We start from the raw sequence: 57671 nt of genomic DNA on the forward strand, positions 1-57671 counted from the left end.
TGCGCGTCGTTGTACATGCGCAGTTGCGCCGATGGCGCACGCCGCCCGGTCTGCGCATCGACGAATCCATAGGTCAATTCGAGCTCAAGCGTGTAGGGGTGGCGCTCCTGCAGCACCAGGTGCACCGGAAGGCCATCGTCGATATCGGACACGTAATCGCCCACTTGCAATCCTTGCGGTGCGAACAGGCGCGTCAGCCGGTGATAATTTTCGGCATAAAGCCCCATCAGGAACTCAAAACGTCCTGGCAGCAAGGCGGTGCGGCGGTCGAGTACGGCACTCATAAGGTTGCGACAATCTCCTCGGCTGGCTTCACTCTACATGGAAGGGTTTGGCCACCCTTTCAATACATGGTTTTTTCGATGCCGAATTGATCAAGGATTTTGCTCGCAATCTCCTCGATCGAAACGTGCGTGGTATTGAGGAAAGGGATACCGGCCTGACGCATCAGTCGCTCAGCCTGCTCCAACTCCCACCGGCATTGCTTGAGCGATGCGTAGCGGCTGCCCGGGCGCCGTTCCTCTCGAATCTGCGCCAGGCGCTGGGCTTCGATGGTCAGACCGAACAGGCGGTGCTTGTTGGTACGCAGGCGAGCCGGGAGCTCTAGCTTGTCCAGATCCTCCTCGGTCAGAGGGTAATTGGCGGCGCAGACGCCGTAATGCAAGGCCATATACAAACAGGTCGGGGTTTTACCCGAGCGAGATACGCCCACCAGGATCAGATCCGCCTGGGCGTAGTCCACCGCCATGCCGTCGTCATGACTCAGGGCATAGTTGGTGGCGTTGATGCGCGCCTCGTATTTGGCGAAATCCACCAGGCCATGCGAGCGATTTACCGCACCGGAATGGCGCGTGCCCAGCTCGTCCTCAAGGGGACCGATGAAAGGCGCGAACACGTCCAGCATCAACGCGCCGCTGGTGGCTACGATCTCGCACAGCGCCGGATCGGCCATGGTGTTGACCACGATCGGCCGATGCCCACTCTGCGCATACCGCGTCTTGATGCGCAGCGCGGCATTCTCGGCCTTGTGCGCATCGTCGATGAAGGGCAAGCGGTGCTTTTCGAACTGCACCCCCTCGAACTGCGCAAGAATGCTGTTTCCGATTGTCTCGGCCGTAATACCAGTGGAATCGGAGATGAAAAAGACCGAACGCTGCATACGTTTTTCAAAGCCTCTTCGGAACCTTGCCCTGCACCATAACCCAAGCACGAAGTCCTGTCTTTGCTTGACTTTCAACTGACTGGTATGCAGTTGGCGCGCAGCGCGAAGGCAATGGTCTTCTTGTGCCCCGCACCACCGGCAGCGGACAATACCAATTCTTATGTGGCCGCTTTTGGGGTCACTCCACGACCGCCTTCCCCCTTAGAGCTCTCAAGGAGACTCCTTTGAACGACCTGGTGCTTTGGCTCGACCAACTGCGCATGACCGACCTTGGCAAAGTCGGCGGCAAGAATGCGTCGCTCGGCGAGATGATCGGCAACCTGGCCCAGCTTGGGGTCTCCGTGCCCGGCGGCTTTGCAACTACCGCCGACGCTTTCCAACAGTATTTGGAAAAAAGTGGCCTTTCCAAACGCATTGCCGAAAGGCTTGCCACGCTGGATGTGGACGATGTGGATGCACTGGTCGCCGGCGGCAAGGAAATCCGCGGCTGGATTGTCGACACCGCGCTGCCCGCCGATCTGGAAAAAGCGATCCGCGATGCCTATGCCAAGCTCTGCAAGGACGCAGGCGCCGACACCATCGCCGTGGCCGTACGCTCCTCCGCCACCGCGGAAGATCTACCCGACGCCTCCTTCGCCGGCCAGCAGGAAACCTTCCTCAACGTGGTCGGCATCGATGATGTGCTGCACAAGGTGAAGGAAGTCTTCGCATCGCTGTACAACGATCGCGCGATCGCCTATCGCGTCCATCAGGGTTTCAAGCACGAAGACGTGTTCCTCTCTGCCGGCGTGCAATTGATGGTGCGTTCGGATGTGGGCGCATCCGGCGTGTTGTTTACGCTCGACACCGAATCGGGTTTTCGCGATGTGGTGTTCGTCACTGGTAGCTACGGTCTGGGCGAAATGGTGGTGCAAGGCGCCGTCAATCCGGATGAGTTCTACGTATTCAAGCCCACCTTGAAGGCCGGCAAACCTGCCGTGCTGCGCAGAAGCCTCGGAGCGAAGCAGCAGCGCATGGTGTACTCGGACAAAGCCGGTGAACGTGTCCGCATCGAAGAAACGCCGGTGGCCGATCGCCATCGTTTCTGCATCACCGATGAGGACGTGCAGGAGCTGGCCAAACAGGCGCTGGTGATCGAGCAGCACTACAAGCGACCGATGGATATCGAATGGGCGAAGGACGGCAACACCGGCAAGCTGTACATCGTGCAGGCGCGCCCGGAAACGGTGAAGTCGCGTGCACACGCCATGCAGTTGGAGCGTTTCCATCTCAACGAAAAAGGCAAAGTGCTCGCCGAAGGGCGCGCCATCGGCCAGAAGATCGGCACTGGCAAGGCGCGCGTGATCCGCTCGCTTTCGGACATGAACAAAGTACAGCCTGGCGACGTGCTGGTCGCCGACATGACCGACCCCGACTGGGAACCGGTGATGAAACGCGCCTCGGCCATCGTCACCAATCGCGGTGGACGCACCTGCCACGCGGCGATCATCGCGCGCGAGCTCGGCGTGCCTGCGGTGGTTGGCACCGGCAATGCGCTGGAGGCCATTCCGGACGGGCACGAAGTCACCGTCTCCTGCGCCGAAGGCGATACCGGCGTGATCTATGACGGCAAGCTCAAGTTCGATCGCGTGACCGCCGACCTCGGCGCCATGCCCGAAGCCCCGCTCAAGATCATGATGAACGTGGCCAACCCGGAGCGCGCTTTCGATTTCGCCATGTTGCCCAATGCCGGCATCGGCCTTGCCCGCCTGGAAATGATCATCGCCAGCCACATCGGCGTGCACCCGAAGGCTTTGCTTGAGTATGGGCGGCAGGATGCGGAAACGAAGGCGAGGATCAATGTGCGCATCGCCGGCTATAAAGATCCGGTGAGCTTCTACGTCGACCGCCTCGGCGAAGGCATTGCTACCATCGCCGCGTCGGTCTATCCGAAGCCGGTGATCGTGCGCCTGTCGGATTTCAAATCCAACGAGTACGCCAATCTGCTCGGCGGTCAGCGCTACGAGCCGCATGAGGAAAACCCGATGATCGGCTATCGCGGCGCGAGCCGTTATGTCGACGCGGGTTTCGCCGAATCGTTCGGCCTGGAATGCAAAGCAGTCAAGTATGTGCGCGAAGTGATGGGGCTCACCAATGTGTGGGTGATGATTCCGTTCGTGCGCACGCTCGATGAAGGTCGCAAAGTCATCGACGTGCTGACCAAGAATGGTCTCACGCAAGGCGAGCACGATCTGAAGGTGATCATGATGTGCGAGCTGCCGTCGAACGCGCTGCTTGCCGACGAGTTCCTCGACATCTTCGACGGTTTCTCGATTGGTTCGAACGACCTCACTCAACTCACGCTTGGTCTGGACCGCGATTCCAGCGTGGTCGCGCATTTGTTCGACGAGCGCGACCCCGCGGTGAAAAAACTGCTGTCGATGGCGATCAAAACCGCACGCGCACGCGGCAAGTACGTGGGTATCTGCGGTCAAGGGCCGTCCGATCATCCGGATCTGGCCGAATGGCTGATGGATCAAGGCATTGAGTCGGTGTCGCTCAATCCGGATACGGTAGTCGATACCTGGCTACGGCTTGCGAAGAAAAAAGCAGGTTGATCCGACGACGGGGCGATGGCGACATCGCCCCTTTTTTTGTCGGGCAGGAAACTCGCCGGCGTTCGGAGTTGTCCAGGAACGGATCCACCCAATCAAGGAGATGGTATGCGCCGCCTGCTGGCCTTTCTTTCGCAGAACAAAGGCACCTTTGCCTTCCTGCTGGGTATGTTGGTGTTTCGCAGTGCGCTTGCTGACTGGAACGTGGTGCCTACCGGGTCCATGCAACCTACCATCCAGATTGGCGACCGCATCGTGGTGAACAAGACCGCCTACGACATCCACCTGCCATTCACCGATCGATCGCTTGTGCATCTGGCCGACCCCAAGCGCGGGGACATTGTGGTGCTGGACTCCCATGCCGCCCACGAGCGGCTGGTGAAGCGGGTGATCGGCCTCCCGGGCGACGAAGTGGCCATGCGCGACAACGTGCTCTTCATCGACGGCCGCGCCGCGACCTATGCGCCAGCTACCGTCACCGGCATTGCCCAGGACCTGCGCGACCCGGCCCGTTACGAGGTCGAACAATGGGGCCCCATGCGTCACCTGATCCGACTCTCGCTTTATCGGCCCAGCGATGCGCGCAACTTCGGCCCGGTCACCATCCCCGCCGGCCAGTACCTGCTGCTCGGCGATAACCGGGACGACAGTTACGACTCGCGCTATCTCGGGTTCTTCCCGCGCAGCGAGATCGTCGGACGTTCGCGCTACGTGGCGCTGTCGCTGAACCCGGACCACGACTACCTGCCCCGTATGCAACGGTTTGCGGCCAGACTCGACAATCCTCAGGCCGCCCCACCCACTATCCAGAAGGATTAACCCTGCTTCGAGTTGTCACAGGAGCGTCCAGCACGTATCATGCTCGGCTCGCGCGACCCGCGCACCCCTTCGGAGAGGTGGCAGAGTGGTCGAATGTACCTGACTCGAAATCAGGCGTACGTGTAAGCGTACCGTGGGTTCGAATCCCACCCTCTCCGCCAATGAAGTAATCTAAGTCATTGATTTTTAGTGACTTTAATATAAACAACAACGGCTGGTATGCCATCAGGTATGCCAGCCGTTGTTGTTTATGGTTCCAGCAAATTGTGCTTCGTTGAACAGAACAATTACTTTGCCTTCGCGGCATACATACAAAGAGCGCGCCTTCTTGGGGCGCGCTCTTTACTTTTCTCTATGCAGCAACCTATTTGCGCATGACGGCTGATCGGTGAGTTGGTTGGAGGCCATATATCAGCTCCGGCTTCAGCTACCCGAATCCGGAACCGCGGTCTTTTGGGTAATGCGGATAATCACGAACTCGGCCGGATAGACGGGCGCCAGGCCGATATCGATGTAAAGCTGGCCCAGCGCGCGCGTTTGCGGCGGGTTGTTCGACGCATCGCAGGTGATGAAAAACGCCTCCTGCGCGGCGGCTCCCAATAGCGCCCCCTGACCCCATAAGACAGTGAGAAAGGCATCGATATCACGCGTTACTGCGGCCCATAGCGTTTGGTCGTTGGGTTCGAACGCCACCCATTGCAGGCCGTTTTTGAGGCTCTGCTCCACGAAGATAAAAAGCCGCCGCACACTGAGGTAAGTCCATTGCCTGTGTTGGGACACTGTGCGTGCGCCGTAAATCACGTTGCCGTAATTGATCAGATTGCGTAGCGCGTTGATGCCGTTTGGATTGAGCGTCTCCTGATCGCTGTCAGTAAGCTGTGCGAACAGGGCCGTAACCGTTCGCATGGCACCGTCGGTGACGCCGGCGGGCGATTTCCATACACCCATGCTGGTATCCGTGCTGGCATAGCGCCCGAGCACCGGGCCGGAGGGTGGAATGGGTACGTTACTGTTGCTGAGCGGATTGAAGATCCATGCCCACGGGTAATACAGCGCGCCGTAACTGGAGTTGATCGCCCGACCCGATTGCGACGAATTCGGTGCCGGCGTACCGTTCTTGAAAGACAACACGCCTGACATATTCAGCCCGAAAGGCGGATCGATCACGTAGAACAGGCTTTCTAGATCCTGACATGTGCTCAACCCCTGGTTCGCGAGCTGACTCTGTGTGATGGTATCGGCGGCACCGCTATCGTCGGTGACGCCCACAGTGTCGGGCATCGCCAGCAGGCTCAATTCCTGCACCGTCGCGAGCGTATCGAGCGCACCTTGGAAATCCCAGGTTGGATTCCGGCCATTGTTGAAGGGAAGCGGCGTGGGTGTGTTGACCGGACGCATGGTGTCGGTTGTCGGTACGCGGATGAACATCGAGTGCGTATTGATACGCGTCTGGAATGAAGCATCGGGCACGGTAAAGCCGTTGTATGCCTCCAGCACGTAATAACTGCTGTTGTTGATGGACGTTTTCGAAAGGGCGTTCTGCTTCACGTAGGCAATCAGCAGCAACGTGGCTTGGTCTGTCGGCGCCTGGGTCGGATTGATGACCGAATCGGCCACGACCACCAGTAGATTGAAGATGGGTGTCTGATCCGAGCTGCCGCCGCCCGTCGCTTTGCCGGGGCTGCCGTGGGTGATACACACCTGCAAACTGTTGCCCCATATCCCTACGCTGGCGGCTTTGAGCGTAATGTTGCCGATGGACGCGGTGGCGACTGCGCCCTGACCGGAGTCGGTGGTGCGCACGATGTAGCAATGGGTGCCGCCTTCCTGGAAAAACTCGTACACCGCCCAAGACATGAAGCCATACCAGGTCAGGTTGCCGAATTGGCGCGTATAAGCATTCCAGCTCGTGACCAGCGCAGGTGTTTTGTACGGTCCGCTTTCCGCGGTGCCGATAAAGGCCGCCACCGATGTCGAGGCGCCTTGAATGCTACGAGCGTTAGGAATTTCCCGGATATAGATGCCCGGATGCTGATAATTGGCCACGATCCTGTTCCTCGTTATAGGCGCTGGCTGGAATATCAACGCGCAGCGTGCGCCCTGGCTTTACGGAAATCGCCTGCTGCCCACAGTGTCATCGGGCAGATCGACGCCTAGCATGACCTCGGTTGGATCAGCGAGTCGTCCCCGCAGCACCAGCGTGTAATTGCGCCATCTTCGCTGCACGGTTGGGCATGTCGCGTCCGTCCGCCAGCCGAGAATAGTCGACGCTGGCGGTTGCTCTGCCGCAAATGCCACGCAACCGGCCACCTGATAGCGCGACATACCGCGGACAGACGTACTGCCGCCCCCCGGAGCCAGCACACGATGAAAAGAGGCTTTCATAGGCATCAACCATCCAGCGGGCGTGTATTGACCAAGGTTATGTCGACGGGTCACGCACCGCTAACGAGCCCAATGTAATTGAGCCCTGGCATCAACACGCCACTGCTGGATACACCCAGCACAACGTAAGAAGCCGCTACCAAACTGCTCATCGTCAGGCTCACCTCTACAGGGCCACTGTTGATAAAGGTGGTCCATAGGAAGGTTTCCACGCCCTCATCAACCTTGCCACTGGCAATGTTGAGATAAAACGACATGGACGAAACGCTCATGTTGTTCAATGGCGGCATAGGGTTGTCAGCCAAAGCAGAAAGCTGCGCCTTCTGCTGATCGGAGATGATGAAACGGTTCTGGTCGGCGATGTCGATTTGCACGACCTGGTTGCTGACGTCTTGCTGGAACCGGAACTGAAAGGCAATCTCGTACTGCGGCGCACTCGCCATGACCGTCCTCCGTGCCGGCGACGCCGGCAGTGTCTATCCGTGAACATTCGTGGCCGACCGGAGTCGTACCGAAAAGCATGCTTCCCCACATAGAGGCCAGAAGCATACTCCGGTCGATGCGTACCGTAGGCCTGGATGACTGCAATTAACCGTTGGAGCACCAACCAGGCTGCAAAGGAAAAAGACTATGCAGCGAACTTATCTTGCTGGATCTGGCAACGTTCCAGAAGCTCGCGTATCGAGCAATGTCCAGTTACTGCATGCCTGCGTTCGGTTGCGCGCCATTCCCCATAAATAGCTGAATAAACTATCTTTTGGTCGCTTCCCTCCTGCACGCCGCGGCTGATCTTCAGGCACGAATGTTGACACAAAACTTTTGCGTCACGTGCCCATATCCGGCATGCTGCGCCCATCCACCCGGCGGCTGCCCATGATCGAATTCGGACACGGAACCCACGTTGGCTTGCGCCGAACGCGCAACGAAGACACCTATTATGCCGACGCCACACTTGGCCTGTTTCTCGTGGCCGATGGCATGGGTGGACATCAGCATGGCGAAGTGGCATCGGCGCTGGCGCGCGATACGATCGTGGCGTCCGTCCGCAGCGGAAAAACACTGGCCGAGGCGATCCATGATGCCGCCGCGCGCCTGTTGGAACACGCGCAACGCTTCGACGATGCACTGCCGATGGGCACGACCATCGCAGCCATACGTATTTCAGAGCAGGATTATGAAGTGGCGTGGGTGGGTGACAGCCGCATTTATCTCTTGAAGAACGACCTGCGCCAGATCAGCCACGACCATTCGCTGGTGCGGCAGTTGGTCGAGTCCGGGGTGATCGATGAAGCGCAAGCCAAACGCCATCCCCAACGCAATATTCTTACGCAGGCGTTAGGTATCACCGCGCTCGATCAATTGCATATCAGCCTGGCAAAAGGCCGACTTGAGCCGAGCATGAGCTTCCTGCTGTGCAGCGATGGACTGACGGAAGAAGTGAACGACAGCGCTATCGCACAGATCATCCGCCGCCACGATCTGGCCACACAGGAGTGTCTTGATCACTTGCTGCTCGCCGCGCTCGATGGCGGCGGCAGCGATAACATCACGGCGATACTGGCGCGCATCCATTAAGCGCCATCACGCTTCCAGCTCCTGTTTGCGCCATACCGATTGACCGCCTGCACTCTTATCGAGCGCATCCAGACGCTGCAGATGCGCGCCGATTTCCGCTTCGTCAGCACGCAGCACGCGCGGACGACGTGCCAGCACAACAGGTGCAATGACCGCGCGTGCACCTGTTTCGGCGCCGCTATCTAAGCCCAGGTCCAGCACGACCTGGCCTGAGGTCATGGCGAGATAGACGTCCGCCAGTAACTGTGCGTCGATCAGGCCGCCATGGAGATCACGCGCTGAGTTGTCGACGCCCAAACGTTTGCATAGCGCGTCCAGGCTGTTGCGCTGGCCCGGATAGCGTTCGCGCGCCATGGCGAGCGTATCGAGCACATTGCAGCGATCGCGAAGACAGCCATAGTGCGCACCCACGCGAGCGAGTTCGGCATCAATGAAGCCCACGTCGAACGCGGCGTTGTGAATGATCAGCTCGGCGCCGTCGACGAAAGCAAGAAATTCGTCGACGATCTCAGGGAAGCGCGGTTTGTCGAACAAGAACTCGTCGGCGATACCCGTCACTTCGCGCGCACCTTCATCAATCGCGCGTTCGGGGTTTAGGTACGTCTGGTAGTGACGCCCGGTAAGCCGGCGCTCGACCAACTCGACGCACGCGATTTCAATAAGGCGATGCCCCTGACGCACTTCGAGGCCGGTGGTTTCCGTATCGAGAACGATTTGTCTCATGTCGATGCCCGAAATTGTTCTGCTTGCTGTCGTGCAGCCTGGTCCACGCGTTCGTTTTCCTCATGCCCGGTGTGGCCACGCACCCATTTCCAGCGCACCTGATGCTGCGATGTTGCCGCTGCCAGGCGTTCCCAGAGATCTTGGTTCTTCACCGGCTTCTTGTCAGCCGTGCGCCACCCGTTTTTGATCCAACGAGGCACCCATTCTTCGATGCCTTGCATCACATAGCGCGAATCAGTGGTCACGGTAACACTGCAAGAACGTTTCAATGCTTCGAGTGCTTCGATCGCGGCGAGCAGCTCCATGCGATTGTTGGTGGTCTGCGCTTCGCCTCCGCTCAACAGGCGTTCCGTACCTTTGGCTCTCAACAAAGCCGCCCACCCTCCCGGGCCAGGATTGCCGAGGCACGCGCCATCGGTAAACGCTTCCACTTCCGACACTCGTCGTGCTCCATGTTGCTTGATGATGGTTGTAGTGATTGATTTCAGCTCACCGAGCTGCGCCGCGCACCGGGCGCGAGGCCGGCTCGCACCGGCGTAGTCACGGGCTTGGGTCGCAATCGCGTCGGCATGCTGGCAGGGCCTTTCTTTCGCGCGACCAGCACATAGCCACCACCCAGCCAGCCATGCGCGCTACCTGCAGCCATCGAGGAAAGCGGCAGGACCTGCCCCACCCGCTGCACGCGTTCCACTTGCACTTCGGCGCGGCGCAAACGTGCCGCGAGCTGAATCGGCGACCGTGCATGCGCAGCGCTTCCGCGCGTTCGCCACAGCCACCAAGGTGTCCATCCGCTTAACGGGCTCACCCCTGTCAATACCAGCATGCCGCCTGGCGCCAGCACGCGAACGATCTCGTCTAACGATAGCGGCGCCAGTTCCAGTGCATGGCGCAGCAAGATCAAGTCAAAACTTTGATCCAGGAACGGCAGCGGCTCCTGGGCATTCGCACGTACATCGCCTTGAAACCGCCCCTGAGACAGATGCAGGGTCACCCACTGCCCCAAGTAGGGCGGATTGGGGGGGGCATCGTGAGGCGCAGCGGAAAGCAGCAAGGCCCGCGTGCCCGCACAGCGTCGTACGTCCGGCATATAGGCCATGGTTTCATCGGCCAGGAGATGACGCATGGGCGCACTTGCGTAGATGTCATGGGCGCGCTGGGGCATCTGCTGAAGGCCTGTATGAAGCATGTGGTCAGAGTTTAACGGCTGGCTTTACAAAGACGAACCGTGGCACAACGCGGATCGAACGATATTTCGATTAACACTTATCTAACGTCCTGCAGGCGCGCCGGGTTCTATAGTCCACCATCTCGCGCAAGCCAGGACGCCAGCGCCAGTCGATACGAAGGATGCGCAGATCCCTCTGAGTGTGCGTTACCGGCCCGGTGCCACGCATCATGGGCCACCGGTGAAGACATGTTTCCCTTCAGCTCAGGCCACGGATGGAAGAACGAACCCGCCCGGTTGCGCGGGCTCGGAGGAGATCAGCGCATCCGCAACTGAGCGGAGATCGCCTTGCACGTCGTACCGTTACCGGCGCTTGCCGACAATTACATCTGGCTGCTGCATGATGATGAGGGAAATGCCCTCGTCGTGGACCCCGGCGAAGCCACGCCGGTAGAAGCCGCCTTGCGCGCGCGCAAGTTGGCGCTGCGCGCAATCTTGCTGACCCATCATCACAACGACCACATCGGTGGAGCTGCCGCGCTGCGCGAAGTATACGACGTGCCCGTGTATGCGCCCGATGACGAGCGCATCGCCGTGGCGACTCATCGCGTCAAAGATGGCGACACGTTCGAGCTGCGCGATCCGTCCGCGCACTTTCAGGTCATGGCCGTGCCCGGTCATACGCTGAGTCATATTGTGTATGTTGGCGAAGGGGTACTGCTCTGCGGCGACACGCTTTTCAGTCTGGGCTGCGGTCGACTGTTCGAAGGCACACCTGCGCAGATGCTGTCATCGCTGCAACGCTTGGCTTCACTGCCTGGCAACACGCGCGTGTGCTGCGGTCATGAATACACTGCGGCTAACGGTCGCTTTGCACAGACGGTAGAACCCAACAACACCGCGCTCCAACATCGCATCGCGGAAGTCGCGAGATTGCGCGCAGCGCATCAGCCTAGCGTGCCAGTGACATTGTCCAGCGAACTGGCCTGCAATCCATTTCTGCGCGTGCACAGCGACGCGGTGATCCAATGGTGCCACCAGCACGGTGCCGCTAATGATCCGGTGGCGCGCTTCGCTGCGTTGCGCTCGGCCAAGGATGCATTCCAGGCATGAAGCCCACACGACACCTTTTACCCGTTGCACTCGCCGCGTTGCTGAGCGCGTGCGCAACGCCACCGGCCAAGTTGCCATCACCGCCGCCAGTGACGACGGCGGCACTGCCGTCTAGTCCGCCACCCGTCGTGACGGCACCTGCTCCGCAGGTGATTGCTCCAGCGGCCGCTGAAGAATCGTCAGCCAACGTCTGGGACAAATTGCGCGGCAGTTTTGCGATGTCCGATTGCGATGCCGACCCTCAAATTCTGATGTGGGCTCATCGCTACACACAAGATCCGCAGCGCTTCGAATCGGAGATGCGCGATGCGTTGCCGCAGGTGGTCTATGTGCAACAGGCCGCTGAAAAATATGACGTGGCGGGCGAATTCGTACTGCTGCCATGGGTGGAAAGCCAATTTCGACCTGTACCAGGCCATCGCAATCTACCGGCCGGTATGTGGCAACTGGTGCAGAGCACGGCGCGCGTGATGGGCCTGCACGTCGATCACGTCTACGACGGCCGCCTGGATACGTCTGCATCCACCGACGTGGTGATGCGCATGCTGCATGACTACTACAACCAGCTGCATGACTGGCGCCTGGTTGATTACGCTTTCAACCACGGCGAATTTGGTGTGCAGCGCTTGGTACAGCAACATGGCTTGCCGCCAGAGCAACCGGCGATTCCCAAACTGCCGGTGCCGCACATCACGCGCGAACATCTCACCAAGCTCTTGGCCATTTCCTGTGTAGTGCGTGATCCGGGGCGCTTCCACGTCGAGCTGCCGGTGCTTCCCGCAGACCAGCATCTGGAAGCGGTACAAATCCACCACAACATGCCGCTTTCCACCGCCGCCGATCACGCGGGCATGGAAACCGATACGCTCAAGCGTTTGAACCCTGCCCTGCAGGGGAATTTTCTAACGACCAGTACGCCCGGTTCGTTGCTCATGCCTCACCGCAATGCTGAGATGCTTCGCAGTGCCATGCAAATGGCTGATGAGCAGGACATGACAGCCAGCACCTCGGCCGATCCACCGTTGCCGGCCATGTATGCCGACAAGACCTCTTCTGACACGCCACAGGCCAGGACACACGTGGTAAAACCGGGAGAAAGCCTCTGGCAGATCGCCCATCATTATTCGATGAGCGTAAGTGCACTGGAGCACCTCAATCATCTGAACGGCAAAGCGCTAAAGCCTGGCCAGGTGCTCAAGATCGATCCACCGGGCAAGCGCCACTGATAACGGCGGCAGGCCTTCAATTTCGAGCCACGTACGGCACGTTTGAGTGCGGTGTTCGCCACCTTATCAAGGCGCTCGCTGCAGCGAGTCATCCCGAATTTCCGCAGCATGCTCCATCGGCGTTGAAGCGTCTGCTCCCGGCAACAAAAAAGGCGGCCCGTTGAGCCGCCTTTTTTCAGCATCGTATGCCTTGCATTACATGCGGTCTTTGGCGATCTCGATCTTGGCCTTGCCCTTGAGCATATCGACGAAACCTTGCGTCTCCATACCGCCGTAGGCTTGCATCATCTGACGGTAAAGCTGCTCGCGGTCGTCAGCGCTCATCTTGGAAAGATCGGCTGCTTCTACCTTGTCGACGGCGACGATGGCATAGGAGCCCTTATCCAGTGCTACGTCGGCATAGCTAGCTTTGCCGCTGTCGGGGTGCGGCGTCTTGAACGCCTGGTCGAGCACCGGCGGTGGCACGCCTTGTTGCACGCGTTCCGCCTGCGTGACGGTTTGCACGTTGGCATGCTCAGCCTTGGCGAGGTCGCCCATGTCCTCGCCCTTGCTCAAGCGTTGCACCAGCACGTTTGCCTTCTGCTGTGCGGCCTCGGTGACGCGCTCGTCAAGAATTTTCTGCACGATCGCGTCATGCACTTCGACGATCGACTTGGGCGATGCCGAAACATGCTTGTTCATGCGCACGACGACCGAGTCGGTCTTGTCGAGGTTGACCAGCGAGGAATTATTGCCTGCCACCAGCACGTCGTTGGAGAACGCCGCAGCAACCACTTTGGGATTGGCGGCAATACCCTGCCCGCCTTCGTGCCCGAATAGAGGCGTTTCCTTGACCTGCAGATTCAACGCTTGCGCAGCCGGTTCCAGCGAACCCGGGTTCTGCGAGGTGAGGTCGGTCATCTTGCCCGCGGTATCGTTATAGAGGCGATCTCGGTCGGAAGTGGTCGCTTCCTTGAGCAACTGATCGCGCACTTCTGCGAACGGCTTGGTCTGGCCGCTGCGAACGTCGCGCAGGTAAATGATGTGATAGCCCTCGTCAGAGAGTACGGGCTTGGATATCTGTCCTTTCTGCATCGAGAACATGGCCGCGTCGAAGGCGGCATTCGTCACGCCTTTTTGCAGCCAGCCGAGGTCACCGCCCTGCAGCTTCGAACCTAAGTCGTCCGAATCTTGTTGCGCGAGTTTGGCAAAGTCGGCGGGAGTGGCTTCCGCTGCAATTTTGTCGGCTTTTTCCAGCGCCGCCTTCTGCTGCGCGGGCGTCGCATTCTTCGGCACGTTGATCAGGATGTGCGAAACCTCACGCTCCTCCGGCATGCCGAAGCGCGAAATTTCATCCTGGTAACGCTTCTTCAATTCGTCATCGGTGGGCTGCGTTTCCGCTTTCAGGTCAGCGCCATTCACCTCGATGTATTTCAGCGACACCTGTTCGGGATTCATGAAATCCGCCTGGTGTGCTTTGTAGTAGTCCTGCACCTGCGCATCGGTCACTTGGCTATCGGCCGGCGCCGGCTTCGGCAGCACGAAGTAGCGGATGTCACGACGCTGCAGTTTGATGTCCAGGTAACGATCGACATCCGCCGGCGTGACAATGGTGCTGCCGCTGATGGCATCCGGCAGCAAGCTGCCTTCCAGCGACGTGCGCACGCTGCTCTGGTACATATCTGGCGTCATGCCCGCGGAGGCCAGTTGCGCGCGATACATGTCGGCATTGAACTTACCGTCCACCTGGAATGCCGGCATCCCGGCAATGGTGTCGCGCAACGATTGGTCCGATACGCGCATGCCAAGGTCGTCATTGGCTTGCAGCAGCAATTGCTGGCCGATCAGCTCGTCCAGAATCTGCTGCTTGAATTCAGGCTTGTCGAACACGCTTGCATCGAACTGATCGCCCAGCTGCTGACGCTGCTGTTGGCGAATGCGATTGATGGTGTCCTGAAACTGCTGCTGGCTGACTTCGCGCTTGCCGACCTTTGCAACAAAGTCTTCGACATGCGAACTGAAATAGCCTTCTATGCCGAAGAAGGACATGGCGAACACGGCAATAGCAAGCACGATCCTGGCCGGCCATCCTTGCATCTTGTCACGTAGTGACTGCAGCATGAGTTCTTCCCGCGATGTATTGCGCGTTGCCGCGCGTGACCTAAACGACAAGGGCGCCACGGGGGCGCCCTTGCAAACCGTGGCGGAGCGGACGGGACTCGAACCCGCGACCTCCGGCGTGACAGGCCAGCATTCTAACCGACTGAACTACCGCTCCACGTTTCTGGTGGGTGCTGTAGGGATCGAACCTACGACCCTCGCCTTGTAAGGGCGACGCTCTACCGCTGAGCTAAGCACCCGCACCCTAACGGGCCGCTTAGTTTAGGGCGTCCTTCAGCGTCTTTCCAGCCTTGAAGGCCGGAACCTTGGACGCGGCGATCTTGATCTCCTCGTTCGTACGAGGGTTACGGCCGGTACGGGCAGCGCGGCTGCGCACGGTAAACGTACCGAAGCCGACGACCGAGACGTCGTCGCCGCTCTGCAGAGCCTTCTGCACGGTCTCGAAAAACGCTTCGAGCGCACGGCCCGCATCAGCCTTGGTGAGTTCGGCTTTTTCGGCGACGGCATTGATCAGATCGGTTTTATTCATTGAGTTGCTCCCTTAAACAGGTATTCGGCCCGCGGAAAGGTTGGGACTTAGACAACGCGGGGAAGGATCATCGATTGGTGCTGGGCGCTGCCACGCAGACCCGCATCGCTGTGCATTGGATGAGGTGTCAGGATGACGGTGAGCCTTTATACCAGCGCCCCCAGGGGTCCGCAATATAAGCATTACCAACGCATTGCGGGTGTTCAGCAGTGACGCTTCTTGTTCTTGCAGAACTATGCAAACATCGTCCGCCTGTGCTATGCCGCACTGCGAAACAGGCGGCACGCTGAACGTGCCGCCCGTCGCAAACTGCGGTTCTTGCCGATGGGGGTCAATGCGGACGCGCGGGGGTTTCGGTACCGTCGTCGTGTTGAGCCACCGGTTCGGCCGTGGTGCTTGTCGCCGTCGCGGACTCCGCCTTTTCCTTTGCCGGCAGCGGATGCAGCGGATGCTCCAGCGCTATATCGAGCACTTCGTCGATCCAACGCACTGGATGGATGTCCAATGAGCCGGTGATGTTCTGCGGAATATCGGCAAGATCTTTGCGGTTCTCGTCCGGAATGATCACCGTGGTGATGCCACCACGATGCGCCGCAAGCAACTTCTCCTTCAGGCCACCGATGGGCAACACCCGGCCGCGCAGCGTGATTTCGCCCGTCATCGCCACTTCGGAGCGCACCGGCACCTTGGTCAAGGCCGAGACCAGCGCGGTGCACATCGCAATACCTGCGCTCGGGCCATCCTTCGGGGTGGCCCCCTCCGGCACGTGAATGTGCAGGTCGTATTTCTCGTGGAAATCCGGATCGATACCGAGTTGGTTGGCGCGTGCGCGCACGACCGACAGTGCCGCCTGGATCGATTCCTTCATGACGTCGCCGAGCTGACCGGTAAGTATTTGGCGTCCCTTGCCCGGCACGATCGACGCTTCAATGCTGAGTAAATCGCCACCCACCTGCGTCCAGGCCAAGCCCGTCACCAGGCCGACTTCATTTTGCTGTTCCTTGCGGCCAAAATCGAAACGACGCACGCCCAGATACTGATCGAGGTTTTCGGAATCGACCTTGATCTTGCCTGGCGCACCCTTCGTTTTCTTTTTCTGTGCCTTTGATTCACCGCTGTCCTTGAGTTCGCCCAGCGTCAGCTGTTTGACCACCTTGCGGCAGATCTTGGAAATTTCACGCTCCAGATTACGCACACCCGATTCACGCGTGTAATAACGCACGATGTCACGCAAGGCCTCCTCGTCTACCGTCACTTCTTCAGATTTCAGGCCGTTGGCCTTGACCTGCTTGGGCAGCAGGTATTTCTGCGCGATGGCGAGTTTCTCGTCCTCGGTGTAACCCGGAATGCGGATAACTTCCATGCGATCAAGCAGCGGACCTGGAATATTGAGCGAGTTCGCAGTGGCTATCCACATCACTTCGGAAAGATCGAGATCCACTTCCAGATAATGATCGTTGAAGGTGTGATTCTGTTCCGGATCGAGCACTTCCAGCAGCGCCGATGACGGATCACCTCGGAAATCCATCGACATCTTGTCGATTTCGTCCAGCACGAACAGCGGATTCTTGCTGCCGACCTTGTTCATGTTCTGCACGATGCGGCCGGGCATCGAACCGATATAGGTGCGGCGATGGCCGCGGATTTCCGCCTCATCGCGCACGCCACCGAGGCTCATGCGAACAAACTTCCGGTTGGTTGCCTTGGCGATCGACTGGCCGAGCGACGTCTTGCCCACGCCGGGCGGACCGACCAGGCAGAGGATAGGACCCTTCATGCTACTGACACGCTGCTGCACCGCAAGGTACTCGAGGATGCGTTCCTTCACCTTTTCCAGGCCGAAGTGATCGGCATCGAGCACCTGCTGAGCCAGCGCGAGATCCTTGCGGACCTTGCTGCGCTTTTTCCATGGCACGCCGATCAGCCAGTCGAGGTAATTGCGCACCACGGTGGCTTCGGCCGACATCGGCGACATCTGACGCAGCTTGCCGAATTCCTGCCGCGCTTTGGCGAGCACTGGCTTGGGCATGCCGGAATCTTCAATTTTCTTCTGCAGCTCCTCGAGCTCGTTCGGTCCATCCTCGCCTTCGCCCAGTTCCTTCTGGATCGCCTTCATCTGCTCATTGAGGTAGTACTCGCGCTGGCTCTTTTCCATCTGCGACTTGACGCGGCCGCGAATGCGCTTTTCCACCTGCTGCAGATCGATTTCGCCATCGACGAGGCCGATGAGCAATTCGAGGCGCTGAGCGACGTCCGCCGTTTCCAACACTTTCTGCTTGTCGGCCATGCGAACGGACAGATGCGCAGCGATGGAATCGGCCAAGCGCGACGGGTCATCAATACCGGACAACGTTGCGAGCACTTCAGGCGGAAGTTTGCGGCTCTGTTTCACCAATTGCTCGAACAGCGACACCAGCGTGCGCGACACCACATCGAGCTCACGCTCTTTAAGGCTGTAGACGGGTTCGATGACGCGCGAACGTGCGGTGAGCATGCCTGCTTCGTCTTGGTAGTCGTCGATCGATACGCGCGACTGTCCCTCCACCAGCACCTTCACGGTGCCGTCAGGCAGTTTCAGCAATTGCAACACGCCCGCAAGCGTACCGATCTGATGAAGATCCTTGATTGCCGGATCGTCGATGTCCGGACTCTTTTGCGCCACCAACAGGATCTGCCTTTCACCTTCCATCGCGCGCTCAAGCGCACGCATGGATTTGTCGCGTCCCACAAACAGCGGAATCACCATATGCGGATACACGACCACGTCACGCAACGGAAGTACGGGCAGTACATCCAGAGTGGCACCGGAAGTGATAGGAGTTGCGGCACTTTTTGCCATCGCAGGATATCTCTCGCGAAAAAAGGGGGACACCTTCAAACGACCATCATGACCGTTCTTTCGGCATCAGCGGAACCGGCAATCACCGAATTTCACGCGGCACATCCTGTGCCGCCACGCTGACGACCCCGACACTGCGCCGAGGTTACTAAGTCGTCAAGTGGAGGCGATGCGGGATGCATACAAGTGCCGGCCGCATAACAAAAAAAACACGGCCCCGGCGAAGCTCGCCGGGGCCGTGACAGGTGATGCTTATGAATCAGGCGGCTGCGTCGCCGCTTTCACTACTGATGCGCGGTTGCTGCTGCAAGTTCCCACGATAGATGAGATACGGCTCGGCCTGGCCTTCAATGACAGCGTCATCCACCACAACCTTGCTGACATGCTCAAGCGAGGGCAGCTCGTACATGGTGTCGAGCAAGACCTGCTCGAGGATGGTGCGCAGACCGCGTGCACCCGTCTTGCGCTTAAGCGCCTTGCGCGCGATCGCCTGCAGCGCTTCCGGACGGAATTCCAGCTCGACGCCTTCCATCTCGAACAACTTGCGGAACTGCTTGGTCACTGCATTGCGCGGTTCGGTGAGAATCTTCACCAACGCCGCTTCATCCAGCTCATCCAGTGTGGCAACCACCGGCAGGCGGCCAACGAACTCAGGGATCAGGCCAAAACGCACCAGATCCGCCGGCTCGACTTCAGCCAACACCTTGCCAAGGTTTTCGGTACGTTCCTTCGAACGCACTTCGGCGGAGAAGCCGATGCCCGTGGTTTCTGAACGCTGCTGGATGACCTTTTCCAAGCCCGCGAATGCACCACCGCAGAGGAACAAGATGTTCTTGGTGTCGACTTGCAGAAATTCTTGCTGCGGATGCTTACGACCACCCTGCGGCGGCACCGATGCCAGCGTGCCTTCGATCAGCTTGAGCAGAGCCTGCTGCACGCCCTCGCCAGAAACATCGCGCGTGATCGACGGGTTTTCGCTCTTGCGTGAGATCTTGTCGATCTCGTCGATGTAGACGATGCCCGACTGCGCCTTTTCGACGTCGTAGTCGCACTTCTGCAACAGCTTCTGGATAATGTTCTCCACATCCTCGCCCACGTAACCGGCTTCGGTCAGCGTGGTCGCATCGGCGATGGTGAACGGCACGTTGAGCAGGCGCGCGAGCGTTTCGGCCAGCAGCGTCTTGCCCGAGCCGGTCGGGCCGATAAGCAGAATGTTGGACTTGCCCAGCTCGACGTCGTCGCTGCGCTGGCGCGACTCCATCCGCTTGTAATGGTTATAGACCGCGACGGCCAGCGCTTTCTTGGCGCGCGTCTGCCCGACCACGTACTGGTCGAGGGTCTCCATGATTTCTTTGGGCTTGGGCAACTGGCTACGCCCGGAGGCGGCCTTCTCTTCCAGCTCTTCGCGGATGATGTCGTTGCACAGCTCCACGCACTCGTCGCAGATGAACACGGACGGTCCCGCGATCAGCTTACGCACCTCATGCTGGCTCTTACCGCAGAAGGAGCAGTAAAGAATCTTGCCGCTGTCGTTGGAACGGCCTTGCCGCTCGTCGCTCATTCGTTTGATCCTGCTAGAAAAATCCCAGTTACGGGTCGAGAATAGCACAGGGTCCCGAATCCGCACCCGGACGCGAGACCCGTTTATGTCATGACAAATCGGCTGAAATCAGGCTGACTTGACCGTTTCAACGGCGCGACGGTCGAGAACGGCATCGATCAGGCCATATTCCTTGGCCTGTTCGGCGCTCATGAAGCGGTCGCGCTCCATGTCACGCTCGATCCGGTCCAAGGACTGGCCGGTATGATGAACGTAAATATCGTTCAGGCGGCGGCGCAGATAGAGGATTTCCTGGGCCTGGATCTCGATGTCGGTGGCCTGACCACGCGCCCCGCCCGAGGGTTGGTGGATCATGACGCGCGAATTGGGCAACGAATACCGCTTGCCCTTAGCACCGGCCATCAGCAGCAGCGACGCAGCGCTGCAGGCCTGCCCGACGCACATCGTGCTCACATCGGGCTTGATGAATTGCATGGTGTCGTAGATCGCCAAGCCCGCGGTGACGGCTCCGCCCGGGCTGTTGATGTACAGATGAATGTCCTTATCGGGGTTTTCCGACTCAAGGAACAGCATCTGCGCGACCAGCAAATTGGCAACCTGGTCGTTCACCTCGCCAACCAGAAAGATCACTCGTTCCTTCAACAGGCGCGAGTAAATGTCATACGAACGTTCGCCGCGAGCGGTTTGCTCGACGACGATCGGCACCAGGTTGAGGTTCTGGATCGGGTCCATGGCCATGGGGCGATTCTCCGGGTGGGGACTGAAGGCGATTCGTATGATCGGGTCAGACTAGCAGTTGGTTATGCGGCCTGCTAGGCGCACTTTCGACGTCACAAATGCAGCATGTGTGATGCTCGATTTGTGGCGGTGCGAGACGGTGCGAACGCACCCTCTCGACACCCGCGTACCCATCGGGCCTGATCGAATCGTCTCAGGCGCCGACCGGGCGCATTACTTCGTCGAAGCTCAGATTCTGAGTGGTGGTATTGGCGTGTTCGGCCACCCACTCAGCTACCTGATCTTCCATGACGCGGTTTTGCAGCCCCTGCATCAATTGGGGATCGCCGTTGTAGAGTTCAATGACCTTTTCAGGCTCTTCGTAGGTCGATGCGATCGCGGCGAGTTGCTCGGCCAAGCGCGTGCGATCCAGCTTGAGCTCCTTCTTGCGGGCGATTTCACCCATCAGCAGGCCGGCAATGACGCGTAGGCGAGCGGCCGGCATGGCCGCATCGATCAACTGCGGCGGCGGCTGCTGGCCTCGCGGCACATTGCCAGACGCCAGGTTGCGCGCCTCGGCCTGCACCATCAGGTTGGGCACATCCAGTTCGCCATGTGCCTGAGCGAGTTTCTCAGCCACCTGGGACTTCAAGCGGCCCATCAGCGCGGCCTTTAGCTCACGCTCCAGATTCGCACGCACTTCCTTACGGAAATGCTCCATGTCGCCGTCCTCGATACCGAATAGCTTGATGAATTCGGCGTCCACTTCAGGCAGCTTCGGCTCCTGCACCTTCACGATCGTGAAGTTGACCTTGGCGGTCTTGCCTGCAAGCTGTTCGTTGCGGAAATCCGAGGGAAATTCGATGTCGTTCTCGAACGACTCACCCGCCTTGCGACCGGTGAGCGCGCCATCCAGGGCCTTGAATAAAGTGCCGGAGCCCAGCACGCTGCCGGCGCGCTCCTGGCTTTCGGTCGGGAACCGGTAGTCCCCAGCCGTGGCGTCGTATTCGAACATCACGAAATCGCCTTCGGTGGAAGGACGCTCGACTTCCTCAAAGCTGCGACGCTGCTGGCGCAGGGTTTCGATCATCTTTTCGATGTCGGCATCGGCCACTTCGGCCACCGGACGGGCAACTTCCAGTGCGGAGACATCGATTTCAGGGAATTCCGGCATCACCTCGAAGGTGGCGGTGTAGGCGATTTCGCCATTTTCCGGCTGGCCGGTGGTATCGATGGAAGGGTTGGCGACGGGACGCAGGTTTTCTTTCTCGAACGCCTCGCGCAGGGTGCTGCCGATGAGGTCCGAAAGCACCTCGCCACGCACCTGCGCGCCAAAGCGCTGCTGGATCACGTTGGCGGGAACCTTGCCCGGGCGGAAGCCCTTCAACCGCACCGTGCGGCTCATCTCGGCGATGCGCGCGGTGACCTGCGACTCGAAGCGCTCGGCCGGGAATTTTACCGTGAGCTTGCGTTCGAGCTTGCCGACGTTTTCAACCGAAAACTGCATGACGTCTCCTGGAATTACCTGTAGTGGCGCCCCATGGCGCTGCGGCGGGCCTGGCCGCCCGCAAAATCAAACTCAAGGTCCGATGGTGCGAAAGAAGGGACTCGAACCCTTACGGGGTTACCCGCTGGAACCTAAATCCAGTGCGTCTACCAGTTCCGCCACTTTCGCATCGTTCGCCGGATTGCAAGCGACAGATTTTCCACGACTTTACAGCAGTTACGCTGGAATCGTCGAAAGGCTGCCGAGCAGTGACCCTAAGTCGATGATTACTTATGCCAAGCCAGCCATTTTACGGTTGCCGGGAGGGCCAGCACAAGCGCTGAAGACGTCGCTGCACGGCTATCCTGGCACAGCTGCGAGGGCAAAGAAAAAGGCACCTGGATGCTATCCAGGTGCCTGTTTTAGCTGGTGGGCCGTGTAGGGATCGAACCTACGACCAATTGATTAAGAGTCAACTGCTCTACCAGCTGAGCTAACGGCCCAGAACTATTTGAATTGGGGTGGACGATGGGACTCGAACCCACGACAACCGGAATCACAATCCGGTACTCTAACCAACTGAGCTACGCCCACCGTAACCTAAGCATCTGGCGCGCCCGACAGGAATCGAACCTGCAACCGTCGGCTTAGAAGGCCGATGCTCTATCCGGTTGAGCTACAGGCGCTTGACTAAAAGCAGAACACCTGCTGGTCGGGGCAGAGGGATTCGAACCCACGACATCCAGCTCCCAAAGCTGGCGCTCTACCAGGCTGAGCTATACCCCGTTCTTTTCGAAACCCGGTCAACTTTCGCGAACCTGAGCTTTGAAATCCTACGGGTGACACTCTGGCCCGTCAATCCGTATCGAACACGCCGGACTTCAATACTTTCCGGCTTGCAAGCGATGTTCTGCCTGCAATGCAACCACGACCTTTTAAGTCATGCCTGCGAAATATGGTGCGCCCGGAGAGATTCGAACTCCCGACCACCAAGTTCGTAGCCTGGTACTCTATCCAACTGAGCTACGGGCGCATGGATCAAAACGACTTCTAGCCCTGGCTGCCCGCTGCCACCGAAAGGTGCCCAAAGACGCCGAAGCAAGAAGCGGAATTATTCAGGTAGTCGGCACAGCCGTCAATACTCTTTGTGAATTTTTTTGAAAGAGGTGATGACAGCTTCGATAAACCGGCTGCGCGCACACCACACGTATTCACTGCATATCGAGCTTGAAATCGTCGGCATCCATCCACGCTGGAAAGCGTTCACGATGCTTGAGCAGCAGATCGGGATCGATCGATACCGTCACCACCTGCTCTTGCGGGCCGAGCTCCACCAGCGGCTCACCGACCGGATCGATGACGGCGCTATCGCCGGCATACGGCAACTCGTTGCCATCAATACCCACGCGATTGACGCCAATCACGTACGCAAGATTTTCGATCGCGCGCGCTCTCAATAGCGTGCGCCACGGCTGCCTGCGCGGCGCGGGCCAATTGGCGACGAACAATGCCAGGTCGTATTCCATACCACCGGCGGCCGATTCCATGCGCCGGTTGCGCAGCCATACCGGAAAGCGCAGGTCGTAACAAACCTGCGGCAGGACCCGCCAACCCTTCAGTTCAGTGATCAACCGCTCCGAACCGCCACCGTAGCGCGTGTGTTCGCCAGCCATGCGAAATAAGTGGCGCTTGTCGTATTGCGCATAGCTTCCATCGGGGCGCGCCCATATCAGCCGGTTATAAACCTTATCACCCTCACGAATGGCAACGCTGCCAGTGGTCACCGCATTCACTTCGCTTGCCAACGCCCGCATCCACGCGATGCCTTCACCATCCATGTCTTCTGCGCTGGCGCGCGTGTCGTTACTGAAGCCGGAGAGAAAGGTCTCTGGCAGCACGATGAGATCGCTCTGCCCTGCCACGCGTCGCACCAACGCACCGTAATATTCGCGATTGGCGGCCGCATCGTGCCAGCGTGTTGCGCCCTGCACGAGAGAAACGTTCAGAGTTTGCATAGACGTTCCGCCGCAGCGTCCATCGTGGCGTCGCTCTTGGCAAAACACAGCCGCACGAGGTGCGTACCGGGTGCTTTTTCATAAAACGGCGTCAACGGAATGGCGGCTACACCACCCTCTTTCACCAGCCACTCGCAAAAGGCGATGTCACCCTGGTTATGGATGTCCGAATAGTCTACCAACTGGAAATAACCGCCAGGAACATCCAACAGTTTCAGGCGTGATGGTGCCAACAAACTACGGAAACGATCGCGCTTGGCCTGATAGAAAGCCGGCAACTCCAGGTAATGCTCCGGCGTGCTCGCGAGGAATTCTGCGAATGCAACCTGCGCAGGATGGAAGGTGCAAAAGGTGAGGTATTGATGCACCTTGCGCAATTCTGCGGAAAGTTTCGTCGGCGCCACTGCGTAACCGACTTTCCAACCCGTGCAGTGATACGTCTTGCCGAAACTCGATACCACAATACTGCGCGCAGCCAGTTCCGGATGACGCAATACGCTCTCATGCGCTGCACCGTCGTACACAATGTGCTCGTACACCTCGTCCGACAGCACCACGATACCGGTGTCGCGTACGATAGCTGCCAGCTCATCAAGATCTTTCGCCGACAAGACGGCCCCCGAAGGGTTGTGCGGGCTATTGATCAGGATCATGCGCGTGCGCGGTGTAATGGCATCGCGCACGCGCTGCCAGTCGATGGAAAAGCTCGGTACGGTCAGCGGAATGTGCACCGCGCGCGCGCCTTGCAATTCGATGGCCGGTTCATAGGAGTCATACGCCGGGTCGAACACGATCACTTCCTCGCCCGCACGCACTACGCCAGCAATGGCAGCGAACAACGCCTCGGTTGCACCGGAGGTCACGGTGATATCGCTGTCCGGGCTGACCTTATGTCCATACAGCCGCTCGGTCTTGAGCGCGATCTGCTCGCGCAACGCCGCCGTACCGATACCCGGCGCATATTGGTTCAGACCATTGGCCATGGCGCGACTCAACGCATCGCGCAGCGCTGGCGGCGGTTCGAAATCGGGAAAACCCTGGCCCAGATTCACCGCCTTGTGCTGCAAGGCCAGATGGCTCATCACGCTGAAAATGGTCGTGCCGACTTTGGGAAGTTTGGTTTCGACGGTCATGGGCAGGAATATGGATGGCTAAACGCAAAGACTAGCATGGCTCATGCGGGAGACTGACCGGGCAACTGCGCCTTCGTCGGGCACCGCCGTTTCATGCACTCCTCGTGGCTGATGCGGGCCGCTTCAGGCAGGCGCTCGGCAAGAAAATCCACCAGTGCGCGCACGCCCGGCATCATGCCGCGCCGGCTGGGATAGACGAAGTGCATGATGCCTTGTGGGGCGCTCCATTCGGGCAACAGGATTTCCAGCTCACCGCGGCTGATGGCCGGTGCACAGACCGATTCGGGCAGAAGCGCCACGCCAATGCCCGCGCGCGCCGCTTCCAGCAGCATGGCGAAATCGCCAGTGATGAGGCGTGCTTGCACTTCCACACTGGTGCGCTCGCCGTTTGCGTCAAACAGCTCCCATATCTGCGTACCTTCGTGCTCCTGCATGGATACGGCCGGTAAGCGTGCAAGATCGTCCGGATGCGCGGGGCGGCCATGGTGCGCGAGCAGGCCGGGACTGGCGACCGGGAACACGCGCGCCTGCCCGAAGCTGCGCACAATCATGTTGGCATCGGTATCCAACTTGTTGCGCACGCGAATCGCCAGGTCAAACCCCTCGCCAATGAGATCCACGCGCCGATTGCTCGACAGCACCCGCACCTGCAACTTGGGGTACTTGGCCATGAATTCCGGCAGGATGTGCGACAACACCGTCTGCGTGATCGAGATGGGGCAACTCAGACGCACCACGCCACGAGGCTCGGCACGCAATTCGTCGACGGCATCCTGGGCGGCGCGCGCCTCCTCCAGCACGGCCCGGCAGTGGCCGTAGAAGCGCTCGCCCACCTCGGTGACGACAAAGCGACGCGTCGTGCGCTGAAGCAGCCGCACACCCAGGCGATCTTCCAGCTGAGCGATTCGCTTGCTCAGCCTCGATTTGGGTACGCCAAGAAATCGCCCGGCCGCGGAGAACCCGCCATGCTCAACAACGGCGGCGAAGAAATACAGATCGTTTAAATCCTGCATGGCACCCGGCAAAGCGCTCATGATCGTTTCCTTTTTTGAACGATAAGTTGCCAAAGCGCCATCTTATCGCGACTTTGTTCCGAATTTATAGTTAATCCCAACGTCGGGCCACCGATATCGGATCAGAGGATAGAGACATGAAACTTCTACATCTTGACGCCAGCCCGCTGGGCCAACATTCCGTTTCCCGCGAGCTGACCACCGCCATCGTCAATCAGCTCAAGCAGGAACACCCTTCCGCCGCGGTGACCTACCGGGACCTGACCGCCCACCCGTTGCCCCACTGGACCCTGGTGGTCGATGCTGAGAGCGAAGCGGCCAAGCAAAACCAGACGGTGCTGGAAGAATTCCTCGCCGCCGATGCCATTGTGGTCGGTGCCCCCATGTACAACTTCTCGGTTCCCAGCCAGCTCAAAGCGTGGATCGACCGCGTGGCCGTGGCGGGCAAGACGTTCCAGTACACCGAGAATGGTCCGAAGGGCCTGATGAGCGGCAAGCGTGTGATCATTGCCTCGAGCCGCGGGGGCGTGTACAGCAGCGGCCCGGCAGCGGGCATGGATTTTCAGGAAACTTACCTGCGCACGGTACTTGGCTTCCTGGGTATTACCGACATTCAGTTCATCCGCGCAGAAGGCGTGAACATGAGCGCGGATCACAAGGTGCAGGCGATCGCTTCCGCCCGCGACACCATCAGCACTCTGGCGTCGAAAGCCGCCTGATAGAGCGGCTCCCCTTTCCCCCTCGTTTAAAGAGCGTCCTTCCGGGACGCTCTTTTTTTGCGAGATCAGCGGCCGAAACGGATTTCACCGCCATCGTGTTCGCGATCCCAGCCACGCAATTCGTCACGAATATGCGCAATGCGCTGGCGCCCTAATGCGTTGCGTTCCTCGTCCAGGACTTGGCCATCGAGCAATTCGGCCAGGCGCTGTGCGGTGGGTAGCATGGCGTCCCAGGCATCCAAGGCGGTAACCGGACCGGGTAATGTCATGAAGAAACTCAACCCCGGCGAACGCAACGTGTCGAGTCGGGTCAAGTCGAAGCTGCCAGGCTTGAGGATATTGGCGACGCTGAAAATCGGGCCCACCTCGCGCCGACCATCGACCAGGCGGTGGTAAATCCCCATGTCGCCGTATTCCAGCCCGGCTTTCTCCGCCGCGACGATCAAATCGCCGCCATTGAAGTGATGGCCCTCTCGCGCCATCACGAACAGACTCACAATGCGCTCCACCGGCACCTGGGCCGGGCGTTTGCCCAGATCCGAACGCGGCGGAATGCGCGGCGCCGAGGCGGGTGTGGGCACCGAGGAGGCCGGCGGCTGTGTGGGTGCAGCCATCGGCGCTGGCGCAATAACAGGCGCTGGCGATTCGATCGTGAACGGCCTGACCACTTCGGGCTGCGAAGGTGAACGCAGCATTTCCACAATCGAGGCGGATTGCCCGCTGGGCTTGGGCATCTGCACGGTTTCATGGCGCTGGTCGGCCAAGGCAGCGCCGAGCTTTTCCAGCTCCGAGCGAAGGCTTACATCGAGTTCGCCTTGCTCCGGCATCGGTTCCTTGAACAGCGGGTCCATGTGAGTCGGCGCATCATCCATGAAGGCTTGATCGCCATCGACGGGTTCACCGAGTGTCGGTTCGCGGCGCTCGACGCCCGATTCGGGCGCAAGACGTCGCTTGCCCTGCTCCTTCTTCGGCTCGCCAAACAGCCACACCAGCACCAGCACGATCACACCCACGACCGCCAGCGGAATGCCGACCCAGGGGTTCCACGCTACAGCCAATTCGGATCCAAGCATCATCTAACCCTCACGCAGCGCCGGCCAGCTTGCTCGCTTCGGCAAGATCCACCTGCACGAGGCGAGAAACACCCGGCTCGCGCATGGTAACGCCGCAAAGCTGGCTTGCTGCTTCCATCGTAGCCTTGTTGTGGCTGACGAAGATAAATTGCACCTTTTCGCTCATCTCGCGCACCATGTTCGAGAAGCGCCCTACGTTGGCCTCGTCGAGCGGTGCGTCCACCTCGTCCAGCAGACAGAACGGCGCTGGATTCAACGCAAAGATCGCAAATACCAACGACACCGCCGTCAACGCCTTCTCACCGCCTGACAACAAGGTGATATTGGACACGCGCTTGCCAGGCGGCCTTGCCATGATCGATACACCGGTGCTGAGCAAATCGTCGCCCGTGAGCTCGAGATAGGCGTGACCGCCACCGAACAGCCGCGGGAACAATTCCTGCACACCGGCGTTGACGCGATCGAAGGTTTCCTTGAAGCGCTGGCGCGTTTCGCGGTCGATTTTCTTGATCGCGTTCTCCAGCGTTTCCATCGCACTGGTGAGGTCGGTGAGCTGATTATCCAGATAGGTTTTGCGTTCGCTCTGCTCGGCGTGTTCTTGAATAGCAGCAAGATTGACCGGCTCCAGACGCGCAATCTTCTGTGCGAGATCGGCCAGCTGCTGGCGCCATTGCGTGGCGTCAACATCATGGGCCAGCTCGGTAAGCAGGGTTTCCAGATCCAGACCGGACGCGGCGATGGCTTCGGCGAGCTGCTCGGCGCGCATCTGCAAGGCCTGCGCGGCGAGTTTCTTTTCCGATAGCGTTTCGCGCAGGCCGGACAGTTCCTGCTCCAGATTGTGACGCTGCTGCTCGAGCTTGCGCAGTTCGATGTCGCAATCTTCCAGCGCGCGGCGCGCCTCGACCAATTGCTTGTCCACCAGCAGACGCTGATCGAGATAGGTCTGGCGCTCGGCTTCCAGTTCCGCGATGGGATCGGAACCTGCATCGAGCTGTTCGGTAATTTCGGTGCGGCGTGCCTCGAGCTGACGCATCTGGTTGTCCATGCGCGCCAGCGCCTGCTCCAGCGAACTCAGCGAGGATCGCTTCGACTCCAGGCTCAACGCCAATGCATGCGCCTGATCGGCAGCTTCGCGCGCGTTCATGCGTGCTTCTTCCCGCGCTTCCAGCAAGGCGCGGCGTTCGTTTTCCAATTCGCGGCGTTGGTCTTCCAGGTCCCCCATGTTGTTGACCGATTCATCCAGGCGCGCACGCGCTTCGCGCGTCTGCGTTTGCAGCTCTTCGATCTGCTCGATCAGCGCCGACAACTCGGCAGCGACCTTCTCCGCGCGTGCACGCGCGGTTTCCACCTTGCCGCGATGGCTCTGTAACTGGCCGGCGAGTTCGGATTGACGGCGATGCGCGTTGTACAACTCGCGCTGCGCATCGTCGCGTGCGCGCTCGGCTTCGAACTTGCTGGTGCGCAGGTCATCCAGTCGTGTGCCGGCTTCCTCGATACGCGCCTGCAGCGACTCGATCTGCTCGGAGAGCGTGCGGATCTCACGCTCGCGCGCCAATACACCCAATTGATTGCCTTGCGCGCGACGCACACAGACCCAACCGGGCCCCAGCCATTCGCCGCCGCGCGTGACAACCGACTGATACGGCGCCAGCGCCGACAGCCCGGACACACGCTGGTGCGCTTCGTCGATGGTTTCGGCGATGAGCACGTGGCCCAAGATCGTGAGTGCTGGCGCCGGCCCACGCACGTGTGCAGCCAGCGTGCCGGCGGTGGCAACGCCCCCTTCGGCGGCATCGAGCAAGGCCACGTTGGCTTGGCTGAGTGCAGGAAATTCTTTTGCCAGATCGTGCGCACCATCCACGAGCACGCTGTCGATGAAGCCGGAAAGCACGGTTTCCACCGCAGTTTCCCAACCCGCTTCCACCTGCAGCACTTCGCCCAGGCGACGGTTTTTATCCAATCCCAGTTGCGACAACCATGCGCTGGCGGGGCTTTCTTCCTGCCCAAGCGCAGCATGTTGCAGGGCTTCGAGCGAGGCCAGACGACCTCGTGCCGTTTGCACTTGCTGGCGCGCGTCGTTGAGTGTGCTTTGGACCTGACGCTCTTCGTCGAGCACTTTCTCGTAGGTCAGCTTGTGCTGATCGAGCAGGTCGCCCAGCGATTCGACGCGTTCGTGCTGGGTATCGTGTTCGGTGTGCAATTGTTCGGCCGCCGCATCGAGTGCGTCGACATCGGTGGCTTTCTGCTCGGTTTCCAGAGCCTCTTTACGCTTAGACAAATCGACCGCCTGCCGATCGAGGTAGGCCAGTTTGGTGCGCTCCACTTCGGCGGCGCGGCTGGCTTCACCGGCAGTGCGGGTGTAGGTGTCCCAGCGTTGCTGCCAGTCGGCGAGCTTGGTTTCGGTCTGGCGCACGGAGTCGGAGGTTTCATCCTGCATTTGCTGCAGGGCCTCAAGTTTCGGCTCGCCCTCGGCCAACGCAGTGCGCAGGGTTTCCACCTGATCGCGATCGGTGGTGATGTGCGCGGCCAGTTCACCGTGCTCACGCTCCGCGTCCTGCTGTGCGCGCTGTAGGCGCTCGGCCGTTTCCTTGTTGTAGCGCACCTGCTGTTCGACGCGGGCGATTTCAGCGCCGACCTTATAAACCTCGGCCTGTACCGAATTGAGATGCTCGCTGGCTTCGGTGTGACGCTCGCGCGCGCTCTCGATCTGCGATTCGGCCTGGCGCTGTTCGGCAAGCCGCTTTTCGATTTCGATCTCCGCCGAGGAAAGGCCCTGCCCTTGGCCATCCTGCTGGTTTTTCAGACCCCGATATTCGAGCGCGCGCAATTCGGCTTCTTTGCGTGTCTGCTCTTCCTTGTAGCCTTTCCAACGCTCGGCGGCGCGTGCCTGTCGATTGAGGTGCTCGAGCTGCTTGTCCACTTCATCGCGCACGTCGCGCACGCGGTCGAGGTTTTCGCGCGTGGCCTTGATGCGACTTTCAGTTTCCTTGCGGCGCTCTTTGTATTTGGAAATGCCGGCCGCCTCTTCCAGATGCATGCGCAATTCTTCGGGATGCGCTTCGATGATCTGGCTGATCATGCCCTGCTCGATGATCGAGTAGCTGCGCGGCCCCAAGCCCGTACCGAGGAACAGATCCGTGATGTCGCGTCGACGGCAACGCGCGCCATTGAGGAAATACGCGGACTGCCCGTCACGCGTCACCTGGCGCTTCACCGAGATTTCGGCGTATTGGCCGTACTCGCCCTGGATGATGCCGTCGGAGTTGTCGAAGATCAGTTCAACGGTCGCCTGACCTACCGGCTTGCGCGCGCTGGAACCGGAGAAGATCACGTCCGTCAGCGAGTCGCCACGCAAGCGGCTGGCCGCGCTTTCACCCATTACCCAGCGGATGGCGTCGATGATGTTGGACTTGCCGCAACCATTGGGCCCCACCACACCCGTCATGTTAGTGGGTAGATGCAGCGTGGTCGGGTCGACGAACGACTTGAATCCGGCGAGTTTGATCGTGGTTAGGCGCATGCAGATTCACAAGTTCGAAAAGGGATGGCCCGCGAGCGCGGGCGACGAGTCACTGTGCCAAACGTGGGACAGCGCCGCAATGCATGCAAAGCGGTCAGTCATTCGGAAGAATGCGCCGCAAGCAGTTGATTCAGCTCAATGGGGCGCTTTCGCATCGATGGAGAGTGCGTGGATTCCCTGTTCCATCAGATCCCCCAGCGCCGCATAGACCAGTCGATGCCGCTTGATCGGCAGTTGCCCCGCAAACGCTGCGCTGACGATGCGCACGTGGAAATGCCCCTTCCCCTCGTTGGCGTGGCCGATGTGCTTGTAGCCCTCGTCGACCACGTCCAGTTCGACAGGCTGGAGCGCTGCGGTAAGCCGCTGGCGGATGTCCTCGACCAACGCCACCGTCATGCCGGCAGCACCTTGCGAAACGGTTTGACGCTGACACTAGCGTAGACACCGGCTTCGACATAGGGGTCGGCCTTGGCCCATTGCTCGGCCGCGGCAAGGGATTCGAACTCGGCCACGATCAGACTGCCTGTGAAGCCCGCCGGCCCCGGCTGCTCGGCATCAATCGCGGGGAACGGGCCGGCAAGCAGCAACCGCCCTTCGGCCTGCAGCCTTTCCAGACGCTCCAGATGTGCCGGGCGCGAGGCCACGCGGCGCTCCAGCGAATCGGCATGGTCCGTACCGGTAATGACATACCACATGTGCTTTGGCTCCCTCAGGTGATCGGCGATTTTATCCGACCGCGCCGCAGAACACCCGGTGCTGCTTGAATCCATGCCGCGGCATTGCAGGCGCTTTATCGCAAGCACGAAGTAACGGGCGGACTGGGCGGTGCTCATGCTCAACCCCGCCCTGTCGCCCGATGTGATGCCTGTCAGGCGCGATTCCTGACAACGCCTGCTGCCTTGCCGGCCGGTTTGCGCGCACGCTCTCCTTGCCACGGAGAGGGGTATCTGCTCGTTCCAGATATAGCCCGCAGCCTCGGCAGCAAGCCATTTTCGGAATTTCACGGCGCACTAGGCCATCAGTCATGGCAGGCCGTTGTTGACAGTTCCGAAGATGGTGTTATAGTTCACTACAACACCGGTCCACGAGAGCACTAAGGAGAGCCGTCATGAAAGCACCGAACCCCATCGCCATCACCGCAGCGGTTCTGTTCACTTCGGTCAGCCTGATCGCCCTGAGCCCGAGCACCCCCAAAGCTCCGGCCACCGAGATCAACGGAATGAAAGTGATCAACCTCCCCGCCGTCGATGTACGCCCTAGCGCAGACGACCAGCGCGCCGCCGCCATGCTGGCCGCTGCCAGCCTGACGATCGCCAATTCACCGCTCGCCGCCAAAGCCGAAAGCGGCGCAAGCCTGCTCGGAGCGCAACTGGCCATGCCCTACTATTCGTTTGGTTCAACCAAGTTCGCCGGCATCAGCAAGGAATAAATTCATGTCCATTACCTGGAACGACAGCGTCCCGATCTATCGCCAACTACGCGAACGCGTAGTGGCGATGATCCTGGACGGCGCCTTGAACGAGGGCGACCCGCTGCCGTCAGTACGCCAGGTGGCCGCGGATTTCCAAATCAATCCGCTCACCGTGTCCAAGGCGTACCAGGAACTGGTCGACGACCAACTAGTGGAAAAAAGGAGGGGGTTGGGCATGTTCGTTACCGATGGAGCGCGCGAGGCGCTGCTTAAATCCGAGCGCGAGCGCTTTCTGCGCGAAGAGTGGCCCGCACTGTATGCACGCTTGCAGCGCCTGGGGCTGGATCTGAAAACCCTGATGCGCGAAGCACAGACGGATGGGGAGGACCAATCATGAACGCGGTCGTCACCGCCAGCGGACTGAGCAAGCGCTACAAAAACACGCTTGCACTGGACAACGTCAGCTTCCAGATCCCCCCCGGCCGCATCGTGGGCTTGATCGGCCCCAATGGCGCGGGCAAGACGACGGCGCTGAAAGCCATCCTGGGTCTTACCGACTTTCAAGGACAGCTCAACGTATTGGGGCTGGACCCGCGCAGCCAGCGCGACAAGTTGATGGAAGAAGTGTGTTTCATCGCCGACGTCGCCGTGCTGCCGCGCTGGATCCGCGTACGTGAGGCGATCGATTTCGTCGCCAACATTCATCCGCGTTTCAACCGCGCCAAGTGCGAAGCCTTCCTCGCACGCACCAAGCTCACGCCCGATCAGCGCGTAAAGCAGATGTCCAAAGGCATGATCGTGCAGTTGCATCTTGCGCTGGTCATGGCGATCGATGCCAAGCTGCTGGTGCTGGACGAACCCACCCTGGGTCTGGACATTCTGTATCGCAAGCAGTTCTACCAGAACTTGCTTGAAGACTATTTCGACGAGAACAAGACGATCATCGTCACCACGCATCAAGTCGAGGAAATCGAACATATCCTCACCGATTTGATGTTCATCCGTGATGGCAAGATCGTGCTCAATACCGACATGGAAGCCATGGGCGAGCGCTTCGCCGAGGTGCTGGTGAATGGGGACATGGCCGCTACGGCGCGCCAGCTCAAACCACTGGACGAACGCCAAGTCTTCGGCAAAAGCATCTTCCTGTTCGACGGTGTCGATCAGGCGCAGCTCAAGGCCCTGGGTGAAATCCGCCGGCCATCGGTCAGCGACCTGTTCGTCGCCACCATGAAAGGGACCTACGCATGAACACGCTCTATTGGCTCGTCAAACGCGAATTCTGGGAACACCGCGGCGGCTTCATCTGGGCGCCGGTGATCACGGGCATCGTATTTTTGCTATTGAACGTGATGGGCATCATCACAGGCGAAGTACTGGGTTTTCGCCATGGCATCAACATCGGCGGAATGAATCACCAGGACATCGCCACAGCGCTCGCCTCGCTTGATGCCCATCAAACGGAAAAAGTCGGGCAAGCCCTGGACTTGGCCATGTTGTCATCGAGCTTCTTGATCAGCGTGGTGTTTGCCTTCGTGGTGTTCTTCTATTGCCTGGGCTCGCTTTATGACGACCGGCGCGATCGCAGCATGCTGTTCTGGAAATCGCTGCCGATTGCCGACTCATCCACGGTGCTTTCCAAAGTGATCGCAGCCGTGCTGATCGCGCCCATCATCGTGGTGATCTGCGGCGTACTCACCGGCATCGCCATGTTGCTGTTGTTCACCATCACGCTGTCGTTCCATGGCGTGAGCATGTGGACGCTGCTCACTCTGGCGCATCCGTTCCAAGTGATGTCGTTCCTGATCGGCAGCATTCCGGTCTACCTGCTGTGGGCTTTGCCTACCGTGGGCTGGCTGATGCTCTGCTCGGCCTGGGCCAAGAGCAAGCCGTTCCTGTGGGCAGTGGTGATTCCGGTGGCCATCGGCGTGGTGATCAGCTGGTTCAACCTGCTCGGTTCGGCTGATCTACGCAGCGGGTGGTATTGGAGCCACATCGCAGGCCGCGTCTTGCTGAGCGTGTTCCCCGGCGGCTGGCTGCATGATACGGCCGCCCGCCAGCTGGGCGAAAATCCGGATAACATCGGTCACCTCGCCGAACTGTCCAGTTCCTACGCTGCACTGGCTACGCCGGACATCTGGATCGGTGCGGTGGCGGGCATCGCCATGCTGGCCGGTGCTGTATGGTTCCGCCGCTGGCGCGACGATAGCTGAAACGTCTGGCCTGGGAACGTACGGTCAATGACTTCGGGGGAGATGTCATGAAGCATCAAAGGACCATCCTGCTGCTGGCCTTATGCACTTCCGTAGCAGCCTGCAACATGCCCGACTTCTACTTCCAGAACGGCAAAGTGTTGATGACCGGCAATCTGCTGACGCTGCACGTCAGCGGTACGCCGGATGCATCGATCGGCTCCTCCGGCGACTTGAGTATCGATGGCAAGCCGGTATCCATCACGCCCTCGCAGCGCGGCCTGCTGATGCTTTATTACCAGGGCGTGGAAGACGCCCGCGAACGCAGTACCGCCATGGGCAAGGCGGTGGCGGTGGCGGCCAAGGAAGCCGTCAAGCATTCGCTCAATGGCTCACTTGATCCCAGCCAGAAAAAGCAACTGGGCAGCAATGCATCCGCACAAGCCGATCAGCTCTCGCACACGCTTTGCCAGGACGAAGCCAACCTGACGACGATCCAGAATCAACTCGTCGCACAGATGCCCGCATTCAAGCCTTATGGTGCAATTTTCGATACGCGAAGCGTCGACGAATGCATCAAGGACGATAAGGATTAATCACATGAACAGCATCAGCACGCGTTGTTTGGCGACCGCCATCATGGCCTTGTGCGGCATGCTTGCCGGCTGCAACCACTCCGACCCGCACGAGATCACCATCATTCAGTCGGGCGGTCATATCACCTCGATCGACAGCGACATGACTGATCTGAGCCATGGCAGTATCCAGTTCGCTCAGGATCATGTGACGGTCCACACCGGCAATGCACCCGACGCGGTTATCCATGGCAACGGTGACCTTGAGATTGATCAGCGCCCGGTTACCGTCGACGCTGCCTCACGCACATTGCTCAAAACGTACTACAGCAATGCCCTGACGATCCGCAGCGACGCCATTGCGACGGGCAAAGCGGGGGTCGCGGTGGGCGAGCAAGCTGCAAAAAGCGTGCTGAAACGTCTTGCGAGCGGCCACCCCAGCGAGATTCAACACGACATCGACGCCAAAACCTCGCTGGTGAAAGCGGACGCCGCAAAGATCTGCCAGGACCTTCGCCTCACCAAGCAGAGCCAGGATCAACTCGCCACCAGCCTGCCCGCCTTCAAGCCATATGGCGCTGTCGTGGGCGATGATGACATCGACGAATGCACCAAGGACTCACAGGAATGATGAAGGGGCGCGCCATGAACTATCGACAGACCATAACGCTGATCGCGCTATGCGCCGCCGTCAGTGCCTGCAATACCAACGATACGTCCATGATGGATGGTGCTATCACGCTCAAGGACAATGTGGTTACCCTGCACGTCGATGGCAAACCGGACGCACTTATCGACGCGGGCGGCGCCCTGCAGATCGATGGCAAGCCGGTGGCCGTCACCTCTTCCGAGCGCGGTCTGTTGATGCTGTACGTGCAGTCTGTTCTGGACGTGCATCAGACCGGCCTGGACATGGGCAAAATCGGCGCGGGCATCGGCGCCAAGGAACTAAAGGATTCGCTCAACGGCAAATCCAAGGCCGAGAAGGACCAGGATGCCGAAGCAGGCACCGCGCAAATAAAAACGCTTGCCGGAAAAATGTGCCAGGACAAGGCGAGCATGAAGAGCGTGCAAGATCAGCTTGCCGCACAGCTGCCTGCTTTCAAGCCATACGGTCAAATCATAAGTGTCAGCGACGTCAATGAGTGCAAAGAAGACACCAACGAGAAATCAACGGACTGACACGTACAGCCACCGTGCTGCACCCATTTTCACGTGACGCCACACCCGCTTTCGCGGAAATGACAACCCTGGGGATGTGGCGGCATCAACCACCACCGCCGTGAACGCCACCTTTGGTCAATGCACGCGGGTCGAGCAGTTTCTCCAATTCGTCCTTGGACAAGCCTGATTTCTCCAGCGCCACATCCATGATGGGGCGTTTTTCTTTGTAGGCCTGTTTGGCGATCGCTGCGCCCTTTTCGTAACCGATTACCGGATTCAAAGCAGTCACCAAGATGGGGTTCATCGCGAGAGCCTCATTCACACGCTCGCTGTTCACACGGAACCCGGCGATGGCTTTATCGGCCAGCAGTCGCGATACGTTGGCCAGAATGTGAATGGATTGCAGCAAGTTGTAGGCAATGAGTGGCAGCATCACGTTGAGTTGAAAATTGCCCGATTGGCCTGCCACCGTGATGGCGGCATCGTTGCCGATCACTTGCGCGGCCACCATGGCCGTCGCTTCAGGAATCACCGGATTGACCTTGCCCGGCATGATGGATGAACCAGGTTGCAGCGCCGGCAATTCGATTTCGCCCAGACCCGCCAGCGGACCGGAATTCATCCAGCGCAGGTCGTTGGCGATCTTCATCAACGCCACCGCGAGCGTCTTGAGCTGGCCAGAAAGCTCCACCGCGGCATCCTGCGCCGCCATGCCTTCAAAATAATTGGGCGCCGAATCGAAACGCACATCGGTGAGTTTCTTCAGCTCGCGCGCCACGGCCGGCCCAAATTTGGGATCGGCATTGATACCCGTACCCACCGCCGTACCGCCAAGCGGCAACTGCCGCATGCGCTTGAGGCTGTCTTCGATGCGCGCCATGGACGCGTCAATCTGCGCCGACCAACCCGATAGCTCCTGGCCGAACGTGACTGGCATGGCATCCATCAGATGCGTACGGCCGGTCTTGGGTACGTTGCGCAATTCGCGCGCGCGCCGGTCAATGGCACGCCTGAGATGCTTCAACGCTGGCAGCAGTTGCTGGTGCGCGGTCAAGGTTGCGCTGACGTGGATCGTGGTGGGAATCACGTCATTGGAGCTCTGTCCGTAATTCACGTGATCGTTCGGATGCACTTTGGCACCGGCCTTAGTGGCCAGATGCGCAATCACCTCGTTGGCGTTCATATTGGTACTGGTGCCCGAGCCCGTCTGGAAGATGTCGATGGGAAACTGCGCGTCGTGCTGCCCCTCCGCCACTGCCAGTGCCGCCTTGCGGATGGCGCTCGCCTGCCCTTTCTTCAGATATCCCAGCGCCAGGTTGGCCTCCGCGGCGGCGGCCTTGACCAGCCCCAGTGCGCGGATAAACGCACGCGGCAGGTGCAGTCCGGAAATGGGGAAATTGTCGATCGCACGCTGGGTTTGCGCGCCATACAGCGCGTTGGCGGGCACCTTCAACTCGCCCATGCTGTCATGCTCGATGCGAAAACCGGCCATGGTCGTGCCTCGTTCGATGGGATCGGCAGACTATAAGCCCGCGAACGTTAGCGGCGGAGCAATGTAAAATAGGCCGTTCTGATCCCCTGGAAGCGTCGCCCGATGTCCACTCACGCCCTCACTGCCCTTTCTCCGCTGGACGGCCGCTATGCCGGCAAAACGGAGGCGCTGCGTTCGATCTTCAGCGAATTCGGCCTGATGCATCGCCGCGTGCATGTGGAAGTCGAATGGCTGCTGGCATTGGCCGGCGAAAAAGGCATCGTCGAACTGCCGCCCTTCACCGCCGAGCAGTCGGCCAAGCTCAAGGCCATTGCGGCCGACTTCAGCCTTGAAGATGGCGCACGCATCAAGACGATCGAAGCCATCACCAATCATGACGTGAAGGCGATCGAATATTTCATCAAGGAACGCATCGGCAACGATGAAACCCTTGCGCAGGCCAAAGAGTTCGTCCATTTCGCCTGCACCAGCGAAGACATCAACAATCTCTCGTACGCGCTGATGCTGCGCGATGCACGCATGCATGTGCTGCTGCCGTGGCTGGACAAGATCATCGCCACACTGCGCGGACTTGCGCACGCCAACGCCGATCTGCCAATGCTCTCGCGCACGCATGGACAAACCGCTTCACCCAGCACGCTCGGCAAGGAGCTGGCCAACGTGGTCGCGCGACTGGAGCGCCAGCGTACGCAGCTGGCGGCCGTGGCTATTCCCGGCAAGATCAACGGCGCGGTAGGCAACTACAACGCACATGCCGTGGCGTACCCGGACGTGGAGTGGCGTGCGTTCTCGCAGCGTTTCGTCAGCAGCCTGGGTCTGGATTACAACGCCTACACCACGCAGATCGAACCGCATGACGGCGTGGCCGAATATTGCGATGTCGCGCGCCGCGCCAACATCATCCTGATCGATCTGGCACGCGACGTGTGGGGCTACATTTCGCTCGGTTATTTCAAGCAGGCGTTGAAGGCGGGTGAAGTGGGTTCGTCCACCATGCCGCATAAGGTCAACCCGATCGATTTCGAAAATGCCGAAGGCAATTTCGGCCTCGCCAATGCATTGCTCGGCCATTTTGCCGAGAAACTGCCCATCAGCCGCTGGCAGCGCGACCTCACCGACTCCACCGTGCTGCGCGCACTCGGCACCGCGTTCGGCCACATGCTGGTGGCGCTGGAATCGTTGCAGAAGGGCCTCGGCAAGTTGAACGTGAATGCTGACCGGCTCGCTGCTGACCTGGACGCCAGCTGGGAAGTGCTGGCCGAAGCCGTGCAGACCGTGATGCGTCGCTACGGCTTGCCTGAGCCGTATGAGCAGCTCAAGGCACTGACGCGCGGTCAGGGCATCACGCGCGAATCCATGCGTCAGTTCATCAACGGCCTTGCGCTGCCCGACGATGCCAAGCAGCGGCTGCTTGAACTCACGCCCGGCACTTACACGGGCCTTGCCACCGATCTGGCCCGCGCGATCTAAGTTGCCGGACCGGACAATTCACGGTGCATTTGTCATGATGCACCCTGCCCGGTCCGAACGAGCATCATGGCGCCACTCTCAGAATTCCTGCTCTTCACCGGTATCGGTGCGCTCGCCCAATTGGTGGATGGCGCACTGGGCATGGCCTATGGCGTGACATCTGCGGGCATGCTGCTGGGGATGGGCATGGCACCGGCGCTGGCGAGTGCCAGTGTGCATTACGCGGAAACGTTCACGTGCGGCGCATCGGGTATCAGCCATTGGTGGGCCGGCAATGTGCAGCGGCGCTTGTTTTGGGCACTGGTCATACCGGGCGTTATCGGCGCAGTGGTCGGGGCGACGGCGCTGGCGCATATGCCATCGATCTGGATCCGCTATTTCCTCACGCCTTATCTATTGGCGATGGGCCTGTTCCTGGTCTTTCGCACCATGCGGCGCAAGGATCGCCGTACGGACGTGCCGCGCGGTACCCGCGTGCTGGGTTTCGTCGCCGGCGTGCTCGATGCCGCGGGCGGTGGCGGGTGGAGTGCGCTCACCGTCACCACGATGGTGGCGCGCGGACAGGAGCCGCGCATGGTGATCGGCAGCGTGCATCTGGCCAAGTGCATTGTAAGCCTCGCAGCTAGCATCACTTTTCTGCTCAGCATTGGTGAAAGCAAGCTGCACGTGGTGCTGGGCCTGATTCTCGGCGGCGTGATTGCCGCACCCTTCGGCGCATGGCTGGTGCGGCGGTTGCCGTCCCGCGTTTGCACGTTGATGGCCGGACTTACCGTGCTGGCGCTGGGCATCTACAACTTTTACCGGCTGTTGCGATAGCACCCCCCGGTGATAGGTCGGAGCCTCCCTAACGGGATAGCTCGCAGATCCAATTCACTTCCCAGCTGCGGCCGCCGTCCGGCGAAAACGATTGCTCCATCCGCGCGGCATGCGGCGAGATGTCCAGCCACATCCAGCGCACGAGGATCGGCCGCCCCTTGAGCATGATCTGGTTATAGAACTCGCCACGCTTGCCGTGGAACGCCCCGATCACGGGCGCCGCAGGATCGAGTTCACCGTTGTCCAGATCCAGCCCGTAGATGATCCATTGATGGGTCTGCGGGTTGTACATGCGCAGCGTCTGCGCCTTGAGGTGCTGCTTCCCATCGGTGCTGGTGACTTCGAACTGCTCGAAGTTCGCGTTGGTGTCCAGCAGCTTGTGATGATTGGAAATGCCGTTGTATTCCACCCACGTGTGTGAGCCGACCAGGCGGTCCGGCAGGCGTCGAACATGGGCTTTCCAATCCCCGATGAGGAAATCGAAATCGTGGGAACCGTCGCGCTGTGGCTGGGCGAATACCGCAGCAGTATCCGGAGCTGCGGACGCGTGCGTTTCGTCCGTTGCCAGGGCCGGCCCGGCTAGCGCCGTCATACATGCCACGCCCATGATCAACGACACAAGGAACCTCGGTACCGCCGATGTCGCCACAGCCACGCTCGCCTCCCGGTTTGGCCCCTTCCCGCCCAAGGCCCGATGGATTGTGATGGCCGAGGCTACGCTTCTCGCAAGGCGGATTCCATACAATGCTTGCCTATGACGCCCGCTCACCCTTCCCGCAAGCCGCTGCCGATTGAAGTGCGCGGCACCTCCCGGCTGCCGCTTGGCATGACGCCAACGCAATTCCTGCGCGATTACTGGCAAAAGCTCCCGCTGTTGATCCGCAATGCCTTTCCGGATTTCCAGCCGCCCATTCAACCGGACGATCTGGCCGGCCTGGCGTGTGAGGAAGGCGCACTCGCGCGCCTCATCCAACATGATGCCCATCGCGAGCGATGGCGCGTAAAAAGCGGTCCGCTGAGCGAAGGCGATTTCGCCAGCACGGGCGATACCAACTGGACCTTGCTGGTGCAGGACGTGGATAAGTGGGATATGGACGTCGCCGCCCTGCTCGACCACTTTCAGTTCCTGCCTAGCTGGCGCGTGGACGATGTGATGATCTCCTACGCCGAACCCGGCGGCGGCGTCGGCGCGCATGTCGATCATTACGACGTGTTTCTGCTGCAAGGATTCGGTCAGCGCCATTGGGCGATCAGCACGGATCCGGATGCGCCGAAGGATTTCCGCAGCGATGTCGAACTCAAGCAGCTACGGCACTTTGCGCCGACGCACGAGTGGCTGCTCGACCCCGGCGACATGCTTTACCTGCCGCCAGGCGTTCCACATGACGGCATTGCGTTCGGTGGCCCGTGCATGACGTTTTCCATCGGCATGCGCGCACCTTCGCAAGCGGAACTGGTAGGTGACCTCGCCGATTATCTTGCCGAGTATCTGCCAGAAGAACGGCGTTACGGCGACGCCGATCTCGCGCCAGCCAAACACGCGGGCGAAATCGACAAGGCAGCCTTGCAACGCCTGCGTGCCGCCGTGCCATTTGCCGCAACGTTGGATGACACCATGCTCGCGGACTGGTTCGGCCGCTTCATCACGCGTTATCGCACTGCGCAGACACCGATGGCACCCAGCAAGCCGCTTAGCGAGGCGGCTGTGCGCAAACAATTGGGAGAGGGCTATTCAATGCTGCGCCATCCATGGTCGCGCATGGCGTGGGCGCGGATCGGCAAGCAATGCATGCTGTACGCGAATGGCCATGCGTACCCGGCACCTGCCACATGGGCCATGCGCGTGTGTGCGGAACGTACCTTGTCGCCACCCTTCGATCTGACCGCCGATGCCCATGCGCTGCTGTTGGCATTGATCAATGATGGGCATCTGATCCTTCGACGCATTCGCGAGCGCCGCCGATGAATACACCCATTACTTCGCAAGAACAAAACGATGGCGTTCACGCGGTTAGCGGCCCCGGCGCCGTCGCCGATGTGCGCCTGCAATTGCTCCAGGCCACCCGCTACAAACTCGCTATCTATCTGCCCAACTTGCCGGCTACCGCGTTCAGTACATCTGAAGAGCTTGCCGAGCTGCGCCGCATTGGCATCTCCGGTCGTGGTGCGGAGATCCGCGTGGTGCTGGGCGATCCGGACACCGCGTTGCGTGAGGGACATCGTCTGATCGACCTCGCCCAGCGCTTGCCGAGCGTGCTGCGCATCCGCACGCCCATCGAGGAGGACCAGAACACGAACGAGGTCGCCAGCGCCTGGATGCTCAATGACACCAGCGGCTACCTGCTGCTTCCCGACGCCGATCGCTGGGAAGGCCGGGCCGCCCTGCGCGACGGCCCGGGACACGCGCCCCTGTTGCTGAAATTCGAACAAATCTGGGAACGCGCCCAGCCGGCCAGCGGTTTGCAGCCGCTAGGCTTGTAAACCGCGCGCTGAATACCCATCCAGGGGAGGCCTGCGGGTTTCCCCTCCGCGTTGGCCGTTGCCCCGTTCAAGTCGTTGTCCTGACTGGTCTGATGCCTGAACCGGCAATGCCGGCGCCGCTCTGCGTCGGCTTGCCGCGCTGCGGAATCGACAGGCTATAATTAACAGGATTTTTCGCCAGCGAACCGGGCCTACGACACGCCGGTCCGCTGAGGCTTCCCTTCCCTGCCGGTGGTGACGTGAGCACAAACCTGATCCGCGAGTTTTCCGAGTCCTCCCAACTCGCAGGCGGCAACGCCGATTACGTTGAATCGTTGTACGAAACCTGGCTTGCCGACCCTGAATCGGTACCAGCCGAGTGGAATACCTACTTCAAGACCTTCAAAGGCCGCGAGTCGGGGGACGTGTCCCACACCGCGGCCATTGCGCGTATAGAGGCCGCGCAAAAGCAGCGCCCCAACGGCGCAGCGGCGGCGGCCCCCGTCAGCGACGAGCACGCGCGCAAACAGGCAGGCGTGCTGCGTCTGCTGACGGCCTACCGCTCGCGCGGCCATCTGGCCGCCAACCTGGACCCGCTGGGCCTGGCGCATAAGATGGAAGCGCCAGACTTGACCCTGGGCTTCCACGGCCTGTCCGACGCCGATCTGGATACCGAATTCGACTGCGGCAACTTCGCTGGCGGCGGCCAGCGTATGAAACTGCGCGAACTGTTCTCACGCCTGAAGCGCGTCTACACGAATACGGTCGGCGCGGAGTTCATGTACATCTCCGACCACGCGCAGCGTAACTGGATCTACAGCCGCCTCGAGCAGGCCAACGGCAACGCCGGTCTCGACAAGGGCGCCAAGCAGCGGGTACTGGACGGCCTCACTGCCGCAGATGGCCTGGAGCGCTACCTGCACACCAAGTACGTCGGCCAGAAGCGCTTCTCGTTGGAAGGTGGCGACAGCCTGATCCCGATGCTCGACGACGTGGTGCGCGCCGCAGGCGACAACGGCATCAAGGACCTGGTCATCGGGATGGCCCATCGTGGCCGCCTCAACGTGCTGGTGAACATCCTCGGCAAGCCGCCGAAGACGCTGTTCAACGAATTCGAAGGCAAGTTCGAACACGCCGAAGACGATCCGGCCCACTCCGGCGACGTCAAGTACCATCTTGGCTTCTCCGCCGACGTGCGCACACCCAAGGGCGGTGTGCATGTGGCGCTGGCGTTCAATCCGTCACATCTTGAAATCGTCAATCCCGTGGTCGCCGGTTCCGTGCATGCACGCCAGATTCGCCGCAAGGATACCGAGCGCACGCAATCGCTGGCGGTGCTGATCCATGGCGACGCCGCGCTCGCAGGCCAGGGCGTGAACATGGAATTGTTCAACATGTCGCAGGCGCGCGGCTTCAAGATCGGCGGCACACTGCACATTGTGGTGAACAACCAGGTGGGCTTCACCACGTCCAATCCGCAGGACGCCCGTTCCACGCTGTATTGCACCGATCTGGCCAAGATGGTCACCGCGCCGGTGTTCCATGTGAATGGCGACGATCCGGAAGCGGTGATCCAGGTCACCCGCCTGGCTTACGAATTCCGCAAGCAGTTCCGCAAGGACGTGATGATCGATCTGGTGTGCTACCGCCGCCACGGTCACAACGAAGCGGACGAACCGGCGGCCACGCAGCCGGTGATGTACCAGATCATCCGCAAGCGTCCGCCTGCGCGCGAACTTTACGCGCAACAGCTGGTAAAGGAAGGCCTGCTCGCGGACGGCGATGCGCAGAAGCAGTTCGACGCCTACCGCGACCGTCTCGAAGCCGGCGCCGCGATGACCGATCTGCACCCGTCGCTGACCAAAGACGTGGAAGTGGATTGGAGCCAATTCATCGGCAAGAAGCTCGCGACGCAGGTAAAAACCGGCATCGCCAAAGACAAGCTGGTCGAGCTGGCCAACCGCATCCTCACCATTCCCAACGACGTGACGCTGCAATCGCGCGTGGCCAAGATCTATGACGACCGCCGCAAGATGACCAGCGGCGAACTGCCGGGCGATTGGGGCTTTGCCGAAAATCTCGCATACGCCACATTGATCGACGAAGGCCACAACCTGCGCCTGGTCGGGCAAGACGCCGGTCGCGGTACGTTCTTCCATCGCCATGCTGTGCTGCACGATCAGAAAGACGGCCGCACCTATATGCCGCTGGCCAACCTGCGCGCGGATGCCAACGTCGAAGTAATCGACTCGCTACTCAGCGAAGAGGCCGTGATGGCCTTCGAATACGGCCACGCGACCACCGATCCCTACACGCTCAACATCTGGGAAGGTCAGTTCGGCGACTTCGCCAATGGCGCGCAGGTGGTGATCGATCAGTTCATTAGTTCCGGCGAAGCCAAGTGGGATCGCCTGTGCGGTCTGGCGTTGTTCCTGCCGCATGGTTACGAAGGCGCGGGCCCGGAGCACTCTTCCGCACGCCTGGAGCGCTTCCTGCAGATGTGCGCGCTGGAAAACATGCAGGTCTGCGTGCCCACCACCCCGGCGCAGGATTTCCACATGATCCGCCGCCAGATGCTGCGTCCGGTGCGCAAGCCGCTGATCGTGATGACGCCCAAGTCGCTGCTGCGTCACAAGCTGGCTGTGTCCACGCTCGACGAATTGGCCAATGGCAGCTTCCAGCTGGTAATCGGCGAGCATCGCGATCTGCCGGCGAAGAAGGTCAAGCGCGTGGTGCTGTGTTCGGGCAAGGTCTATTACGACCTGCTGGAAGAAGCTGAAAAGCGTGGCATCGCCGATGTAGCGATCGTGCGCGTGGAGCAGCTCTATCCGTTCCCGCGTCCGGAAGTGACGGCCGAACTGGAAAAGTATCCTTCCGCCAAGGAAGTGATCTGGTGCCAGGAAGAGCCGATGAACCAAGGCGCGTGGTTCCAGATCCGCCATCATCTGCAGGCGTGCGTCGGCAGCAAGCAGAGTCTTTCCTATGCCGGTCGCGCGCGTTCACCCGCGCCTGCCGCCGGTCACCTCAACGATCACATCGCCGAACAGGCCGCGCTGGTTGAGCAGGCGCTGGTCGCGCCCGTTGGCCCCGATCACTCAGCAGAATAAATGTCCAAGGATTAGCCATGTCTATTGAAGTCAAAGTCCCCGTTCTGCCCGAGTCCGTGTCCGACGCCACCATTGCCACCTGGCACAAGAAAGCCGGCGATGCCGTGAAGCGCGACGAAAATCTGGTCGATCTGGAAACCGACAAGGTCGTGCTGGAAGTGCCCGCACCGGTCGACGGCGTGCTGAAGGAACTGAAGTTCCAGGTCGGCGACACCGTGAACAGCCAGCAGGTGATCGCAGTGATCGAAGAAGGCGCCGTGGCCGCGGCACCTGCGCCTGCCGCCGCAGCCCCCGCTCCGGCTGCTGCAGCGCCGGCACCGGCCGCTCCGAAGGCTGCCGCAGCGGGTACGTCGGATCTTTCCCCGGCCGGCCTGCGCGTGGCCACCGAACAGAACATCGATCCGTCCAAGGTCGCCGGCACCGGTCGCGATGGCCGCGTCACCAAGGAAGACCTGGTCAACTACGGCAAGGGTGGCGCTCCCGCAGCCGCTGCACCGGCCGCGGCGCCGACGCCGGGTTCGCGTCCGGAAGAGCGTGTGCCGATGACGCGCATCCGCGCCCGCATCGCCGAGCGCCTGATGCAGTCGAAGAACTCCATCGCGATGCTCACTTCGTTCAACGAAGTGAACCTCGCCGAAGTGTCCAAGATGCGCAAGACGCTGGGCGAGCAGTTCGAAAAAGCCAACGGTGTGAAGCTCGGCTTCATGAGCTTCTTCGTGAAGGCTGCCGCCGAAGCGCTGAAGCGTTATCCGATCGTCAATGCCTCCGTCGACGGCAACGACATCATCTATCACGGCTATCAGGACATCTCCATCGCCGTGGCTACCGAGAAGGGCCTGGTGACGCCGGTACTGCGCGACGTGCAGAACATGAGCTTCGCCGACGTCGAGCGCGGCATCGCCAACTACGCCAAGAAAGCACGTGAAGGCAAGCTGGGCCTCGACGATCTGCAAGGCGGTACGTTCACCGTCACCAACGGCGGAACGTTTGGCTCGCTGCTGTCGACACCGATCGTCAACCCGCCGCAGAGCGCGATTCTTGGCATGCACACCATCAAGGAGCGTGCGATCGTCGAGAACGGCCAAGTGATCGCCGCCCCGATGATGTATCTGGCGATCTCCTATGATCACCGCATCATCGACGGCAAGGACGCGGTGCTTTTCCTGGTCGACATCAAGAATCAGCTCGAGAATCCGCAGCGCATGCTGCTGGGCATGTAATGCCGTGATCTGGGCGAGGGCGCGTTCAACGCCGCCCTCGCCGCTTTGCTGAAGCAAGCCCCTTTCGAAATCCCTTACGCGCCGCCATATACGGCACGATCCGCTCCCCAGGAACCTCGAACCATGAGCGAAAAATTCGACGTCATCGTCATCGGTGCCGGCCCCGCCGGTTATGTCGCTGCCATTCGTGCCGCCCAGCTTGGCCTCAAGACCGCCTGCGTGGATGCATTCGTCGGCAAGGATGGCAAGCAGGCGCTCGGCGGCACCTGCCTCAACGTAGGTTGCATCCCGTCCAAGGCGCTGCTCGACTCATCCAAGCAGTACTACAACCTGGCGCACAACCTGCCGGCACACGGCATTAGCGTGGAGAACGCCAAGGTGGACATGTCCACCTTCATCGGCCGCAAGGACAAGATCGTCAAGCAGTTCACCGGCGGCATCGGCCAGCTGTTCAAGGCAAACAAGGTCACTCCGTTCTTCGGCAAGGGCAAGCTGCTGAAGGGCAACACTGTCGAGATCACCGGCAGCGACGGCAGCAAGCAGACGATCAGCGCCACCAATGTGATCCTCGCTTCCGGCTCGGTGCCGATCGAGTTGCCGTTCGCCAAGTTCGACGGCAAGTACATCCTCGACAACGCCGGCGCGCTGGACATCAACGAAGTACCCAAGCGCCTGGGTGTGATCGGTGCCGGCGTGATCGGCCTGGAACTGGGCAGCGTGTGGAACCGCCTGGGTTCGCAAGTGACCATCCTCGAAGCGCTGCCGGATTTCCTGTCCGTTGCCGACCAGGACATCGCCAAAGTCGCCAAGAAAGAATTCGAAAAGCAAAACCTCACCATCAAGCTCGGCGCCAAGCTCACCAAGGCGGAAATCAAGAAGAACGAAGTGGTGCTGTCCTATGAAGACAAGGATGGCGCACACGACCTCACCGTCGACAAGCTGCTGGTGGCCGTCGGTCGTCGCGCGTACACGGAAGGTCTCCTGGCGGCCGACACCGGCGTACAGCTGGACGAGCGCGGCCGCATCAAGGTCGACGAACACAACCACACTGGCGTGGATGGCGTATGGGCCGTCGGTGACGCCGTGCGCGGCCCGATGCTTGCGCACAAGGGTTCCGAAGAAGGTGTGGCAGTCGCCGAATGGATCGCCGGCAAGGCCGGTCACATCAACCTGGACACGGTGCCGTGGGTGATCTATACCGAACCGGAAATCGCCTGGGCCGGCAAGACCGAGAAGGAACTGAAGGAACTGGGCATCCCCTACAAGGTTGGCAGCTTCCCGTTCGCCGCCATCGGTCGAGCGGTGGCCATGAACGAGGCCATCGGCCAGGTGAAAGTGATCGCCCATGCCGAAACCGATCGCCTGCTGGGCGTGCACATGGTCGGCCCGGGCGTATCCGAGCTGATCGCCGAGGCCGTGGTGGCGATGGAATTCAAGGGTTCCGCTGAAGATCTGGCGCGCATCGTCCACGCCCATCCGACGCTCTCCGAGGCCGTGCACGAAGCGGCGTTGTCGGTCGACAAGCGCGCCATTCACAAAGGCAACTGAAGCGTCATGCCATGATGAAAAGCGGCCCGCTCGTGGCGACATGGGCGGGTCGCCTTATTTGAAGCTTCCGTAACCTTTATTGCCGTTGCGCCGGCCTTCGCCGGAATGACGAGCTAAAAAAAGCGAGCCCATCAAACCATGCCCCAACCCACCGCACTTTGCGTCTATTGCGGCTCCCAAAGCGGCCATCATCCGATCTATCTCGAAACCGCACAGGCCTTCGGACAGGAACTCGCGCAACGCGGCATCACGCTGGTGTACGGTGGCGGCAAGGTGGGGTTGATGGGTACGGTGGCCAATGCCGCGCTCGCCAGCGGCGGCAAGGTGATCGGCGTGATTCCGCGCCAACTCGTCGAGCGCGAAGTGGCGCATACGGGTTTGAGTGAGCTGGTGGTGGTCGACACCATGCATCAACGCAAGACACGCATGTTCGAGCTTTCCGATGCGTTTGTGGCGTTACCTGGCGGCTTCGGCACGATGGATGAGATGTTCGAAATGCTCACCTGGGCACAGCTCGGTTTGCATCGTTATCCGTGCGCTTTTCTCAACACGCAGGGCTATTACGATCACCTGCGCGGAATGATGGATCATATGGTCGCCGAAGGTTTTGTCTCGCATGTTCGCCGCGACGACATATGGTTTGGCGACTCCACGCGCGAACTGTTCGAATGGATGCATCGTGATCATGCAAACTCTGCATCACACGGTATCGATGCGTCCAGCATCAAGGCATGAGGCTTACGGCCATGACGACGCTCCAAGCGTTCCGCATTCACAATGATGCCAACGGCTATCGCGGCGGCATCGAAACCATGCACACCGACACACTCAGCGCCGGCGAAGTGCTGGTGAAAGTGGCCTACTCGTCGGTGAATTACAAAGACGCGCTGGCCGGGACGGGCAAAGGCAAGATTCTTCGTCACTACCCGCTCAACGGCGGCATAGATGCTGCAGGTGTGGTGGTCGCATCCAGCGATCGGTCGTTCAAGGAAGGCGACAAAGTGCTATGCACCGGCAGCGGCCTCTCCGAAATACGCGATGGCGGCTACGGCCAATACATCCGTTTGCCTGCACAGTGGGCCATTCCCCTGCCCGACGGCCTGAGCCTGCGTGAAAGCATGATCTTGGGAACGGCCGGCTTTACCGCGGCACTGTCATTGCTGCGCATGCAAGACAACGGTCAATCGCCCGCGCTTGGCCCCATTGCGGTCAGCGGTGCCAGCGGTGGCGTTGGCATGCTGGCCATCGACATCTTCACGCGCGCCGGTTACCAAGTGCATGCCATCAGCGGCAAGGCGGCACATTTTGATTTTCTGCGCGGCCTGGGCGCAGTCGAATGCATCGATCGCCACCAGCTCACCTTCAGCGGCAAGCCAATGGATTCAGCGCGCTTTGGCGGTGTGCTGGACAATGTCGGCGGCGCGATGCTCACCGGCTTGCTGCCCCTAATTGTGCCTTACGGCAACCTCGCCCTGTGCGGCAACGCCGGCGGTGTCCCCTTCGAAAGCACCGTAATGCCCTTCATCATTCGCGGCGTCAGCCTGCTGGGTATCGCATCCGCGGGCACCGCCCGCGATATTCGCGACCGGGTGTGGCACCATCTGGCCAGCGACTGGAAACCTTGCCATTTTGACCGGATCGCCACCCGGGAAATCGCGCTGGAACAGCTTCCGGAGGTATTCGAGCGTATGCTGTCCGGCGATTCGTTTGGCCGTACGATTGTGCGCGTCGCCAACGTTTGATGCGCTGGTGCTTGGAAGCAACGTTCGCGCGACTTAGAATTAACGAAACGACTAGGGGATTCCCACCTTATGGCACGCATTCTGATTGTCGACGATTCTCCGTCGCAGCTCCTCGGTATCAAGCGCATCGTCGAGAAGCTCGGCCATGAAACGCTGACCGCCGAAGACGGTGCCGCAGGTGTCGCCGTGGCGAAGCAGGAAAAACCCGCGCTCATCCTGATGGACGTGGTCATGCCCAACCTCAATGGCTTCCAGGCCACGCGCACCATCAGCAAGGATCCGGAAACCGCGCATATTCCCATCGTGCTGGTAACCACTAAGGATCAGGAAACCGACAAGGTGTGGGGCATGCGCCAGGGCGCAAAGGCTTACGTCACCAAGCCCATCAAGGAAGAAGAATTGGTGGCTGTCCTGAAAGAACTGCTACCGGTCTGATTTCCCATCCATTTACGCAAACGGCGCCTTGAAGGCGCCGTTTGCGTTTGGTGCATCACGAATGTCTTCAGAGACGCGGGTCGTAATGCGGAAACTGGGCGCGCAACGCTTCGTAGGCTTGGCGTTGTGTCTCGCCTTCCGCCGCGGGCACCCGGATCGACACCTCCACAAGCTGATCGCCCGGCGTGGGCCCTGGCAGGCCACGACCTTTCAACCGCAGCTTGCGCCCTGATTGCGTACCGGCCGGAATGCGAAGGTCGACCGTCCCGGCCAGGGTGGGCACCGGTACCGTCGCCCCCAGCGCGGCCTCCCACGGGCTCACCGGCAAGATGTGCAGCACGTTGCGACCCTCCAGCTTGAAGCGCGCATCGTCGCGGATGCCCACTTCCAGCAGCAGGTCGCCGCCCGGCCCACCACCTGCGCCCGGGTGGCCCTGGCCACTGAGCCGGATCACCTGTCCTGGCTGAATACCGGCGGGAATCTTCACTTCCAGCACACGGTCCTGACCGCTTCCATCATCCAGGCTCAGACGCGTACGGCCGCCATTGAAGGCCGTCGGGAGGTCGATCTGCACCTGCGCGTGCGCATCACGCCCACGGCGCGCACGCGGGGCGTGGCGGGCCGCCCCGGAGCGACCAAATAGGCTCTCGAAGAAATCGCTGAAGTCGCCCTCGCCGGTGTCGCCAAAGTCGAAACCTTGCCCCTGTCCCCAATTCGGCGGCGGTCGGAACTGTTCGCCAGGACGATAGCCGCCTGCGCGCAACTGATCGTAGGCGCGACGCTTTTCGGTATCGCGCAGCACTTCGTTGGCTTCGTTGATCGCCTTGAACTTATCTTCCGCGCCCGCTTCCTTGTTCTTGTCCGGATGGTATTTGCGCGCGAGCTTGCGATAAGCCGTCTTGATGTCGGCCTCGCTCGCATCGGGCTTTACGCCCAGCGTGTCGTAATAGTCTTTGAACTCCACTGCAACTCCTTATCCAACACAGACAGCCCACCACGGATCATGGTCCGTGGCGAGCTGTTGACGCAATATTTTTAATGATGCGGCAGGTACGCTTACTGCGCGTGGATAGCGATGCGACGCGGTGCCTTTTCCGCCTTCTTCGGAATCACGATTTCCAGCACACCGTGCTTGCCAGTAGCGCTGATGGTGTCGGCATCGGCACTATCGGGCAAGGTAAAACGGCGATGGAAGCTTCCGTGCGCACGCTCCACGCGGGTGAAACGGCCGGTCTGCTCGTTCCTCTCGACGGCACGCTCGCCCTTGATGGTGAGAATGCCTTTTTCCATGTTCACTTCGATATTGGCAGGATCCACGCCGGGCACGTCCACGAAGATCACGAACCGCTGGTCTTCTTCTTTGATGTCTACACGCGGCGCCCACTGGCTGGTGACCGTGTTGGAGGCGTCTCTTTCATCATTCTGGAAAAAGCGCTCGAAAGCCTGGCGGACGTCGGCTGGGAATGCGCCGGTGGCGCTCCAAAGTGTATGGCGACTGGTATTCATGGTGATTTCCTCAATAGGTTGCGGCGTATTTCCCGCTTGACAAGCAGATAAGCTCTCGCCCGGACGGTTTCAAGGCGACATGCCACCGGACCCGGAGGTACTATTTCCGGCGTTGCCCCTGCTTCAGCGAGCAAGATCATGATTGAGATCGGACAGGCCTTGCCTGACATTGACATTGCCGTCGTCGATGACGGCGCCGACACCCTGCGCACCACCACCGCCACGCTATTTAACGGCCGCCATGCGGTGATGTTTGCCGTACCCGGCGCTTTTACACCCACCTGTTCGGAGCGCCATCTACCGGGCTATGTCAAACACTTTGAGGCATTCAAGGCGCGCGGCATCGAGGTGTACTGCATGGCTGTCAACGATGCCTACGTGATGAAGGCATGGGCCGTTTCCCAGCATGTGCCCGCTGGGCTCAAGTTATTGGCTGATGGAAACGGTGCTTTCACCAAGGCACTCGGACTCGAAATGGATGGCAGCGCTTACGGCATGGGCATACGTTCGCGGCGCTTTGCGCTTTACGCGCAGGATGGTCTCGTCAAACAACTCTATATTGAGCGTCCCGGCGAGCTACGCGTCACGACAGCCGAAGCCATGCTGGCTGCCGTCTAATTAGGCCTACAAAACAACGAGATTGTCATCACACTAAGAAAGAGAAAAGACTTACAAAATTCATCACAGCGGAGGTAAATCCGACTCCGCACTCCATAGGCAGGAAGCCCGATTCCAACCGTAGAGATGCGGCGGTCGTCGACCTGAGGGGGCCGTGATGAAAACGTTCAAATGGGTTGCCATACTGTTTGGGGCACTTTTTGCGCATGACGTTCTGGCCGCCACGACGGCGTCAGGCATTATCCAATTCACAGGCAAGGTCTATGCGCCCGCTTCAGCGGCCATGGCATTGAGCACATCGAATGCGTCGCGCTCGCTGAATGAAGCGCAGACGTATGCGCTGCGCAATGCGCAACGCATGCTTCCGTGCGAAGTACTCGATTACTTCGCGACCTATGCCGCCAAGGACGCCAAGTTCGTCAGCGTGAGCTACAACTGATCTGTCGGTTGCTAAAACCCAAACCGTCATTCCTGCGAAACGGGAATGACGGCAGCGGGCTCTCGCGGCACCTAAGATTTATTCGGTTGCAGGCTGCTCGTCCGTCGGACCGTTCTGCTCGGGCGGAGCGCCTTCGGCAGTCTCGGCTTCGTCGCCGTTGCTTTCGTCGGCATCCACGCGTACCACGCTGACGAGTGCCTCCTCGGCAGGCAAACGAATCAGCGTAACGCCCTGCGTGTTGCGGCCTAGCTGCGAGACTTCCGTCGCACGTGTGCGCACCAGGGTTCCCTGGTTGGAAATCAGTATCAGCTCGTGTGCGTCGCTTACCTGAGTAGCAGACACCAGCGCGCCATTGCGTTCGGAGCACTGAATGCCGATCACGCCCTGCGTGCCGCGGCCTTTCTTCGGGAAATCTTCGAGCTGGGTGCGCTTGCCGAAACCGCGCTCGGTGGCGGTGAGGATGTCGCCCTGCTCGGCAACCACTAGCGATACGACCTTTGCCCCGTCGGTAAGCTTCATGCCGCGCACACCCGTAGCGGTACGGCCCATCGGGCGCACTTCGCTTTCATCGAAGCGCACGACTTTGCCGTTCGAAGCAAACAGCATCACATCACTATTGCCACCGGTGAGTACCACACCGACCAGCGCGTCGCCTTCATCCAGGTTGATGGCGATCTTGCCTTTTTGCAGCTGATATTCGAATTCGGTGAGCGGGGTCTTTTTCACCGTGCCTTCGGCAGTGGCGAAAAATACATAGCGGTCTGCGCTGTACTCATGGACCGGCACCACGGCCTGCACCTTCTCGCCTTCGCCAAGCGGCAGCAGATTCACCATCGGCTTGCCGCGCGCGTTCGGTCCGGCTTCCGGCATCTGATACACCTTCAACCAGTAGACGCGTCCGGTGCTGGTGAAGGTGAGCAGCGTGTCGTGCGTGTTCACGACCCACAGCTGCTCGACGAAATCTTCTTCTTTCAGCGCCGATGCGGAACGACCTTTGCCACCACGACGCTGTGCGCGATAGATACTGGTCGGTTGACGCTTCACATAACCGGCATGCGACAGCGTAACCACCACATCTTCCGGCGCAATGAGGTCGAGTACGTTGAGATCTTCCTGCGAAGGCTGGATCTCGGTGCGACGCTTATCCCCGAATTCCGCCTTGATCACTTCGAGCTCGTCGCGAATCACGGTGAGCAGACGCGCAGGATCTTCCAGTATGAGGATCAAACCGCGAATGATTTCCAGAATCTCGCGATATTCATCAGAAAGCTTTTCCTGCTCCAGGCCGGTGAGGCGATGCAGGCGCATGGCGAGGATTTCTGCTGCTTGCGTCTCTGAGAGCTGATAGCCCTCTGCCTTCAGTCCATCGCGTGGATCCATGTCTTCCGGACGCGAGGATTCAGCGCCCGCAGCGGCCAGCAAGGAGGCCACCATACCCGGCTGCCATTTGCGTGCCAACATGCGTTCGCGTGCTTCCTGCGGCGAGGCGGAGGTCTTGATCAGCTCGATCATCTCGTCGATGTTGGCGAGCGCAACCGTCAAGCCTTCCAAAATGTGCGCACGGGCACGCGCCTTGCGCAGTTCGAAAATCGTGCGACGTGTAACCACTTCGCGACGATGGCGAACGAACGCTTCAAGAATTTCCTTGAGATTGAGCGTACGCGGCTGGCCATCGACCAATGCCACCATGTTGATGCCAAAGGTGACTTGCAGCTGCGTCTGCTGGAACAGGTTATTCAGCACGACATCCGCCATCGCGTCGCGACGGATCTCGATGACAACGCGCATGCCATCCTTGTCGGATTCGTCGCGCAGTTCGGAGATGCCTTCGAGGCGCTTTTCCTTGACCAGCTCGGCGATCTTTTCGATCAAACGCGCCTTGTTTACCTGGTACGGAAGTTCGTGGACAAGGATCGTTTCGCGGCCGTTGGATTCGGTTTCGATTTCGGTGCGTGCGCGCACCAGGATGCGACCGCGCCCCGTGCGATAGGCTTCGATGATGCCCGCGGCGCCGTTGATGATACCGGCGGTGGGGAAATCCGGACCCGGCACGTGCTGCATCAGCTCATCGACGGTGAGCGATGGATTGTCGATCAACGCGATCGTCGCCGAGATCACTTCTGTGAGGTTGTGCGGCGGCACGTTGGTGGCCATGCCCACGGCGATACCGGCGGAGCCGTTCACCAGCAGGTTCGGTACACGCGTGGGCAGTACCAGCGGCTCCTGCTCGCTTTCGTCGTAGTTGGGGCCAAAGTCGACCGTTTCCTTGTCAATGTCGGCAAGCAGCTCGTGCGTGAGGCGTGACATGCGCACTTCCGTGTAACGCATGGCCGCGGCGTTGTCGCCGTCGACGGAACCGAAGTTACCCTGGCCGTCTACCAGCATGTAGCGCAGCGAGAACGGTTGCGCCATGCGCACGATGGCATCGTAAACGGATGCATCGCCGTGCGGATGGTATTTACCGATCACGTCACCGACGACGCGCGCGGATTTCTTATAAGCCTTGTTCCAGGCGTTACCGAGCTCGTTCATTGCGAACAGCACACGACGATGCACGGGCTTCAAACCATCGCGGACATCCGGGAGGGCGCGTCCCACGATCACGCTCATGGCGTAATCGAGGTAGCTCTGGCGCATTTCGTCTTCGATATTGACGCGAATGACTTCTTTGGCGAGCTCTGCCATCAATGGGTTCCCTAGTAGCGAATAAGCGCCCCGGGACAGGCGCGTGGAGCGCGTGTCTGCGAGGGTCAGGCGGTAGCTTGGAATTGTATCACAGAAGCGCCGGGAAAGGCCTTATTTTTGCCTTTTTAATCAATAAGTTACGAGCCCGTTTTGGCGCGCCGGAAAAGCAGCATGCGCGCGCTCGCAAAATTGACGAAAGCGGCGAAAACCGAACCCACGCCAACCGCCAGTGCCGGCCATCGATGCCAGGCCGGAAACGCTATGAGGCACACCACGTAAGCGGCGTAATTCACTGCGGCGCCGCCACTCATCAGGGCCATCCAATGAAGCCATTCCGTTCCTAAAGAACGTCCGCTGTGCCGCGCAGCGAAGGTGTGGCTGCGGTTCCACCACCACGTGACCGTGGCCGCCACCAGGAAGGAGATGACTCTTCCAACATACGGGTTGAAGTGCACGAAGGTGACGAGGGTCTGCACGATGCCGGCGTCAACCACGAAGCCGATCAGGCCCCCGACCGCAAACAGCATCACCTCGTGGCGCAATCTCATGCGGCGAATACGGCTCGCATGCGTTCGGGCGTGGGATGCTCGATCACTCCACGCTCGGTAACGATGGCATCGATCAGTGAAGCCGGCGTGACATCGAACACCGGATTCCAGGCCTGCGCACCATCGACCACGGTACGGCGACCCGCGACACTGAGAAGTTCGGCGGCGTCACGCAGCTCGATGTCGATGTCCTCGCCCGAAACCGTCGCCATGTCGACCGTTGAAGACGGTGCCACCACCATGAACTTCACGCCGTGATGGCGCGCGGCGATGGCGAGCTGATAGGTGCCGATCTTGTTGGCGGTATCGCCATTGGCAGCAATGCGGTCCGCACCGACGATGACCCACTTCACTGCGCCCGACTTCATCAGATGCGATGCGGCCGAGTCAGCGATCAGCTTGGCCGGAATGCCATCACGCACCAACTCCCACATGGTCAGGCGCGCGCCCTGCTGCCAGGGCCGCGTTTCGCCGGCATAAACATCGTCGATGCGCCCGGCCGCGACGCCGGCCCGAATCACGCCCAGCGCCGTGCCATAACCGGACGTCGCCAGCGAGCCCGTGTTGCAATGAGTCATCACGCCGGAACCGGGTGCGATCAGCGCTGCGCCCAGTTCGCCCATATGGCGATTGGCAGCCAGATCCTCGTCCTGGATGAGCTGAGCTTCGCGTTCCAATGCGCCCGTATCCGCACCGGCGTCGATGCGTGTCTTCATGCGATCCAGCGCCCACATCAGGTTGACTGCGGTGGGACGTGCTGCGCGAAGCTGTGCCAG

At 60.2% G+C, this 57671-nt stretch carries 52 protein-coding genes and 9 tRNA genes (2 of these 61 cut by a window edge); 26 read left to right on the forward strand and 35 right to left on the reverse strand.

Features of this window, described 5'->3' with window-relative positions; translation table 11 throughout:
* Together DWU98_RS13545 and ppsR are read right to left on the reverse strand one after the other, a co-directional pair.
* Positions 1 to 284, reverse strand: the 5' portion of a protein-coding gene (locus DWU98_RS13545; protein ID WP_115496103.1) for a DUF1249 domain-containing protein. Its footprint begins 181 nt before the window's first position; the window shows 284 of its 465 coding nt (coding positions 1-284); it begins with the start codon at positions 282 to 284; its stop codon lies off the left edge, out of view.
* A gap of 59 nt (positions 285 to 343) precedes the next feature.
* Positions 344 to 1159, reverse strand: a complete 816-nt coding sequence (ppsR, locus tag DWU98_RS13550) for a posphoenolpyruvate synthetase regulatory kinase/phosphorylase PpsR (RefSeq protein WP_115496104.1) — start codon at positions 1157 to 1159, stop codon at positions 344 to 346.
* A 227-nt stretch (positions 1160 to 1386) separates the two neighbouring features.
* Here ppsR and ppsA point away from each other — a divergent pair, with 227 nt between their 5' ends.
* From ppsA to DWU98_RS13565, 3 genes are all read left to right on the forward strand, one after another.
* The gene (gene ppsA / locus DWU98_RS13555; protein WP_115496105.1) at positions 1387 to 3759 is read left to right on the forward strand and encodes a phosphoenolpyruvate synthase; all 2373 of its coding nucleotides are present in this window, start codon (positions 1387 to 1389) and stop codon (positions 3757 to 3759) included.
* Positions 3760 to 3864: 105 nt separating this feature from the next.
* Entirely contained in the window at positions 3865 to 4575 is a 711-nt protein-coding gene (gene lepB / locus DWU98_RS13560) for a signal peptidase I (RefSeq protein WP_115496106.1), read from the forward strand.
* A gap of 71 nt (positions 4576 to 4646) precedes the next feature.
* Positions 4647 to 4736: transfer RNA gene (locus DWU98_RS13565), tRNA-Ser, on the forward strand.
* Positions 4737 to 4998: 262 nt separating this feature from the next.
* Here DWU98_RS13565 and DWU98_RS13570 read toward each other — a convergent pair.
* Together DWU98_RS13570 and DWU98_RS13575 are read right to left on the reverse strand one after the other, a co-directional pair.
* The gene (locus DWU98_RS13570; RefSeq protein ID WP_230474848.1) at positions 4999 to 6621 is read right to left on the reverse strand and encodes a phage tail sheath family protein; all 1623 of its coding nucleotides are present in this window, start codon (positions 6619 to 6621) and stop codon (positions 4999 to 5001) included.
* 389 nt (positions 6622 to 7010) lie between these two features.
* On the reverse strand, positions 7011 to 7403 hold the full coding sequence (locus DWU98_RS13575; protein ID WP_115496107.1) for a hypothetical protein: 393 nt from the start codon (positions 7401 to 7403) through the stop codon (positions 7011 to 7013).
* Positions 7404 to 7833: 430 nt separating this feature from the next.
* On the opposite strand from DWU98_RS13575, the gene DWU98_RS13580 reads away from it, so the two are divergent.
* Positions 7834 to 8535, forward strand: coding sequence for a PP2C family protein-serine/threonine phosphatase (locus DWU98_RS13580; RefSeq protein ID WP_115496108.1), 702 nt, complete (start codon positions 7834 to 7836; stop codon positions 8533 to 8535).
* Positions 8536 to 8541: 6 nt separating this feature from the next.
* Here the strand turns inward: DWU98_RS13580 and dnaQ are convergent, their stop codons facing one another.
* Genes dnaQ through DWU98_RS13595 form a run of 3 tightly spaced genes read right to left on the reverse strand, consistent with a single transcriptional unit; the run spans position 8542 to position 10381 of the window.
* Complete coding sequence (dnaQ, locus tag DWU98_RS13585) at positions 8542 to 9258, reverse strand: DNA polymerase III subunit epsilon (protein WP_115496109.1); 717 nt, start codon at positions 9256 to 9258, stop codon at positions 8542 to 8544.
* The gene (rnhA, locus tag DWU98_RS13590) at positions 9255 to 9698 is read right to left on the reverse strand and encodes a ribonuclease HI (protein ID WP_115496110.1); all 444 of its coding nucleotides are present in this window, start codon (positions 9696 to 9698) and stop codon (positions 9255 to 9257) included. The genes dnaQ and rnhA overlap by 4 nt, the downstream gene beginning before the upstream one ends.
* Positions 9699 to 9742: 44 nt before the next feature.
* Positions 9743 to 10381 (reverse strand): methyltransferase domain-containing protein, encoded by a 639-nt coding sequence (locus tag DWU98_RS13595; protein WP_230474849.1) that lies wholly within the window; start codon positions 10379 to 10381, stop codon positions 9743 to 9745.
* A 390-nt stretch (positions 10382 to 10771) separates the two neighbouring features.
* On the opposite strand from DWU98_RS13595, the gene gloB reads away from it, so the two are divergent.
* Positions 10772 to 11536, forward strand: a complete 765-nt coding sequence (gloB, locus tag DWU98_RS13600) for a hydroxyacylglutathione hydrolase (RefSeq protein WP_115496111.1) — start codon at positions 10772 to 10774, stop codon at positions 11534 to 11536.
* Positions 11533 to 12762 carry a LysM peptidoglycan-binding domain-containing protein gene (locus DWU98_RS13605; RefSeq protein ID WP_230474850.1) on the forward strand — a complete coding sequence of 410 codons (1230 nt, stop codon included), beginning with the start codon at positions 11533 to 11535 and terminating at the stop codon, positions 12760 to 12762. The genes gloB and DWU98_RS13605 overlap by 4 nt, the downstream gene beginning before the upstream one ends.
* Positions 12763 to 12957: 195 nt before the next feature.
* Here DWU98_RS13605 and DWU98_RS13610 read toward each other — a convergent pair whose 3' ends face one another.
* The 17 genes from DWU98_RS13610 to DWU98_RS13690 form a co-directional block, all read right to left on the reverse strand.
* Positions 12958 to 14862 carry a SurA N-terminal domain-containing protein gene (locus tag DWU98_RS13610; RefSeq protein WP_115496112.1) on the reverse strand — a complete coding sequence of 635 codons (1905 nt, stop codon included), beginning with the start codon at positions 14860 to 14862 and terminating at the stop codon, positions 12958 to 12960.
* Positions 14863 to 14942: 80 nt separating this feature from the next.
* A tRNA-Asp gene (locus tag DWU98_RS13615) sits at positions 14943 to 15019 on the reverse strand.
* Positions 15020 to 15026: 7 nt separating this feature from the next.
* Positions 15027 to 15101, reverse strand: a tRNA-Val gene (locus DWU98_RS13620).
* Between the two features lie 17 nt (positions 15102 to 15118).
* Entirely contained in the window at positions 15119 to 15391 is a 273-nt protein-coding gene (locus DWU98_RS13625; protein ID WP_115496113.1) for an HU family DNA-binding protein, read from the reverse strand.
* A gap of 331 nt (positions 15392 to 15722) precedes the next feature.
* The gene (gene lon, locus DWU98_RS13630) at positions 15723 to 18230 is read right to left on the reverse strand and encodes an endopeptidase La (protein WP_115496114.1); all 2508 of its coding nucleotides are present in this window, start codon (positions 18228 to 18230) and stop codon (positions 15723 to 15725) included.
* A 259-nt stretch (positions 18231 to 18489) separates the two neighbouring features.
* Positions 18490 to 19791, reverse strand: a complete 1302-nt coding sequence (gene clpX, locus DWU98_RS13635) for an ATP-dependent Clp protease ATP-binding subunit ClpX (protein ID WP_115496115.1) — start codon at positions 19789 to 19791, stop codon at positions 18490 to 18492.
* Between the two features lie 108 nt (positions 19792 to 19899).
* Positions 19900 to 20529: an ATP-dependent Clp endopeptidase proteolytic subunit ClpP gene (gene clpP / locus DWU98_RS13640; protein WP_115496116.1), complete on the reverse strand. Its 630-nt coding sequence runs from the start codon at positions 20527 to 20529 to the stop codon at positions 19900 to 19902.
* Between the two features lie 193 nt (positions 20530 to 20722).
* The gene (gene tig, locus DWU98_RS13645; protein ID WP_115496117.1) at positions 20723 to 22015 is read right to left on the reverse strand and encodes a trigger factor; all 1293 of its coding nucleotides are present in this window, start codon (positions 22013 to 22015) and stop codon (positions 20723 to 20725) included.
* 83 nt (positions 22016 to 22098) lie between these two features.
* Positions 22099 to 22183 (reverse strand) — tRNA-Leu (locus tag DWU98_RS13650).
* A 238-nt stretch (positions 22184 to 22421) separates the two neighbouring features.
* A tRNA-Lys gene (locus DWU98_RS13655) sits at positions 22422 to 22497 on the reverse strand.
* A 14-nt stretch (positions 22498 to 22511) separates the two neighbouring features.
* Positions 22512 to 22588, reverse strand: a tRNA-His gene (locus DWU98_RS13660).
* A 15-nt stretch (positions 22589 to 22603) separates the two neighbouring features.
* A tRNA-Arg gene (locus DWU98_RS13665) sits at positions 22604 to 22680 on the reverse strand.
* Between the two features lie 23 nt (positions 22681 to 22703).
* Positions 22704 to 22780 (reverse strand) — tRNA-Pro (locus DWU98_RS13670).
* Positions 22781 to 22950: 170 nt separating this feature from the next.
* Positions 22951 to 23027 (reverse strand) — tRNA-Arg (locus tag DWU98_RS13675).
* Positions 23028 to 23205: 178 nt separating this feature from the next.
* On the reverse strand, positions 23206 to 24009 hold the full coding sequence (locus DWU98_RS13680) for an amidohydrolase (RefSeq protein ID WP_115496118.1): 804 nt from the start codon (positions 24007 to 24009) through the stop codon (positions 23206 to 23208).
* Positions 23997 to 25142, reverse strand: a complete 1146-nt coding sequence (locus tag DWU98_RS13685) for a pyridoxal phosphate-dependent aminotransferase (protein ID WP_115496119.1) — start codon at positions 25140 to 25142, stop codon at positions 23997 to 23999. The genes DWU98_RS13680 and DWU98_RS13685 overlap by 13 nt, the downstream gene beginning before the upstream one ends.
* 41 nt (positions 25143 to 25183) lie before the next feature.
* Complete coding sequence (locus DWU98_RS13690) at positions 25184 to 26176, reverse strand: LysR substrate-binding domain-containing protein (protein WP_115496120.1); 993 nt, start codon at positions 26174 to 26176, stop codon at positions 25184 to 25186.
* A gap of 116 nt (positions 26177 to 26292) precedes the next feature.
* Between DWU98_RS13690 and DWU98_RS13695 the strand changes: the two genes are divergently transcribed.
* Positions 26293 to 26874: an FMN-dependent NADH-azoreductase gene (locus DWU98_RS13695; protein WP_115496121.1), complete on the forward strand. Its 582-nt coding sequence runs from the start codon at positions 26293 to 26295 to the stop codon at positions 26872 to 26874.
* Positions 26875 to 26939: 65 nt separating this feature from the next.
* On the opposite strand, the gene zipA is transcribed toward DWU98_RS13695, so the two are convergent.
* From zipA to DWU98_RS13715, 4 genes are all read right to left on the reverse strand, one after another.
* Positions 26940 to 27950 (reverse strand): cell division protein ZipA, encoded by a 1011-nt coding sequence (gene zipA / locus DWU98_RS13700; RefSeq protein ID WP_196239514.1) that lies wholly within the window; start codon positions 27948 to 27950, stop codon positions 26940 to 26942.
* A gap of 7 nt (positions 27951 to 27957) precedes the next feature.
* On the reverse strand, positions 27958 to 31467 hold the full coding sequence (smc, locus tag DWU98_RS13705; RefSeq protein ID WP_115496122.1) for a chromosome segregation protein SMC: 3510 nt from the start codon (positions 31465 to 31467) through the stop codon (positions 27958 to 27960).
* 135 nt (positions 31468 to 31602) lie between these two features.
* Positions 31603 to 31857, reverse strand: a complete 255-nt coding sequence (locus tag DWU98_RS13710) for a BolA family protein (RefSeq protein WP_196239517.1) — start codon at positions 31855 to 31857, stop codon at positions 31603 to 31605.
* Positions 31858 to 31859: 2 nt separating this feature from the next.
* Positions 31860 to 32162 (reverse strand): YciI family protein, encoded by a 303-nt coding sequence (locus tag DWU98_RS13715; RefSeq protein WP_115496247.1) that lies wholly within the window; start codon positions 32160 to 32162, stop codon positions 31860 to 31862.
* A 413-nt stretch (positions 32163 to 32575) separates the two neighbouring features.
* On the opposite strand from DWU98_RS13715, the gene DWU98_RS13720 reads away from it, so the two are divergent.
* From DWU98_RS13720 to DWU98_RS13750, 7 genes are read left to right on the forward strand one after another with little or no spacing between them, the layout of a single operon-like run.
* Positions 32576 to 32896 (forward strand): hypothetical protein, encoded by a 321-nt coding sequence (locus DWU98_RS13720; RefSeq protein ID WP_115496124.1) that lies wholly within the window; start codon positions 32576 to 32578, stop codon positions 32894 to 32896.
* A 4-nt stretch (positions 32897 to 32900) separates the two neighbouring features.
* Positions 32901 to 33275 (forward strand): GntR family transcriptional regulator, encoded by a 375-nt coding sequence (locus tag DWU98_RS13725; protein WP_115496125.1) that lies wholly within the window; start codon positions 32901 to 32903, stop codon positions 33273 to 33275.
* Entirely contained in the window at positions 33272 to 34129 is an 858-nt protein-coding gene (locus DWU98_RS13730) for an ABC transporter ATP-binding protein (protein ID WP_115496126.1), read from the forward strand. Before DWU98_RS13725 ends, DWU98_RS13730 begins: the two co-directional genes overlap by 4 nt.
* A complete protein-coding gene (locus tag DWU98_RS13735) occupies positions 34126 to 35091 on the forward strand; it encodes an ABC-2 transporter permease (RefSeq protein ID WP_115496127.1) in 966 nt (321 codons plus the stop codon). The genes DWU98_RS13730 and DWU98_RS13735 overlap by 4 nt, the downstream gene beginning before the upstream one ends.
* A 47-nt stretch (positions 35092 to 35138) precedes the next feature.
* Positions 35139 to 35666, forward strand: coding sequence for a YggN family protein (locus DWU98_RS13740; protein ID WP_115496128.1), 528 nt, complete (start codon positions 35139 to 35141; stop codon positions 35664 to 35666).
* Positions 35667 to 35670: 4 nt separating this feature from the next.
* Positions 35671 to 36276 (forward strand): hypothetical protein, encoded by a 606-nt coding sequence (locus DWU98_RS13745; RefSeq protein ID WP_115496129.1) that lies wholly within the window; start codon positions 35671 to 35673, stop codon positions 36274 to 36276.
* A gap of 14 nt (positions 36277 to 36290) precedes the next feature.
* A complete protein-coding gene (locus tag DWU98_RS13750; RefSeq protein ID WP_147293324.1) occupies positions 36291 to 36827 on the forward strand; it encodes a hypothetical protein in 537 nt (178 codons plus the stop codon).
* A gap of 85 nt (positions 36828 to 36912) precedes the next feature.
* Here DWU98_RS13750 and DWU98_RS13755 read toward each other — a convergent pair whose 3' ends face one another.
* Positions 36913 to 38301 carry a class II fumarate hydratase gene (locus DWU98_RS13755; RefSeq protein WP_115496131.1) on the reverse strand — a complete coding sequence of 463 codons (1389 nt, stop codon included), beginning with the start codon at positions 38299 to 38301 and terminating at the stop codon, positions 36913 to 36915.
* A gap of 102 nt (positions 38302 to 38403) precedes the next feature.
* Here DWU98_RS13755 and purB point away from each other — a divergent pair, with 102 nt between their 5' ends.
* Both purB and DWU98_RS13765 read left to right on the forward strand, forming a co-directional pair.
* Positions 38404 to 39771: an adenylosuccinate lyase gene (purB, locus tag DWU98_RS13760; RefSeq protein ID WP_115496132.1), complete on the forward strand. Its 1368-nt coding sequence runs from the start codon at positions 38404 to 38406 to the stop codon at positions 39769 to 39771.
* A gap of 66 nt (positions 39772 to 39837) precedes the next feature.
* Positions 39838 to 40587 (forward strand): sulfite exporter TauE/SafE family protein, encoded by a 750-nt coding sequence (locus DWU98_RS13765; RefSeq protein ID WP_115496133.1) that lies wholly within the window; start codon positions 39838 to 39840, stop codon positions 40585 to 40587.
* Positions 40588 to 40615: 28 nt separating this feature from the next.
* Here DWU98_RS13765 and DWU98_RS13770 read toward each other — a convergent pair whose 3' ends face one another.
* Entirely contained in the window at positions 40616 to 41179 is a 564-nt protein-coding gene (locus DWU98_RS13770; RefSeq protein ID WP_115496134.1) for a hypothetical protein, read from the reverse strand.
* A 162-nt stretch (positions 41180 to 41341) separates the two neighbouring features.
* On the opposite strand from DWU98_RS13770, the gene DWU98_RS13775 reads away from it, so the two are divergent.
* The 8 genes from DWU98_RS13775 to pilH all read left to right on the forward strand — a co-directional run bounded on the left by DWU98_RS13775 (position 41342) and on the right by pilH (position 51099).
* The gene (locus tag DWU98_RS13775; RefSeq protein WP_115496135.1) at positions 41342 to 42553 is read left to right on the forward strand and encodes a cupin domain-containing protein; all 1212 of its coding nucleotides are present in this window, start codon (positions 41342 to 41344) and stop codon (positions 42551 to 42553) included.
* Entirely contained in the window at positions 42550 to 43068 is a 519-nt protein-coding gene (locus DWU98_RS13780; protein WP_230474851.1) for a DUF7931 domain-containing protein, read from the forward strand. The genes DWU98_RS13775 and DWU98_RS13780 overlap by 4 nt, the downstream gene beginning before the upstream one ends.
* A 239-nt stretch (positions 43069 to 43307) precedes the next feature.
* Positions 43308 to 46154: a 2-oxoglutarate dehydrogenase E1 component gene (locus DWU98_RS13785; RefSeq protein ID WP_115496136.1), complete on the forward strand. Its 2847-nt coding sequence runs from the start codon at positions 43308 to 43310 to the stop codon at positions 46152 to 46154.
* A 17-nt stretch (positions 46155 to 46171) separates the two neighbouring features.
* Positions 46172 to 47374: a 2-oxoglutarate dehydrogenase complex dihydrolipoyllysine-residue succinyltransferase gene (odhB, locus tag DWU98_RS13790; protein ID WP_115496137.1), complete on the forward strand. Its 1203-nt coding sequence runs from the start codon at positions 46172 to 46174 to the stop codon at positions 47372 to 47374.
* A gap of 123 nt (positions 47375 to 47497) precedes the next feature.
* On the forward strand, positions 47498 to 48922 hold the full coding sequence (gene lpdA / locus DWU98_RS13795; RefSeq protein ID WP_115496138.1) for a dihydrolipoyl dehydrogenase: 1425 nt from the start codon (positions 47498 to 47500) through the stop codon (positions 48920 to 48922).
* A gap of 138 nt (positions 48923 to 49060) precedes the next feature.
* Complete coding sequence (locus DWU98_RS13800; protein ID WP_115496139.1) at positions 49061 to 49657, forward strand: LOG family protein; 597 nt, start codon at positions 49061 to 49063, stop codon at positions 49655 to 49657.
* Positions 49658 to 49668: 11 nt separating this feature from the next.
* Entirely contained in the window at positions 49669 to 50664 is a 996-nt protein-coding gene (locus DWU98_RS13805) for a YhdH/YhfP family quinone oxidoreductase (RefSeq protein WP_115496140.1), read from the forward strand.
* A 69-nt stretch (positions 50665 to 50733) separates the two neighbouring features.
* A complete protein-coding gene (pilH, locus tag DWU98_RS13810) occupies positions 50734 to 51099 on the forward strand; it encodes a twitching motility response regulator PilH (protein WP_115496141.1) in 366 nt (121 codons plus the stop codon).
* A gap of 67 nt (positions 51100 to 51166) precedes the next feature.
* On the opposite strand, the gene DWU98_RS13815 is transcribed toward pilH, so the two are convergent.
* Both DWU98_RS13815 and DWU98_RS13820 read right to left on the reverse strand, forming a co-directional pair.
* Entirely contained in the window at positions 51167 to 52063 is an 897-nt protein-coding gene (locus tag DWU98_RS13815) for a DnaJ C-terminal domain-containing protein (RefSeq protein WP_115496142.1), read from the reverse strand.
* A gap of 92 nt (positions 52064 to 52155) precedes the next feature.
* Positions 52156 to 52605 (reverse strand): Hsp20/alpha crystallin family protein, encoded by a 450-nt coding sequence (locus DWU98_RS13820; protein WP_115496143.1) that lies wholly within the window; start codon positions 52603 to 52605, stop codon positions 52156 to 52158.
* 135 nt (positions 52606 to 52740) lie between these two features.
* Between DWU98_RS13820 and DWU98_RS13825 the strand changes: the two genes are divergently transcribed.
* Complete coding sequence (locus DWU98_RS13825; protein WP_115496144.1) at positions 52741 to 53223, forward strand: peroxiredoxin; 483 nt, start codon at positions 52741 to 52743, stop codon at positions 53221 to 53223.
* Positions 53224 to 53380: 157 nt separating this feature from the next.
* The gene (locus DWU98_RS13830) at positions 53381 to 53662 is read left to right on the forward strand and encodes a hypothetical protein (protein WP_115496145.1); all 282 of its coding nucleotides are present in this window, start codon (positions 53381 to 53383) and stop codon (positions 53660 to 53662) included.
* A gap of 78 nt (positions 53663 to 53740) precedes the next feature.
* Here the strand turns inward: DWU98_RS13830 and gyrA are convergent, their stop codons facing one another.
* The 3 genes from gyrA to mtnA form a co-directional block, all read right to left on the reverse strand.
* The gene (gene gyrA, locus DWU98_RS13835; protein ID WP_115496146.1) at positions 53741 to 56347 is read right to left on the reverse strand and encodes a DNA gyrase subunit A; all 2607 of its coding nucleotides are present in this window, start codon (positions 56345 to 56347) and stop codon (positions 53741 to 53743) included.
* 137 nt (positions 56348 to 56484) lie between these two features.
* The gene (locus DWU98_RS13840) at positions 56485 to 56895 is read right to left on the reverse strand and encodes a GtrA family protein (RefSeq protein ID WP_115496147.1); all 411 of its coding nucleotides are present in this window, start codon (positions 56893 to 56895) and stop codon (positions 56485 to 56487) included.
* On the reverse strand, positions 56892 to 57671 hold the 3' portion of the coding sequence (gene mtnA / locus DWU98_RS13845; RefSeq protein ID WP_115496148.1) for an S-methyl-5-thioribose-1-phosphate isomerase. The gene runs 240 nt beyond the window's last position; the window shows 780 of its 1020 coding nt (coding positions 241-1020); its start codon lies off the right edge, out of view; its stop codon occupies positions 56892 to 56894. Before mtnA ends, DWU98_RS13840 begins: the two co-directional genes overlap by 4 nt.

Source organism: Dyella monticola (genome assembly GCF_003363155.1).
In the GTDB taxonomy this organism is placed as follows: domain Bacteria; phylum Pseudomonadota; class Gammaproteobacteria; order Xanthomonadales; family Rhodanobacteraceae; genus Dyella_B; species Dyella_B monticola.

Coding starts and splice junctions, on each gene's coding strand:
- ppsR (WP_115496104.1), bottom strand. CDS start 1,159: ATGCAGCGTTCGGTCTTTTTCATCTCCGATTCCACTGGTATTACGGCC.
- lepB (WP_115496106.1), top strand. CDS start 3,865: ATGCGCCGCCTGCTGGCCTTTCTTTCGCAGAACAAAGGCACCTTTGCC.
- DWU98_RS13575 (WP_115496107.1), bottom strand. CDS start 7,403: ATGGCGAGTGCGCCGCAGTACGAGATTGCCTTTCAGTTCCGGTTCCAG.
- DWU98_RS13580 (WP_115496108.1), top strand. CDS start 7,834: ATGATCGAATTCGGACACGGAACCCACGTTGGCTTGCGCCGAACGCGC.
- dnaQ (WP_115496109.1), bottom strand. CDS start 9,258: ATGAGACAAATCGTTCTCGATACGGAAACCACCGGCCTCGAAGTGCGT.
- DWU98_RS13595 (WP_230474849.1), bottom strand. CDS start 10,381: ATGCGTCATCTCCTGGCCGATGAAACCATGGCCTATATGCCGGACGTA.
- DWU98_RS13605 (WP_230474850.1), top strand. CDS start 11,533: ATGAAGCCCACACGACACCTTTTACCCGTTGCACTCGCCGCGTTGCTG.
- DWU98_RS13610 (WP_115496112.1), bottom strand. CDS start 14,862: ATGCTGCAGTCACTACGTGACAAGATGCAAGGATGGCCGGCCAGGATC.
- DWU98_RS13625 (WP_115496113.1), bottom strand. CDS start 15,391: ATGAATAAAACCGATCTGATCAATGCCGTCGCCGAAAAAGCCGAACTC.
- lon (WP_115496114.1), bottom strand. CDS start 18,230: ATGGCAAAAAGTGCCGCAACTCCTATCACTTCCGGTGCCACTCTGGAT.
- clpX (WP_115496115.1), bottom strand. CDS start 19,791: ATGAGCGACGAGCGGCAAGGCCGTTCCAACGACAGCGGCAAGATTCTT.
- clpP (WP_115496116.1), bottom strand. CDS start 20,529: ATGGCCATGGACCCGATCCAGAACCTCAACCTGGTGCCGATCGTCGTC.
- tig (WP_115496117.1), bottom strand. CDS start 22,015: ATGCAGTTTTCGGTTGAAAACGTCGGCAAGCTCGAACGCAAGCTCACG.
- DWU98_RS13680 (WP_115496118.1), bottom strand. CDS start 24,009: ATGCAAACTCTGAACGTTTCTCTCGTGCAGGGCGCAACACGCTGGCAC.
- DWU98_RS13685 (WP_115496119.1), bottom strand. CDS start 25,142: ATGACCGTCGAAACCAAACTTCCCAAAGTCGGCACGACCATTTTCAGC.
- DWU98_RS13690 (WP_115496120.1), bottom strand. CDS start 26,176: ATGAGCGCTTTGCCGGGTGCCATGCAGGATTTAAACGATCTGTATTTC.
- DWU98_RS13695 (WP_115496121.1), top strand. CDS start 26,293: ATGAAACTTCTACATCTTGACGCCAGCCCGCTGGGCCAACATTCCGTT.
- zipA (WP_196239514.1), bottom strand. CDS start 27,950: ATGATGCTTGGATCCGAATTGGCTGTAGCGTGGAACCCCTGGGTCGGC.
- smc (WP_115496122.1), bottom strand. CDS start 31,467: ATGCGCCTAACCACGATCAAACTCGCCGGATTCAAGTCGTTCGTCGAC.
- DWU98_RS13715 (WP_115496247.1), bottom strand. CDS start 32,162: ATGTGGTATGTCATTACCGGTACGGACCATGCCGATTCGCTGGAGCGC.
- DWU98_RS13720 (WP_115496124.1), top strand. CDS start 32,576: ATGAAAGCACCGAACCCCATCGCCATCACCGCAGCGGTTCTGTTCACT.
- DWU98_RS13725 (WP_115496125.1), top strand. CDS start 32,901: ATGTCCATTACCTGGAACGACAGCGTCCCGATCTATCGCCAACTACGC.
- DWU98_RS13730 (WP_115496126.1), top strand. CDS start 33,272: ATGAACGCGGTCGTCACCGCCAGCGGACTGAGCAAGCGCTACAAAAAC.
- DWU98_RS13735 (WP_115496127.1), top strand. CDS start 34,126: ATGAACACGCTCTATTGGCTCGTCAAACGCGAATTCTGGGAACACCGC.
- DWU98_RS13740 (WP_115496128.1), top strand. CDS start 35,139: ATGAAGCATCAAAGGACCATCCTGCTGCTGGCCTTATGCACTTCCGTA.
- DWU98_RS13745 (WP_115496129.1), top strand. CDS start 35,671: ATGAACAGCATCAGCACGCGTTGTTTGGCGACCGCCATCATGGCCTTG.
- DWU98_RS13750 (WP_147293324.1), top strand. CDS start 36,291: ATGAACTATCGACAGACCATAACGCTGATCGCGCTATGCGCCGCCGTC.
- DWU98_RS13755 (WP_115496131.1), bottom strand. CDS start 38,301: ATGGCCGGTTTTCGCATCGAGCATGACAGCATGGGCGAGTTGAAGGTG.
- purB (WP_115496132.1), top strand. CDS start 38,404: ATGTCCACTCACGCCCTCACTGCCCTTTCTCCGCTGGACGGCCGCTAT.
- DWU98_RS13765 (WP_115496133.1), top strand. CDS start 39,838: ATGGCGCCACTCTCAGAATTCCTGCTCTTCACCGGTATCGGTGCGCTC.
- DWU98_RS13770 (WP_115496134.1), bottom strand. CDS start 41,179: ATGACGGCGCTAGCCGGGCCGGCCCTGGCAACGGACGAAACGCACGCG.
- DWU98_RS13775 (WP_115496135.1), top strand. CDS start 41,342: ATGACGCCCGCTCACCCTTCCCGCAAGCCGCTGCCGATTGAAGTGCGC.
- DWU98_RS13780 (WP_230474851.1), top strand. CDS start 42,550: ATGAATACACCCATTACTTCGCAAGAACAAAACGATGGCGTTCACGCG.
- odhB (WP_115496137.1), top strand. CDS start 46,172: ATGTCTATTGAAGTCAAAGTCCCCGTTCTGCCCGAGTCCGTGTCCGAC.
- lpdA (WP_115496138.1), top strand. CDS start 47,498: ATGAGCGAAAAATTCGACGTCATCGTCATCGGTGCCGGCCCCGCCGGT.
- DWU98_RS13800 (WP_115496139.1), top strand. CDS start 49,061: ATGCCCCAACCCACCGCACTTTGCGTCTATTGCGGCTCCCAAAGCGGC.
- DWU98_RS13805 (WP_115496140.1), top strand. CDS start 49,669: ATGACGACGCTCCAAGCGTTCCGCATTCACAATGATGCCAACGGCTAT.
- pilH (WP_115496141.1), top strand. CDS start 50,734: ATGGCACGCATTCTGATTGTCGACGATTCTCCGTCGCAGCTCCTCGGT.
- DWU98_RS13820 (WP_115496143.1), bottom strand. CDS start 52,605: ATGAATACCAGTCGCCATACACTTTGGAGCGCCACCGGCGCATTCCCA.
- DWU98_RS13830 (WP_115496145.1), top strand. CDS start 53,381: ATGAAAACGTTCAAATGGGTTGCCATACTGTTTGGGGCACTTTTTGCG.
- gyrA (WP_115496146.1), bottom strand. CDS start 56,347: ATGGCAGAGCTCGCCAAAGAAGTCATTCGCGTCAATATCGAAGACGAA.
- DWU98_RS13840 (WP_115496147.1), bottom strand. CDS start 56,895: ATGAGATTGCGCCACGAGGTGATGCTGTTTGCGGTCGGGGGCCTGATC.